Genomic DNA, 57671 nt, shown 5'->3' with positions numbered 1-57671 from the left:
TAACCCCAAATTCCTTGAATATCCCTGAAACCTGTAAGGCAATTTTTATCACCATTGCTGTCATTATTGCATTTGTTCTGGATGCTTGGCCAAAAGAACTGGTGGCACTGACAGCCGCCGCAATTCTATTGTTGAATCGAAAAATATCATCAAGCGATGTTTTGCGGCGAGTGGATGCAAATCTTTTATTGCTGATATCGGGCCTGTTCATCGTGAATGCGGCCCTGTCGAAGACAGGTTTGCCTCAAAATATTTTGCATGATCTTCATAGGTATGGAATTGATTTAAACAATCCTTTGTCCCTGTTCTTAACAAGTGCGACCTTGAGCAACATTATCGGGAATAATCCGACTGTTATGTTGCTGGTCCCATTTTTAAGTCCGGGTACAAATGTCAATGCTATAGGGGCAGCCCTGGCGCTGGGAACAGGGTTCTTTAGTAACCTGATAATTTTCGGTAGTCTTGCTGGTATTATCGTTGTCGAACAGGCAGCTCGTTGCGGTGTAAAAATTTCTTTCGCAACTTTTTCGCGTGTCGGAGCACCCATCTCTGTGGCCTGTATGCTCATGGCGGCCGGTTGGATTTTATTTCTTACAAATCATTGGACATAGGTGACTATCGATCGCGTGTGATGAGCAGTTTAAGGTCTTTTCCAAGACTGAAGCAGATTTTTACCTCAGATCAACACTGTCTGAATCTGAAAAATGAGAAACCCTATAGTTTTAGTAGAGCAGGAAAGGGCGGCGTTTCTGAGTGAAGGCCGCTTCCTCAGGTTTCCAGCCTGCCATGATTTCGGTGACTGACAGGTTTTGGGAAAGCTGCTGGCGGAGGGTGCTGCTGCCGGCGAGAATGTCAAAGGTTGCGCCGGATTTTCTCCAGATCGGGCGGTCGGATATTTTGAGGGCGCTCTGAAGCAGGGTTACGCCTGTCAGCAATGGATCGAAGGATCTGCGCTCCGTGATGGCGAGCTGAAGCCCGTGGCATAGCTGCTCTTTCGCGACGTCTGCGGTGGGTGTGAACCAGTCTTCGCGGAACAGGCATCCCGGCAGGGCGGCGTCGTTGAGGCTGTCCACCCAACGGGTCGCGTCCAGATCGGGCGCGCCGAGTGTGAGGAAGGGCGATGCCGTCCCGCGGCCGACAGAGAGGGTTGTGCCTTCGAACAGGCAGGTCCCCGGATAGGCGAGGGCTGTGGTGATGTCGGGCATGTTGGGGCTTGGAGGCACCCAGACGAGGTCGGTTTCGTCCAGATACAGATCCCGCCGCCAGCCGGTCATGGGGATGACGTTGAGTTGGGCGGCGCGTCCTGCCTGTTGGGGCACGAACTGGCTGTTGAACAGGCGTGCGAGTTCGCCTACGGTCATGCCGTGTCGCAGAAGAAGCGGAACCCTGCCCACGAATGAAGAAAAGGCCGGGTCGAGAGTGGGGCCGCTAGGGTGCAGGCCCGTGATGGGGTTGGGTCTGTCCAGTACCATGAACGCGATGCCGCAGCGGGCGCAGGCGGCGAGGGCGTCGAACATGGACCAGATATAGGTGTAGAACCGGGCGCCGATATCCTGAATGTCGAAGACGAGAAGGTCGATATCTGCCGATTTCAGGAGCGCATCCAGCTTCGGGCCGGAGAGCGTGTACATGTCATAGACGGGGATGCCCGTGCGGGGGTCGATGCTTTTTGTTTCGGCATGACCCGCCTGCGCCGATCCGCGGAATCCGTGTTCCGGTCCGAAAATGGCTTTCAGGTTGACGCCCGGGGCGGCGTGCAGACGGTCCGCGATATGGCGCAGATGGCGGTCCACGCTTGTGGGGTTGGCGATCAGGCCCAGTTTTCGGCCTTTGAGGGCCTGATAGTGGTCGGCTTCGAGAACGTCGTAGCCGGTTCGGACTTTGGCAGGGGAGAGGGATCCGGCGGCCAGCCCCGAAGCGGTTGCCCATGATGTGGCCGCAGTTCCCGCGCACAGGCCCATGAAGGTGCGGCGGCTGAGGGGCGTTTTTGGTGTGGCTGTTGCGGAAGCAGGGTGAGGCATGTGAGACGGGCTCCGGGTCTTCCGCTATTCGGCTTTGGCGACGGCGGTGACGAGATCATCCATGATTTTGGTCGGATGCGGCAGGTCGTCCGGGATATCGTTTGCGAAAATGGCGATCAGGAGGGTCTGGCCGTGCGTGGTGTGTAGATAGCCGGACAGAGAATGCGTGGCGGCGAGTGTGCCGGTTTTTGCGTACAGGTGGTTCGCGACGGGGGTGCCGATGAAGCGGTGTGCCAGTGTTCCGTCCTGCGCTGCGAGAGGAAGGTCGTCGCGCCAGTCTGCGCCCCAAGGCTGAAGCTCCGCGAGACGCAGGAGGTGAATGACACTCTGTGGCGTGACGCGATTGTAGGGGGACATTCCCGAGCCGTCATAAAGCGCGACGCCTGCGGCAGACAGGCCCAGCGCGGCCAGCACCCGGCTGCGTTCTGCGAGGCCGTCCGCGACCGAACCGTTTCCATGCACGAGCGCCAGACGGCGCAGCAGAAGCTCGGCATGGAGGTTCTGGCTGACTTTGAGCAGGTGACGGATATCGTCTTTCAGATCCGGAGCGGGCAGGGTGGCGAGGATACTTGCGTCTGGTGTGGGCGTATCAGGGGTGATTTTCGTCAGACGGTGTCGGACTTGCATCGTCTGCACCCGGATGCCTGCGTCACGCAGCAGGGATTTGAAGTGACGGGCAGTTGAGAGGGCTGGATCGTCCAGACCGATTTTCAGTGTCTGGGCGGGAGCAGTGAGCGGGAGTGTGCCGCTCAGGACGACGCGGTTATCGCCGGGCTTCTTTTCAAAACTCAGTTCAGGTTTTCCGTCCGCGACCGTCAAAGCCTGATTGAGCAGGGACAGGCCTTCGTCGGGTGCCGACCAGTGGGCGGTTGGGCGGTCGCCGGGATGGGCTCCGGGCTGGATAGTCAGTGCGGCGGTATTGTCGTTCAGCGTCAGGGCCGACACGGCGGTGCCCCACTGGGTTGGGAGGTTGTTCCAGCTCCATCCGTCGCCCCAGCGTTCGTCCGTAAAAAGCCGATCGTCAGCGATGATGGCGTGGATATGTCTGAGGCCCTTGGCGGAGACGGCATCCGCCAGTGTTTTCAGGCAGTCGGTTTTGCAGGCAGCGTCATCGGATAGGACGGCATCACCCGAGCCGCGCAGGATGAGGTCCGGTGCTCCGTGTTGGCGGAGGGCGAGCAGGAGCGTCGTGGGGTGTGCGGTGGCTTCATGGTCCAGTTCTGCAAGCTCGGCCATGGCGGCGGCTGTGGTGAACAGTTTGGTGTTCGATGCCGGGATGAAGCGTCCGCTGGGGTTGCGGGAGAACAGGATTTTTCCGTCCTGGGTGGCAATGACGATGCCCCATCGGACGCCCTGATCCTGCGAGGATTGCAGGATGGGAGCGAGTTGCTTCGCAAGGGCGTGCGGTCCGAGAGGGGGCGGGGTGCTCTGGACGGCGCAGGCACTCAGGAGGACAGGCAGTCCGGCAGTGGCGCGGGAGAACAGCTTGTGAAAGAGCCGGGGCAAACGGTGCGGAGCGTGGTTGGAAATCTGACGCATGAAGGCCCTGACTGAAGATGGGTTGAAGGCTGAAAAGACAGAGGCTGCCCCCGCAGGTCGGACAGGCAGCCTCGTAGGCAGGTCAGGTCTGGCAGGCCCGGCTCAGAACTCCATGCGGATACCGCCGCGATAGGCCCGGCCCAGCAGGTTGCTGTAGGTTTCGTCGGCTTCGAGCCCGCCTTCCGGCAGCAGGATCGGGGACGTGTTGGCGAGGTTGGTGACGGTCAGGAAGATCTGCATCTTGCCGATTTTCTCGACGGGCAGATTATAGGTCGCGTTCATGTCGAAGTAGAAAATGCCCGTGACGCGGTTGTTGTTGATCGTGGGATAGTTGGCGTTATACGCCGGGCATGTGCCAGAGCACTGGATGTAGCTGTTGGAATAGTTGCCTGCGCTGATGCCGTGGGCGATGGCCGTGAGGCTGTACCGGTCTGTGCTGTAGGTGGCAGAAAAACGGTAGATCCAGCGCGGCGGGCCGGAAGAGATGTCGCCCGATGTGTCGACCGTATAGCCCACGCCGGAGTCCGAGACATATTTCAGGTAGTTCGTGGCCTGACCATGGATGGTGATCTTGCCGCCAGCGTCGCGCAGCAGGCGGCGGAGCGGGAAGGTGTAGGACGCGTCGATGTCGATGCCGCTGGTTTCGAGCTTGGCGAAGTTAAACGGTGAGGCGTTGATCAGGAGATCGCGCGTGCCTGTCGGGTCGGGACGGATGGCCGAACAGAACGTGGTGTAGCCCGAATAACATTCGTTAATGATGGACTGCGGATAGAACTGCTGGATCGCGTTCTTGATCTTGGTGTGGAACCAGTCGACCGAGATGGCCATACCGGGCACGTATCGCGGCGTGATGACAGCGCCAACGACGGTCGTATTGGCCGTCTCGGGGCGCAGTCTGGTGTTGCCCGTCGTGGTGGCGAGAACGGTGTTCGTCAGGCCCGTTTCCGGATTGAGCACGGTCGTCGTCTGAGATGTTCCGGCATTGTAGAGTTCGTTGATGTTGGGCGCGCGGATGTCGTGGGACTGCGTGGCGCGGAACAGGACGTCTCTGATGGGCTGCCAGGTGCCGCCGATCTTCCATGTCGTGACATAGCCGGAGGTCGAATAGTCCGTACCGCGGACGGCGCCGTTAAAGGACAGGCCTTTAGCCAGCGGGACGGCGGTTTCGAGATAGGCTTCCTTGACGCTGTAATGGCCGAAGGTCGGGCGGTAATTCCCGACGGACCAGCCTGATTGGTATTCGGTCGGCACATATCCTGAAGAGCGTTCGTCACGATATTCGCCGCCGACGGCTACGTTCACGTCGCCCGCCCATGTTGCGAACGGGATCGTGGAGAGGTTCACGCCCGAGACGATTTCCTGAAACCGCTGGTCGCGCCACGGGGCGTCGAGGACGTATCCGATGGATGAGGAAGACATGACGCCCGTTCCCAGCCAGTCGATGGGGGAGCAGCCATTGCCCGGATTGGTCAGGGACGAGCGGCAGACAATCTGTCCGGCGGAGTTGCGCACGGCATCGGTCGCATTGGCGATTTTTGCCGTGTTCATGACGTTATAGATCTGCTCGTGCGTATGGGTGACGCCATACTGTCCGTAAGCGCTCCACGACGCGCGTTTGCCGAACATCTCGAAATTGCCTTCGCCGCCGAAGGTGTAGCGCTGGACGTTGCGCGTGTTGTCAGTCCGGCGATAGGGCATGTCGAGCGCGGTCGTGCCGACGGTGACATTCGAGACGTTCTGAAGGGCTGCCGCGCCGAGCGCATCGACAAGATAGGGGTTGGTCCCTTTCAGGGACACCGAACTGATATACTGGGGGCCGGAATTGTAGACGTATTCGCTCTCATTATAGGCGCCTTCCGCATACAGGGTCATCCAGGGCGCGACGTCATAGCTCAGGCGTCCGAAGAGGTTTTTGCGGTCGCTCTGGGGCTCCAGACCGATGTTCTTGTTGTTGTTGGCAAGGTTCTGGTCGCCGCCGACCGAGACGCTGGACGTTGAGAACGAGCCGTAGTTGTAGTGATTGACGCTGCCGCCGGGGCCGAAATAGATCCCGCGCAGGGAGTTGGCCACGCCGCCCGTGGAGGCGTTGATGATGCCGCCGGGCATGACGTTGTTGGTGCCTGCATCACCGACGCGGAGGTAATAGGGCTGGCCGTTTCCTGCGACATAGTCGGGATTGGCGACGATGCGGCTGCCGTTCACGTTCCAACTGCGGGAGACGTGGAAAATGCCGTCCTGATGGGCGATGTCGCCGCTGAGCAGGACGTGGCCCTTACCATGCGCGAAGCCGAAGCCTCCGGCAATGGCAGCGTGTTCGTTCTCACCGTCGCCATAATCTGAAATGCCGGAATCCGCGCTGACTTTCAGGCCCGTATAGGTTTTGTCGAGTACGAAGTTTGTGACACCTGCAACGGCATCGGAGCCGTACTGCGCGGACGCACCCCCCGTCACGACGTCCACGCGTTTGACCAGCTGCTGGGGGATTGTGTTGATGTCGACGATGCCGGTGATGGCGGAAGGCGTGATCCGTCGGCCGTCCATCAGCACGAGGGAGCGGACGGGGCCGAGGTTGCGCAGATTGAGCGCATTGATGCCGGCTGTGCCGTCACTGAGGGAGTAGGCAGAGTTCTGGGGCGTCTGGCTGCCCGCGAACTGTGGCATCTGGTTGATCAGATCGGCGAGGTTGTTGCTCGGCGCCTGGTTCAGGATTTCCTGCTGGTTGAGGGAGCTGATGGGGGTCGGGGATTTGATGTGCGAGTTCGCGATGTGACTGCCCGTAACAGTAATGACTTCCCGGTTGGAGTCAGTCTGTTTTTGTGTCTTTTTGTGATTTGCGGTGGGTTTCGAAGGCTGCAAAGATGCGTGCTTGGTATCCGCAGGCTTGGAGACTGTTGCGGCAGCGTAAGCCTGCTGCTGCATGAGGAATGTTGCGCCCGATGACAGGGCCGCAAAAGACAGGAAATAAGACTTCAGGGACAGTCTGGCGGTCATACCCTCGTTCCTTCGATAAGCGCCAGTGGGCGGTGATGTTTCGGTTTCGAATTAATATGCCTGCCGGTCACGCAGGCGTCGATGTCGAAACTGCGCGCGCCATATAACCCGAAGTTATGTACGCGCCATCCCCTGACGTTTCATGAAGGCAATATTTGGAGGGCGACAGGGGAAATGATGGCCCGTTTTCCGGGAGGATCTGCCATTTCAGGATATTTTTTCCGTTGGCAGATCCGATAGAAGATCAATGAGACTGTATGGCCGGAAGCTTTGTATCAAAGAAATGCAGCGTCCACAGATAGGCCTGTAGCCAGTCCTGTGTCCGCAGGAAAGCATGGCGTTCGCCGGGGAAGACGTGATCTTCGAACGGAATGTTCCGCTCCACGAGCATACGGGCCAGAAGAACGGATTGTTCGAATTCGACGTTGAAGTCGTCATCGCCATGGATCAGCAGAACGGGCGAGTGCCAGTGATCGATGTCGGCGATTGGGGAGGAGCGCCATTCGCTGCCCTTTTCCCGCTGTTTTTCTTCGGGGGAGAGACCAGAATGATCTGGCTCCGTCATGTCATGGACGCCGTGAAAATCTGCTCCGGCTACGAACAGGTCGCTGTTGCGGGCCAGAGCCAGAGCGGTCAGATAACCACCCCAGCTTCCGCCCCAGATGCCGATTTTGCCCGGGGCCACATCTGAGCGGCTGCGCAGGAACAGTCCGGCTGCGCGAACGTCTTTGTATTCGCTCGCACCGGCACGGCCGATTCCGGGGGCGGTCCGGAAGTCTACGCCGTAGCCAGTGCCGCTGCGGTAATTAACGGCCAGCACGACATACCCGCGCGATGCCAGAAACTGGTTCATGGCGTAGGCATTGGAATAATAGCCCATCGGATTGAAGGCCGGGAGCATCTGGCGGTGGGGGCCGCCATGCACGAAGACCAGCGCCGTATGCGGGCCGGGTGTTCCGGCGGGCGGCAGGAACAGTTGTCCGTGAATGTCGCGGCCGTCCTCGCTGCGGAAATGGACGATTTGGGGCGTTGTGAATGTGAAGCCGTCTGGGAAGGCGGGCGTCACGGGAACGTGTCGGACGTTGCCCTTAAGCACAACCGGGTGGGCGGTCTGGTCTGCGCTGGTGGCCATCATGGCGATGGCCGGTCCCGCCAGTGTGAGATCCATGACCTGTTCGCCCGGTGCGCTGAGGGCTACGGGCTGGGTGTTATCGAGGGGCTGGGACCAGGCGCGCCAGTGATCCGGATCGCCGATATTGGCGGTGTAGAGCAGGCGTGTTTCATCCGCTGACAGACGGTAAGACGTGATTTCGGCTTGATCCGGCGTCAGGCAGTGTGGTGTTGAGGCCGGTGCAGTGACGCTGAGGGCGCAGAGGCGCAGCCAGCCGCTGCCTTCCCACGGGAACAGGAGTTGTCCGTTGCGGCTCCATGTCAGGTCCATGCCTTCGGGCGCCCAGAAGCGGTTTCCGGTGCCTTCCGGTGCGGTCCAAAGCGTATGCTCTGCGCCGGAGGCGGTGTCATAGACTTGAAGGGACCAGAAATGACCCTTGCCGCGTTCAGCCGTCATCAGCGGGTGATAGGCCCGGACGAAGGCGATGGCGCGTCCGTCTGGCGAGAAGGTTGCGTTCTGGTCATGCCCTAAAGCGGCAGGCAGGAACACGGGTGCAGCGCTACTGTTTCTGGCGTCCCAGAGCGCGATCAGGCTGTGGGAGCCCCGGTCAATTTCGAGCGCGAGACGGTTACTGTCCGGGGACCAGTGCAGGGCGGTGATGTCGCCCGGCGTGGTCATGACCACACGCGGCGTCTGGCCCGGTTGCCCAACAAGAAGCGCGCCGCCGCGCATGAAGGCGAGCAGGCGTCCATCCGGTGAGAAGGCCGGGCTGTGTCCTTCTCCGGCGGTGACGGTTCGGCCATCGGGCAGGAGGACGCGCACGGTTTCCTTGCCCGGGACAGCGGCGTTGCCGGCATTGGGGGCGTGGTCGTTGGGATATTCCGCATCGCCGCCTTCGACGAAGGCCAGTGTCTGTCCGTCCGGGCTGAGAGCGAGGCCCCACAGATCGGTCCCGTCATCCTGCGTATAGGCCGTGACCCTGCGGGGGGCAGCGCCTCCGTCCGAGATCAGAATATTGCGGACGCCGTCCCGACGTTCGACCCAGGCCAGACGCGCCGATTTCGCAGCCCCGGTCAGGCCTTTGGCATAGGGCATGGCCAGAAGGGCACCCAGTTGGGTTTTGTCCTGCGTGGTAGCGGCGTTTGCGCCAGAGACTGTGGCGGCGAGGAACGCCGAGGCGGCGAACAGGGACAGGCGAAGGGTCATGGAATGTCTTTCCCGGCTCCGGCGAGGGCGGTGAAAATCTTTTCCTCGACACGGGTGAATGATGAATAGGTGCCCGGACGTTCCTGCCCGGCGTCGGGGAAGCCATCTGCGGCAAACAGGAAGCCATCGCCGGTTGCGGGGTCGTACCAGAAGCCTGAATGCAGCGAATAGGCATCCCCGAGATGGCCGGCTAGATCGCCGGAATAGCCTTTATAGGGTCGGGTTTCGCGGCCCGAAGAATCCCGTGCTCCGGTCAGGCGCGCCATGCTCAGACCGTAGCTGGCGATCGGGTAAGGGCAGTCGCCGTTCTGGCCGTCATACTGCCATGTCGGTGTCTGCATCAGGGCGATGCTGTGGGCCGAAAGCAACGTTTTGCCGTCCAGCGTGCCGTGGCCGAGCATGAAGCGGGCCAGCCGGGTCAGCCCTTCCATGGAAATCCGCAGGCCGCCCTGAGGGGCAAACAGCGTGCCATTGGTTCCGGGCTTGTATTGGGCGAGTGCGACAGTATCCCAGACCTGCACCAGCGGCAGGGTGTCTGTCTCGGCATTCCATCCTGTGGGCTGGTGGCTGTAGAGTGTGGCCAGACGTTCGGGATGGGTGAGGGTGGCGCGGTTATAGCCGCCATCAATCCCGAGCGGATCAAGCACATGCGCCTGTTGGTAACGGTCAAAGCGCTCGCCGCTGACACGCTCCATGATCGTGCCGACAAGGCCATAGCAAAGATTGCAGTAGCTGAACCATGTGCCCGGCGCGTGTCCCTCGCCATGGGCGAAATGATAGCTGGCATCGCCGGGTTTGTGGGTTGCGTCGAAGACTTCGCTGATGCGGTGTCCGGGAGGGAGTGTGTAACTGTCACCGTCGCGAATGCTGGACGTGTGGTTGAGCAGCATCCGCACCGTAATCGGTGTCTGGGGGAAATCCGGATTGCGAAGCCGGAACCCCAGATAGTCGGAGGCATCGTGATCGAGGTTGATCTTGCCCTGCTCGACCAGTTCCATCAGCCCGATCGTCGTGACGACCTTTGAAATCGAAGCAATGCGAAAGAGCGTCTGTGGCCCGACGGGCACCGTTTCGTCCGGGCTCTGTCGCGCAAAGCCGCCATAATAGCTGTAAGCAACCTGACCATGGCGCAGACGGACGGCGGCAATGGCGGCCAGCGGACGGACCTCACCCTGCGTCAGAACATGATCCAGGGCATGGGTGGTCTCGGTGGGGGACTGCGCCTGTGCGGCTGAAGACAGGGCCGCGAGGGCGATCAGTGTGAGGTTGCGAATGTGCCAGTTGCTCATGGCCGATCCTCCGGTCGAAGTGTCATACGTCGGACAGTGGCGGCATCGACGCTGTGGGTGCTGAAAGACAGCGGCTGCATGGCGCCACGCAGCCAGACAGGCAGGAAATCGGCGTAATGCGGCGATCTCGGATCGGCGGACTGTCCGGGGAAGTTGAGATAGAGCGAGCGGTCCCAGTGGCCGACGTCACACACCATCAGATAGCTGGCGCCTCCGGTCGTGGCATAGGCGTCGGCCCCGCCGGTCTGCGGACTGTACCAGCGGGCCATGACGGTATAGGGATCTCCGCCGCTCTGCGCTGAGGGACCGCCGATTGTGGGGAAAGCCGCAGCGATGGCCGGGACGGACGCGAGCGGGTGGCGCAGCGTAATGGTATGGAGCGCGCCCCAACGCCATGCGGCGGGAAGTGGGCCGAGGCGCTTCCGCAACTCCTGAACGGCTTCCCGGAACTGTTCGACGAGCATCCTGTTCCGCGCGCTCGCCGGATCTGCGCCAAAGCGGGCGTCGGGGGACTGGAACAGGGAGAGTTGAACCGTGGCGTTCACCGGCCCCGGCAGCAGGTCGTGCAGGGCGGCCGGAATGATGAGCGCGTGCAGGGCGCGTTCGAGCCGGGTCCACCAGACTTCATACAGCGCGGCGGCTGCACTCGACGCATCCACACGGCCGTTCCATGCTTTGAGCACTGCGGCCTCTGCGGCAAGGTCGGGCGGGACATCGGGCAGAAGCCGGACCATTTGCAGCGCCAGCACAGAGAACGTGTCGTGTTGCAGGGCTACGCTGTCGGCAAGGGTCGCACGCGGAGTTGCATCCAGCACCTGAGCCACGCGTTCGTGGCGGAAGCCGTCACGCCATTCGAAACTGACGCGCCGTTCCTCGACCGGATAGTCGGGGGGTAGGTTCATCTCATTGGACGTTCCGAACCAGCCGCGCGCCGGATTAAAGCTGCTGGGCAGGGCTTCGAGCGGCTGAAGACCCTGCCAGTCGTATCGCCCGTCTCCCGGTGCGGGCATCAGCCCGTCATGTCCCGGCGCGCGACGCGGCAGACCGCCTGCGGCCTGCCAGCCGATATTGCCGCTGGTGTCGGCATAGGTGAAATTGGTCGGGCTGGTATGGACGCGCAGGGCTTGGCGGAAGCTGGGCCAGTCATGGGCCAGATTGATCCCGATATTGGCCAGAAGCCCGTTCGCGCCGGGGGCGAGCCAGGTGGCGGAGACTGAAGTGGCGCGGTTGCGTGCCGGATCGCGCGAGACGACCGGCCCGTGCACGGAATAGAACAGGCTCACCACGCGCTCGGCCTCGCCACGGACTGCGATCCGCGTTTCGACCTGCTCCATGCGTTTCCAGCCGCCCTGATGGGCATAAAGCAGCGGATCGGCGGGGTTGGTGCGCAGGATGAACAGGTCTTCCTGATCGATATGGAAATTTGTCCGCCCGAAAGCGATGGTCGCGTTATGGCCCTGCATCACGCCGGGCATACCCGGCCCGCCGCCGCCGATTACATCCAGCCCGGGTGCCGTCAGATGAACGACGTGACGCGGACCGGGCACGCCGAAGGACAGATGCGGGTCGTTGGCCAGAATGGGACGGCCGGTTGCGGTGCGAGAGGGGGCGATGACCCAGGCATTGCTGCCTTCATTCCTCCGCCGCGTGCCGTCATCGGCTGCGGCGCGGATGTCGTGGCGGGGCAGGGGGGCCTGAAGCACGCCGAACAGCCCGAGGTCGGCTTCGCTGATGGCGGCGGTGTCCAGACCGTCCGGCACCCGCAGGTCATGGACAGGTTCCAGCGGCGTGATGAGGGCGTCGTAGGCCAGCGCACCGCGTGCGGCCAGTCGGGCGCGGCGGATTTCGGTGCGGGTGTTGCCGGTAACTTCGGCGCGGATACGGATCAGGTCCAGCACATCCCAGTGCAGAGGTGTGGCGGCGAAAATGCCGAATTCCGGGGGCAGGAGAGCGGGTGTTGCGGTGACTTCCGCGATGCGCGCATTGATCCCGGCGACATAGGCGCGGGCGCAGTCCTGGGTCAGTTGAGGAAAGGCCGCGAGTTCGCGCTCGGCATCACCGCGAAACAGCACCAGCCGGTTGGCCGTGTCGGAGGGGACGAAGGCCGGGCCGAACACTTCCGCCAGCCGCCCCAGAGACTGGCGATGGCCGAAATCCAGCTCCCACAGCCTGTCGCGGGCGATCAGATAGCCGTCTGCGAAAAAAGCGTCAGGGATGCTTTGCGCGCGGACATGGGGGACGCCCCAGTGGTCTTCCAGAATTTCGACCGGCTGGCCGAGGCCTTTTAGACCCTGAAGGGGGGCTGCGGCGCGGGCCCTGAATCCCGGTGTGGACAGGGTGGCAGCGACGCCGCCAAGAAGAACCGTGCGGCGGGTGGCCTGCATAAAAGCCTGTTCCTTTTTCAACTGATGGCGCGGGAATCGCACCCGGCCACGATCTCTTTCAGTCTCAGGGCCGAGCCGACCGAAAGCGTGAAGCCAAGGGCGCCCTGCCCGACATTGAGCAGAAGATTGTCATACCGGGTGCGGTCGATGATCGGGACGCCCGTGGGGGTAGCGGGGCGCAGCCCTGCCCAGGGCGTATCGTCGCCCTCACTCAGCGCGCCCGGAAGCGTTTCGTTCACGAGCGCGCGGAGTTCGCCGAGGCGTTTGGGGTTTAGGCGGGTGTCCTGCGCGCCGATATCGACCATCGCGGCAACCCGCAGGCGGTCGCCCAGCCCGGCATAGACCACGCGGTTATCATAATCCGTTACGCTAACCAAAGGAACGAGGCCGGGACGTGGGCCTGTGGTCAGACTATAGCCTTTCAGGCCGTAAAGAGGCAGATCGACCCCTAAGGGGCGGGCCAGTTTGCGGGAGGCGATCCCGGCTGCGAGAACGACGAGATCGGTCTCGAACGGCTTGCCATCAAGCAGGACGTTACAACGGTTTCTGAGACCAGCCGTGAGGGTGGCGTTGCCATGGATGAGCCGAAAATTCGGTGCCGATGCGAGGGCATCGCGCAGGGCTTCGCAGAACAGGAAGCAGTCTGCGACTTCGTCTTCGGGCGAGAAAATACCGCCCGCGATCTTGTCACGCAGACCTGCGAAGGCGGGTTCGATCTCCGCGCATTCGGACGGGGAGATCGCATGTTGGCGCTGCGGGTCGCTGACGGATTTCGCGGCTTTGTGGAAAGTGGTGGCGTTGCGGTACAGGACGAGCTTTCCCGGACGCCGCCACAGGAAGTCCCGTAAGCCTTCCTCGCGATAGGTCTGAAGTTCCGCCTGCCCACTGAGTGCCAGATCGAGCAGGACGCCAGCATTGCGGCGGTTTGTCTGCCGGTTACAGGCGAGCAGGAACGCGAGCAGCCAGCGCCACTGGGACGGATCGGCCTTCAGGCGAAGGGAGATCGGGGAATTGGGGCGAAACAGCCAGCCCAGGGCGTCCCGCGCGATCCCGGCATCGGCCAGCGGGCTGACATAGCGGTAGCTGAGTTGGCCGCCATTCGCGAAGCTGGCTTCCTGCCCAACGTCTTCGCGACGTTCGATCAGGGTGACGTCATGCCCTTCCCGGACGAGGGCGTAGGCGGCTGTCAGGCCGATCACGCCTCCGCCGATGATGGTGATGGTCCGTTTGCCAGCCATAAAAGTCCCGAACGTCCAGAGGCCGGGCGCAGGGAGATATTATAATCCCCTGCGCCATTATCATGATCAAAACCTACATTTCCCAAACCGCTCGGGCCAATGCAAAGAGGCCATCTTCCCATAACCTGCGGTTAAGGTGTTGTTTTGTAATGAAAACAATAAATCAGGGAGTCAGTGCCTCTGGAGAAGAACTGATTTTCTTCGGATGCAGATCCTGTGCATCGAAGCTGAAATCCGAACCGATAACCTGCATTTTCAGGCCGCTCACTTGACCGGACATGTCGCGCTCGAACTGGACATAGGAATCGTCATCAGCGTCCTGCCCGCGGTCATCCCAGCGAACAACGAACAGATCATGCGGCAGGGCGGAGAGGGTCCCGGTCAGGCCGTCGGCATGGCTGAAAGATATCCGCAGATCCTTTCCCCGGCGACTGACCGAAATCGGGCCGCGCCAGTCATCGCGATAGGTTCCGATATAGTCCTTTTGCGCCTCATCCGGGAGCGTGATGAAAGGTCGGGCGGGCGAGCCAGGGCCGGTTTCGGCAGCTTTTTTCCTGTTTGCCGCCTCTTTGGCATTCTGCTCGTTCTGGAAATACGCAACCCAGTCCGCACTTTTGCCGTTCGCGACATAGGCGCTGAGTTCCGTCGCGATGGCGAAAGGAGCCGCGTGACTGTAATGGTTGGTCAGAACGATAATGGCTGATTTCCGCTCTGGCAGGAACGTCACATAGCTGACCATTCCGCTGATGGTTCCCGTGTGCCAGACACGCTTGAGGCCAAAGAAATCTTCCATGAACCAGCCATAACCATAGGCGCGGAAATGGGTCTTTGTGGCCTCGGCTGTGTCAGGCAGGGGCAGAATTCCGTGTGGTGCCCAGAGCGCGTCGCGGCTGGCCTGACTGAAGATTTGTCGGCCGTTCGGGGCGCGGCCGCCATTGAGATAGGTCTGGGCCCAGCGTGCTACGCCATCGGCGCTGCACCAGATGCCGCCTGCGGGTGCGACGGCTGGCAGGCGCAGGGCGCTGCGGTCTGGCAGGACGGTGCTCTCGCCTTCGCCGATCGCCACGTCTGTCTGGCCTTTGACCGGTGGCGTGCTCTGACAGGCGGGAAGGCCTGCGGCGTCGATCAGGTGTTTCTGGACGACCTCTTCCCATCTTTGGCCCGTCATGCGCTCCACCAGAGCGCCCGCCACGACATACAGAAGATTGTTATAGGCGTAATCGCTGCGGAAGGGGGCCGTAAAGGGCATGAACGGCAGAGCCGCCAGAATCTCCGGGCGCGTGAAGGTGCTGTGCGAAAACAGCATCAGGTCTCCTGCGCCCTGTCCCATGCCGCTGTGATGTGTCAGCAGATCCGAGACGCGGAAGTCCCGCGTGATGGACGGATCGGCGACGCGGAATTCCGGCATGTGATCGATGATACGGTCGTTCCATCCCAGTTTGCCCTGATCCACCAGTTGCGCCAGTGCCGTTGCGGTGAATTCCTTGGTGTTGGAGCCGATGGCGAACATCGTGCGGGCGTCGACGGGCGCGCTCGCGCTGTCCTGTGTGCGTCGTCCGTAGCCGCGGCTGAACACGATCTCGCCGTCCTGCACCACGGCCACCGCAATTCCCGGCACGTCAAAGGCCGAGCGGGCATGTTCCACCGTTGTGGTAATAACCTGCTCGGTCAGGCCCTCGGGCAGTCCTGCGGGCAGCGTTGCGGCGTGTGTGGCGCATGTCGTGGAAAGAAGGAGCGCTGCCGAGATGGCGCGCATGAGGGACTGTCGGGCAGGCTGGATCATGGGCGGCTCTGAATACGATTTTCCGGCCCCGGATTCATCGGGACCCTGCGAAAAGAAGCATCATTCAGAGCACGAAACGGTCTGACTGTCCTGTCCTAAGATGCAGTGTGCTCTTAACCTCGGGTTAAGAGCTGCCCGTCATTTTTGTCAGGATTTTTTCAGGGCCCGCAGATCGACATCCAGTTCGCTTCGGAGCAGGGCGAGGATATCTTGCGAAATATGCGAGAGAGCATGATCGGCCCGGAACAGGACGGTACAACTGACGCTCAGAGGCGGAGAAAGGGGGCGGGGCGGTGACAGTCCCGGATGATGCAGGGCCGTTACGGCATCCACGATGGCGCATCCTCCTCCGAGGCGCACGAGTTCGGCGGCCATGAAATGGGTTCGAACCCGCACATGGGTCTTGGCTGGAACGCCAGCTTCTTCCAGCAGCATATCGAGCATGCGGGCTGTGGGATCGTTTTCGCTCAACCCGATATAGCGTTCGGGATCAATGTCGGTGACGCTGACCGGACCTTCACCGCCTTCTTCGTCGATCATCATCAGCGGGATATCCGCAAGATGCAGGGCCGTCATGCCTTCGAATGTGTAGTCGCCGAAGACGATTCCGAGATCGAGGTCATGGTTCATGATGCGCGAGACGATTTCGGTGCCGTGCATGGCATCGATCGTCAGTTCCATGCCCGGATGATCCTTGCGGTAACGCTGCACCACGCGTGGCACCAGTCCCAGACCCAGACTCGGTACGCATCCGATACTGATCGAGTGCCCATCGCGCGCGTAACGCAGATTGTTGGTCAGGCGCTTGAGGTCGGACAGTTTTTCGAAAATGGCGTTGACGTGTGGCAGCATGATGAGGGCTTCCCGCGTTGGAACGAGCCGTCCTCCCGCCCGCTCGAACAGCGCAAATCCCAAAGACTGTTCAGCGTAGCGCAGAACCTTGCTGGCGGCTGGTTGCGAGACATGAAGCAGCTCCGCGGCGCGTCGTAGCGAACCCGTCGTCATGATCGCATAGAAAACTTCGATCTGGCGCAGGCGCATTGGCGGTCCTTGTTCTGAAGGCGGGTTGCTGAATGTTTCGCGAAAGGAGCGGATGCGGGCTCCGGTACCTTCCGCAATGAATGAAACTCTTTTTACGTTTCTTTTGCAAAAGGAGATGTGGCGGAACGTCTCCGAGGCTGCTTTTCAGGGCGGCCATAACCTGAGGCTATGCTTTGCAGGCTTTTTGAGAATTCCCTTCCTGCCCGACTTGCCTGATGCTCGTTTTCCATCGAATGCACTGTCCCAGCCGGAAGGTTTTATGATGCCTCTTCTTTCCCGTCGGCATGTCATGGCAGGCGGGGCGTCCGTTGTCGGTCTTTCCAGCCTGTCCGCCTGCGCGACCCGACCGCTTTTCAGTCCCGATCTGGATGCTGACGTCCGTTCCATTCCGGTCATTCGGGCGCGGACGGACAGGATTGACCGCATTACGGTCTGCCTGCGTCCTTTCAGGGCCGCCGGGCCGCGTCTGGATGTTGTTCAGGTCGGGCACAAGACGGTTGTCCATAATTATGGACATGGTGGTAGCGGTTGGTCGCTGTCATGGGGGAGCGCGAAGCTGGCTGTGGAACGGGCATCGCCTGTCAGTCGAAATATCGGGGTGATCGGGTGTGGTGCGATTGGTCTGACAACCGCTATCGTCGCACAGCAGGCTGGCGCGCAGGTGACGATCTATACCGAGGCTTTGCCACCGTTCGTCCGCTCGTCACGGGCGTCCGGAAGCTGGACGCCATCGTCTCGCATTGCGCGCGCAGACGCCGTTACGCCGGAATTTGCCGTACGGTGGGAGAGCATGGCCCGGTATTCGTTCTCCTGTTACCAGAGCCTTCAGGGGTTGCCGGGAAATCCGGTGGAATGGGACACGTTTTATGGCCTGCATTCCCGTGAACCCTCCGCCCCTCATGTCGATCCGATTGGCTATGCCAGACTGGACGAGCGCATCCGGGACATCGAGCCGCAGGGGAACCTGATCCGGGTGGATGACAGCCGGCTTCCTTATTCGGAAGTGCACAAAAAGCCCAATCTGATTTTCAATGTTGCCAGCTATTCGGACTATCTGATGCGGCAGTTTCTGGAGCAGGGCGGAAAGATCAAGATCCTGACCCTGCATCATCCGTCTGAACTGACAGGTCTTCCAGAACCGGTTTTTATCAACTGTACCGGATATGGCGCCCGGGCGCTGTGGAATGACAACAGCATCATTCCTGTACGTGGACAGATCGCGTGGCTCATTCCCCAGCCGGAAGCGCTGTGCAGTATGAGTTTTGGAAACGTCTATGTTGTGTCCAGAAGAGACGGGATCGTGGTTCAGTGGCTGGGCGATAATATGGGGTTTGGTTACGACAATACGGACGAAACGCCTGATCTGGCCGAAGCGAGACGTAGTGTTTCGGTGATTAACGGGCTGTATCGGAGAATGGGATACAGTCTTTAATCTGCTTTTTGGTCTGAAAGAAGCGTTCTCCAGATATAAAAACCGCCCGGAGGCGGCTGGGTTGATTGGAAACAGCGAGCCTGCCGCGAGTATTCAGTTGCCGACGAAAACCGAAGCGGCGGTATAGGCAACGCCATTTGCCGTCCCTGCTGTGTCTGCCGCGAATTTTCCGGTTTTGTTTCCGGTCGTTTTCGCGGTTACGCCATAGAGGCGGATGACGCCCTGATGAATAGCATGATAGCCATAGCCCGCATTGTCCTGAGAGACCGAAGATCCCGCCAGAAAAGCGCCTCCGTCAGAGACAACGCCATCGGAAGACGCTCCTTTGAATGTGCAATAATTGCAGGTAATGACACCAAGATCCTGCGCTTCTGCGCCGATGTAGCCCCCTGAAAAGGTTGAGTTCTGGCTTTCGATGACGCCACCGGTCAAGGCGTACGCGCCCTTTGCAAGAGTTGTATTCAGCGGATTGGAAACGGTTACGCCGTGCGCCCACATTTTCCCGTTGGTTAGCGCGTAAAGTCCTCCCGACCCGAACTGTGAGCATGTCGAACCGTCGATATAAAGCGCACCTCCGCGTTCGGCATCGTAGCAATAGCCCAGTTTTGCTGTGTCCGGATTGGTGAGGTCGCTGACCCGAACGGCCGTACAGGGTGTGCAGACGATGACGCCATTTCCCCTTGCCATAAATGCAACATCGCCGGCATCTCCGGCTTTCACACCCCCCGAACGGGCATTCACAACACCGCCATCGTCTGCTTCGACGCCGTAGTAGAAATGTTCGATATCCATGTGCGGGCCGAGATTGATGACCGATCCTCCCTGCGCCATGATCCCCGCGCCGTAAGACTGGTTCTTCCATGTCGTCCGGGTGTTTGTATGGGACGCCTGTGCGCCAACGCCATTGATGGTCATGCCGTCAATCAGGCCAATCTGGCCGCCGCCGATTGCGATGAATCCGCTCTGGTTCGTACCGGAGATATGGGTGAAATTGACTTGCACTTTTGTCAGGTCATGGGTGTTTCCGACGACCTGAACCGCAGAGGACGCCGGATCGTTCGTGAAGGCCTGTGCGGTCTCGGTATAGGTGCCGTCAGCAACGGAGACGACGATGATGCCGTGAGTGGCAAGTTTGTGCGCCTGACCGACCGCAGCAGTAAATGCTGCTACAACGCTGGAATAATCACACCCTGACGCACAGACCGAAATTGTTTTCTGATAAGTCGTCTGAAAGCCGAGATTGTTGACAGCCCGGTCAACCGGAAAATTCTGAGCGAACGCCTCAGATGCCGTTAACAGGAGGGATAAACAGGATATGACGGCGATGGTGAGACGTCTCATATTTCGCTTTCAGAAAAGGGTTATGCACCATAGTTACCTGAAACGAAGGCGATAGGGGTGTCGTTTACCGCTTTGGCTCTGCTTTTGGTATTGTCATAAGCCTTCCAAGACGCACAGTGCGCGGTATCTTCTGGGCATCAATCTGCTTCATTTTATTCCAGAAAATCTACGGAGATTGATCACATCAGTCGTTTTCTTATTGCTGAAGACGATGTTTCCACAATGAGAACAATTACCAGAATCATCAGAAGCAAAAGCGACGCAGTTCTATACTGAAAGAGACTGATGGCTGTGAAAAGCTGAAAGCCTAGTCCGCCCGCGCCGACAAACCCCAGCACCAGGGAACAGCGCAGGTTTTCATCAAGTCTGTAAAGGATCAGACCAAACATTGAAGGCATAAGAGTTGGGAGAATGCCGTGTATGAAAATCTGTAGTCGATTGGCGCCTGCCAGTTCCATCGCTTCCAGGGGCATCACGTCCATGTCTTCAATCATTTCCGCACCTAGTCTGCCAAGCATGCCAGCGGTATGCAGAATTAAGGACAGGACACCGGGAAATGGCCCCAGACCAACGGCTGTTACGAAAATCAGTGCCCAGACGAGGTCGGGAACAGCCCGAAGCAAGGCGACGATGCTCCGGGCCAGCATGCGGATGACCGGATTGGGAACAAGCGTACGTGCCGAGAGAAGGGCCAGCGGACAGGCCAGTATGGCCCCCAGCGCCGTCCCAATCAGGGCGATGTCGATCGTCTCGCGGGTTGGGCCCCATTCGGATGGAAGCTGACTCCAGTCTGGAGGAACCGCGCGTCCGACGATATCTACAATCCGCCCGGCACCCGTGATGAGATTGGTGGGGCTGACCTGTGTGTTATGAGCGGCCTGCGCCAGAATGAACAGCAGGGTGGCTGCTCCGCCCCAGCCCAGAAACGTGCCCGACGAAAATCGGGAGACCATGATGTTGCCGCTGTCGGGAGCGGGCCGGATATCCGTTCTGGTCATGGGGCGTCTCTCGTATAGAGGGTCGAGATCATGGTGTCGGTCACTTCTGAGGCTGGCAGATCAAAGGCGATATGGCCTTTTTTCAACCCAATGAGACGGGTTGCATGACGGCGCGCCAGATCGATCTGATGGAGAACACAGAGAACAGCCAGTCGCTCGTTCCGGGCCACTGTCGTCAGCAGGGTCATGACTTCTTCTGCGGATTCAGGATCCAGACTGGCTACCGGTTCGTCAGCCAGAATGACGGATGGCTTCTGGGCCAGGGCGCGGGCGACAGAAACACGCTGCGCCTGTCCCCCTGACAGCGTGGAAGCCCGCTGACCCGCCAGAGCGCCCAAGCCTACACGTTCCAGACACGCCATGGCGAGGGGACGTTCGGACTGAGGGAGGAATCCCAGCGCTGTGGCGATGTTCTGATGACGTCCAAGGGTGCCGCACAGGACATTGGACAGGACGCTTCGGCGCCTGATGAGGCGGGCATCCTGAAACACCATGCCCAGTTTCATGCGGGACTGTCGGCGGGTTTCTCCACGCATTTGGGTGATATCGGTCCTGCCGATCTGGACTTCCCCAGCGGTAGGCGCAATCATGCCTGATGCGATTTTGAGCGTCGTGGACTTGCCGCTGCCATTTGCACCGAGCAGCACGACCAGTTCTCCGGGGCCAATATGCAGATCAATGCCCTCAAGAACGGTTTTCGAACCGCCTGCACCTGTTTCATAAGATTTGGTGATCCCACGCAGCAGCAGGGAGCGGTCCGTCGTCTCGCTCATCACGGCCCCCGATGCGTATCGACGCCAATTATGGGCGTGAGGTTGCGGATTCCGTCATAGGCGGCATCTGTTTGCGGTGTCAGACGGGAGGCGGCAACCGTATCTTTTCCGTTATCATTGAGGCGGATTTTGCTGACATCCACACTCATAAGCGCGGTCAGGAGCTTCTGGCGAAAAGCCGGGGAAAGGCCGGCTGCAACCGCAATCGGGCCTTGCGGGATGGGTTCGGACTGCCAGAGAACCACATAATCCTTCGGGTCGTACTCGCCAACTGCGCGCGCATCGGCGATTGTTTCGCTGTTGAGTTCGGCGGCATCGACCTGACCGTTGCGAATGGCTTCGAAAGCGGCGGTATGCGTGCCGGCATAACGAACGGCAAGGTCATGGTCCGGATCCAGCCCCGCGTTGCGCAGGGCCGCTGCCGGCAGCAGATGGCCCGAAGTGGAGGCCGGATCGGAGTAGGCGAAGCTGCGCCCCCTGAGTCCGGCCAGATCATGGATTCCAGTCGACGGGCGCGTGACGATGCTGGCGGTATAGAGGCCTGCCTGCCCGGTGGGTGTGGAGAGGACCGCGATGGCATCGACGCCCGCCATCTTGTGAGCCATCACATATCCCAGCGGACCAAACAGTCCGAGGTCCGTATGGCCGGAACGCATGGCCTCGATCTCGGCGCTGTAGGACACCGTAATCATGACATGGACCGGGCAGTGCAGACGTTCTGAGAGCTGTTCCCCGATGGCGCGGAAGACGGGCTCAAGCGTATTGATAGGCTCATAAGGCTCGATGGCGAACGTGATTCCGTCCGGATGAGGGCAAGGCACCTCATCTTCCGCAGACGCTGTGATGGGGGCGGACAAGACGGATAGCCCCATGCAGAACGCGGCCAGCGATGAAACTTTTATGACATGTCTAGACATGTTGAGTGCCTTTCTGGAATGTCCACGAGCGCATGATTTTCGCGCGGTGATCGCGAAGAGGTGGCAGATGACGGAAAGACTTCCCCGGTGGCGGGACGTGGCCAATTCCCTTTCTGAAGGTATTCGCAACGGTATTTACGAACCGGGAAAAAAGCTGCCGACCGAGAACGATCTGGCGCGGCATTTCCAGCTCAATCGCCATACGATCCGCAGGGCGCTGGAAGAGCTTGCCAGTATCGGCATGATCCGGACGGAGCAGGGTCGGGGCAGTTTCGTGTGTGACGATCCGGTCGAATACCGCATTCATGCCCGTCCGCGGTTCAGCGAACTGATGAAGGACAGCAACCGGCCGACCACACGACGCAAACTGTCTCTGCGTCGTATGGCTCTGGTGGACGCGCCGGATCGTGCTCTGGCCAGGGATCTGCTGGGAGGGGTGCCCGAAGTGATCGTGCTGGAGCGGATCGGCTATTCTGCCGACCGTCCGGTGTCCTACTCGCGGCATATTTTCGATGCCGGATTGCATGAAGGGCTGATGGCGGCTCTGGAGGCGCATGATTCAATTACCGAGGCGCTGAGGAAACTGGGTCTTGAGAGCGTCCGGCGCAGGACGCAGGTGAGTACGCGGTGCCCGGATTCTCACGAGGCTTCCCTGCTGCGGATCGAGCTGAACGATCCCATCCTGCGAACCGTCGGCTATAACGTGACCCCCGCCGGACGTCCGATCGAGATTTCGATCGGCCATTATCCGGGGCGTCGCATGCAACTGGCGTTCGAAAACTTCCAGACAGGGGATCAGGCGGCCACGGTGGGTGTCAGTCATGATCCGGTGTCCCGATCAGATGCATGAGTGCTTCGCCTGCCTCGGCCAGAGAGCCTTCGTTGCGGATGACGGCATCGGCATGAAAGTCAGTCGGGATGCGGCGTCGGAGACGGGCTTCGAGCGCGGCCGGTGCTTCGCGTCCCCGTGACGCAATCCGGTCGCGACGGAGTTTTTCGTCTGCGTCAACCACGACCACGAAGCAGGGGAAGCGCTCCCGCAACTCGGGGATGACGCGCCGTGAGACATTGACCACGACCTGCTTTCCCGCGGCCACATCTTCGGCAAGGGAGAGGGGCAGGGCGTAAGCCAGGTCATGAGCGCGCCAGGACGTCAGGAAAAGACCCTTGCGTTCGTTCTGTTCAAACTGCGCCAGATCCATCGTATCCGGCGTTTCGGTCGCATCCGCTGCTCGCGTGACGATCCGGCGCCCGAAGACGACGTTCTGTTGTGCCATGTGCTGGCGCGCATATCCGATCACGGAATCCTTGCCTGCCCCGGAGGGGCCGACGACGAGGATCAGACGCCCGACTGTCATGGCTGCACCACGAGGGGAAAACGGGCCAGCATGGTGAAGGGCGCACCCGGAGACTGTTCCTGAAAGACGCAGAGCGACGTGACCCTGCGATCCATCGCCAGGGCCGGGGCGAACCGTGTTTCGACTTCCGCGCGCAGAGGAGACGGCAGAATGTCGTCGGCAAGCGTCATGTGGAACCGCCACTCCTCACAGACATAGGGATATCCCCAGCGGGCCAGAAGGGCTTTCTGCCGTTCGGTACAGTGACGGGCCCGCGCCGCAGCACGCTCGGCGTTTTCGGGGCGACGGTGCCGGTCCAGCACGCGGACGCAGGTTTCTCCGGCCGACAGCAGGACGTCATTGAGAACGACCGGACGGAGCGCAGTGAAGCCGTCTTCTTCCGAAATTCTCAGTCGCGGTAGGGTGAATGGCTTCACGGTTGCCGCCAGTGCCGCTACATCCGCCAGAAAGTCCTCGACACTACCGGACAGGGCGATCGGCGCTTTGATGGTGGCATGAAAACCATAGCGTCTGGCCGAGGCCGTCAGCTTCACGCGGTCTGCGTCTGCCTCTGAGAGCAGATCCGGTTCCGGATCGCCCGTCACAGGAGAGCGCCCGAGCCACTCACAGCCCACCCGCCAGAGCGGATCAGACTGTTCGGGCGCGTAATACAGGGCGTAGCGATAGGCAGGATCAGACGACACGGCGCCCTCCTACCCAGACACGACGCACGATGGGCAGGCCATCATGGACATGCACCTGAACGAGATCCGCGCGATGACCGGCTTCGATCCGTCCCCGGTCGGTCAGGCCAGCAATCCGGGCTGGTCCGTCCGTGATCAGGCGGATGGCGTCGGGAAGAGGAAGGGCATTCTGGTTCACACAGCAGAAGGCGGCTTCCAGCATGGCGGATGGCACATAGTCGGAGGCGAGAGCCGTCACCAGTCCCGCGCGGATCAGATCCATCGCATTCACGTTTCCGGAATGCGACCCCCCACGCACGATATTGGGGGCTCCGGCAATGACATCCATGTTCAGGGCGTGGGCACAGCGTGCTGCCGTCATGGAAACGGGAAATTCCGCGATGGAAATTCCATCCGCGTGATTCCGGTTCACTTCCTCTTCGAGACGATCGTCATGGGACGCCAGAGCGACATGATTTTCGCGGCAGAACGACTGCACATAGGCCCTGTTCTTTTCCAGATGCTCGATCCGGTTGGCGCGGATTTCCTCAAGGGAGACATCGATCTCGATTTCGGTCAGGCCGTCGCCCAGTCGTCCTTTCCGCCAGCGGGCGATATCGGCGTACTGGCCCACGCCCGGAGAGTGATCCATGAGGCTGACCAGACGCAGGATCGGCTTGAGACGTTTGTCGTCCCGGACCATCTCGAACAGTTCCTGCATTTCCGGCGCGATCAGTTCGCAGCGCAGATGCAGGAGATGTTCCGCCCGCAGGACACCGGCAGCAGACAGTTCCGCCAGATCGTCGATTCCGTCCTCGAAGGTCTGGATCCGGTCGCGGCCATTGATGTCGCCCAGGCTGAGGGAGTCGAACACGGTTGTGACCCCTGCGACGGCGCATTGCGCATCATGGGCAATGAAGGCCGAGCGCGACGGCCAGCGCGCGTTGACGCGCGGCAGGACCTGACGTTCAAGATTGTCGGTGTGCAGGTCGATGATGCCGGGGATGATGAAGTCACCCTCGCAGTCCAGCACATCCCCGGCAGGGTCTGATGTGGTCGCTGCCGGGGCGATAATGCCCGTATCATCAAACGTCAGGTCGCCGTCGAGGATGGTGTGCGGAAGGACGAGACGTGCATTGATCAGTCGGGTCATGCAGGGATTTCCTCAAGGGTGGCGCCGTTTTCGAGCCGCACGCTACGGTCGGCGATGCGGTCGCGGAGTGCGGGATCGTGAACGATGGCGACAATGGCTGACCCGCGGTTGCAGGCTTCGGCGATCAGGTCACAGACCGTATCGCGGCTTGTGGGGTCGAGGGAGGCCGTGGGCTCATCGAGCAGGAGGGTCGGCCAGTCGCAGATGAAACTGCGGGCCAGATTGACGCGCTGCTGTTCTCCGCCCGAAAAGGTAATGGGCGGCAGGGTATGCAGAGCGGCGGGAATGCGCAGGCGTTCCAGCATTGCTCCGGCCTGACGCCGTGCCTCGTTTTCGTCGATACCACGCGCAATGGCGGAACTGGCGACGACATCCAGGGCGCTGAGGCGTGGAATGGCCCGCAGAAACTGCGAGACATACCCCAAAGAGCGTTGACGGACCGCGAGGATTTCCGCGGGTGAGGCGGATGCGATATCGACCATCCCCCCATCATGGGCAATCCGGATGGAGCCGGAATCAATCCTGTAATTGCCATACAGGGCGCGCATCAGACTGGATTTCCCGGCACCGGACGGCCCCACAAGGGCAATACACGCGCCGGGCTGCACCTTCAGATTGGCTCCGCGCAGGACGTCGAGTTCCAGTCCGCCCTGAAGATGGAGAACGAAACGTTTGTGCAGGTCGGCGGCATCAATGGCCAGCGGCCCGGAATGAGAAGTCGTCATGAGGGCAGCACCGAGGATACGAGAAGCTGGGTGTAGGGATGTTGCGGATCGTCCAGAACCTGATCGGTCAGACCATGTTCGACGATTGCGCCTCCCTGCATGACGACCGTACGGTCCGCCAGAAGGCGCGCCACGCCAAGGTCGTGGGTGACGATGATCGTCGCGACATCGAGTTTGTGAACGAGGTTGCGGATCAGATCGAGCACACGGGCCTGCACCGAAACATCGAGTCCGGTCGTCGGCTCGTCCATGAAAACGAGTTCGGGGCTGGTGACGAGCGTGGCAGCGATCTGAAGGCGCTGGAGCATGCCGCCGGAAAAGTTCAGAGGCATTTCGTCGATGCGCTCGCGGCCGATTTCGACCTCATCCAGCCAGCGGGCGGCGGTCTCGCGAATGTCACCGTAGTTGCGGGCGCCATTCATCATGAGCCGTTCACCGATATTGCCTCCGGCGCTGACATCCAGCCGCAGGGCCGCGCGGGCATTCTGGTGAATGAAACCCCACTGCGTGCGTTGCAGGCGGCGAAGCTGCATCTCGTCCATATCGCCGATATCCCACGGCCGGTCTCCACCGTAATAGGTGATGCGCCCTGCATCCGCGGTCTGAAGCCCCGCAAGCGTGGCTAAAAGCGTGGATTTCCCGGACCCGCTTTCGCCGACAACCGCAAGGATTTCGCGACGGCTGACGGTAAGGGACACATTGTCGAGGGCATCGATATTCTGAAAACGTTTGTTCAGCCCTGTAGCTTGAAGAAGGATGCTCATGGCGTGACCTCTTTTGCATCCTGCCTTTCAGAGCAGTAATCCGTATCCGAGCACACGAAACGGCGCGTTCCCTGATCATCCATGATGATTTCATCCAGATAGCTGGTCGTGCTGCCACAGAGTGTGCATGTGCCGTCCGCACGTCCCGGGTGAAACGGATGGTCGCTGAAATCCAGCGACCGTACGGAGGTGTAGGGCGGTACGGCATACAGGCGCCGCTCGCGCCCGGCGCCAAAGAGCTGAAGCGCGGGCATACGGTCCATTTTCGGGTTATCAAAAGCCGGAATGGGGCTGGGGGACATCAACACCCGGTCTCCAACCATGACGGGATGTTCATAGGCGCTGGCGACACGGCCGAAACGGGTAATGTCTTCGTAGAGCTTGACGTACATCGTGCCGTAATCCCCGAGCGCATGGGCGCGCATGGCGACGGGCCGCTCAGGAATGAGGCGCCAGAGGGGTTCGGGCTGTGGAACCTGATAGACGATGATCTGGTTTTCCGTCAGCGGATGTTCGGGAATGCGGTGCCGGGTCTGGATAATCGTGGCATCAGCGGTGCGCGTCGTAATGTCCACTCCCGTCATCCGTTTGAAGAAAGACGCGATCGCCACTGCGTTTGTCGTGTCATCCGCACCCTGATCGATGACCTTCAATCGATCCGTCTCACCGATGACAGACGCCGTGACCTGAATTCCGCCTGTTCCCCAGCCATAGGGCAGAGGCATTTCCCGGCTGCCGAAAGGGATCTGCCAGCCGGGGACGGCGACGGCCTTGAGCAGGGCGCGACGGATGCTGCGTTTGGTCTGTTCATCGAGATAGGCGAAATTATACGAGATCATCGTCGGCCTCCTGTCTGTGCTGTGTCGGCCTGTGCTGTGTGGGCATGGTCGCTTCAGCGCGAATGGCGCGGACGATTTCCAGTTCGCTCTGGAAGTCCACATAATGGGGCAGTTTGAGATGCTCCACGAAGCCCGTCGCCTGAATGCTGTCGCAGTGGGAGAGCACGAATTCCGGATCCTGCGCGGGATTGCCCGTGCTTTCCCCAAGTTCTTCCGCACGCAGGGCACGCTCCACGAGCGCCATGGACATGGCGCGCCGGTCCGCATGTCCGATACTCAGGCCATAGCCACGCGTGAACTGCGGTGGCGCGACCTTGGAGCCGTTGAACTGGTTGACCATCTGGCATTCGGTGACGACGATGCTGCCGATATCGATTTCAAAACCCAGTTCCGGCGGGGCAATTGTGACGGGCACTTCCCCCATCCGCAGTTCACCGACGAAAGGATGCGTATTTCCGTATCCCCGCTGCGTCGAATAGGCGAGGGAGAGCAGAAACCCCTCGTCGCCGCGTGCCAGCGCCTGAAGGCGAACCCGGCGTTCCGCCGGGAAACGGAGCGGTGTGGTTGAGAGATCGGGCGGCAGATCTGCGTCATGCGGCAGGGGAACGCCCTCAAGCAGGGCTTCTTCGCCCAGAATTCTAATGGCCCCGGGTATTCTGCACGGTGTTTCGGCAGGTGGGGCGGTCAGGGTTGGTTCGAACCGCTGCTCACCATCGTCAGCTTCGAACAGGCGATGCGAATAATCCGTTGTCGGGCCGAGGCGCTGGCCGCCCGGGAGATCCTTGAAAATCGCCGAGACGCGACGCTGGACCCGCATGTTTCCCGTCTCGACAGGCAGACTGTCGACCAGACGGGGACGTGTGGCGCGGAAAGAGCGCAGGAGAAACGCCGCCTCCACCAGATCTCCTTCGGCCTGAAGCAGGGCGCGGGCCGCAAGGTCCGGATCATAGAGCGCGCCTTCGGCCATCACGCGGTCAATGGCGCGTCCGAAACTCGTGGCGGCCTGTTTGAGCGTGCAGCCTTGACCATCACCATGCCGGCGATCGGCACGCCAGGCATGGGCTGCGGCAATCGCCTCTTCGCCGCCTTTGGTTGCAACAAATGCCATGGTCAGACCTCCCGGATGGCTGTGCTGCGCGGCAGACCGATCACATCTGTGCCGCACAGAAGGAAGATGTCCACGCCACGCGGAAAAAGGCCGGACTGGCGCTGCCATTCGGAAAGCAGACCGCAATCCAGAACGGGCCTGATAATCTCGCTGGCCTGAATTCCCGGGCCGGTCAGTTCCAGCGCATTACCGGCGGAAAACGAGGGAATTTCCAGTATCAGCGTGGCGCTTGTTTCCGGCGCATCCAGAGCGCCCTGCCGCAGGGATGCCAGAGGAGGGCGGGCATAACCCTGCGGGACATAAATGAAATCGGCGCGCTCCATCGGGGCGACAGACGTCCCGGTATGAAAAACCAGCCAGCGCTCCAGATCGGCGAGCACGGCGGGAAAGCCAACGGTGACGGTCGCGTCCAGCAGGGATAGCAGCCCGATTATGGAGGCCGGATATCCCTCCGGCATTCTTTCGGGCCGGGGAAGGGTCTGCGGGCGACCAGGATGGGCGAGGGCATTGAGCAGCGCGCGGAAAGTGCGCTGGGCCTCGTGGCTGTCGCGGAGGCCAGGGAACATGACGGTCATAGACGCCCCGTTGCCATGGTGAAAAAGCGGACTTCAGTCTCTGCCGCACGGGCCTCAATGGCCGCGTGACGGGCGGTTTCGAGGGTCTGAAGAGGTTCGATCACCATCGTCATCAACCCCGCCCGCAGCGTCGCGTTCTGAAGGGCGGCATCCAGCCGTGCCGCAACAACGGCATGCTCTTCGTTGCGGCCGAGAATATAGCTGTGCCCGGTATAGCCATTCTGGTCGGTCACACTGGCGCGTGTCAGCGTCGCTTCAATGAAATTAAAGGCTTCTCCATCCGCTCCAACGCGTCCTCGCACCATGCTCAGACCGGTTTCCGGACGACGCAGAACGGTAAAGGACGGCAGGGGTTCGACCTGTTGGAGATGCTGCACCAGAACCTCGGGTTCGGCACGCGCGAGAAGACCCATCCAGAATTGCCGTTTAGGGACAGGAGAGAAATCAACGGTCATCGCGACCTCATGCAGACAAAAAGATGTTGGGCGAACCAACATGAAAAGAACGGACTTATTCTGCATTGAAGAAGAAAATTGTGAAGAAAATATTTATTAAAGAAATATGAAACCAAAATAACTATACAACATATATTTGTTGTAAAGGATAGACAACAAGCTATTGTTGTCTAGTTTATAGATTCATTCATAATTTATTCATACACGATACCAAGAGAATCCGTCTTTATGCGGTTCGAACATTCATCGTTTCGCTTCTGAGCGATTTCTTTTGGAGAATTACGATGCGTAGAGCCATGTTTCTGCTCGTCGCGACGTCGGCCTGTACCTCGCCGTTTTTCATGGCGCAGACAGCTTCTGCCGCGTCTTCAGGGAACCTGCCGACGACGCAGGTGCCTGTCAGCAAAAAACGACATGTCGCTGCCGAAGGGCGGACGCGTCAGGTTCAGCCAGCATCTGTCGCGCAGGATGGCAAAAAGCGCCGGGCTGCTGCGATGGTCTTGTCGAGGCAGGCGAATATTGCCGAAAATCAGCCTATCCCGAAAGACGAGCAAGTTATTGTGACGGGAACGCGTTCGACGAATGTGCGTGCTCGGCAGAGCATGAGCCCAGTCGTCGTGGTTTCAGGTGCAAAACTTGCCCAGTCCGGTTCCATGAATACTTCGGATGCTCTTGCGCGGCTCTATCCGTCACTGGAAGTAACGCCGCGTGGGCATAATACAAACGCCTTGACGTCGTTCATTGAAATGCGCGGTCTGGATCCGAACGAGGTTCTGGTTCTGGTGAACGGCAAGCGCCGTCATTCGACAGCCAATATCGTGCAGAAATCAGGACCGGAATTCGCTTCATCTTCTGTGGATCTGAACATGATCCCATCGAACATGATCGATCATATCGAAATCCTTGAGGATGGCGCAGCGGCCATGTACGGATCGGATGCGATTGCAGGTGTGGTCAACGTCATAACGAAAAAGCAGGATCATGGACTGAACCTGAGCGGCCAGACAGGCGCCAATGCCTATAACGGCGATGGCTGGCAGTACCAGTTCAATGCCGATGGCGGGCTGAAGCTGGGTAATGACGGATATATGCATATCAGTGGTCAGGTTTATCACACAGACCATATGGTAGCGTATTCCCAGGATCACGGCATGCTCGGATACTGGCCGGCTGGAGCTGATACGTCAGGTTATTATGCGGGTGTTGTCCCAGGAGCGAAGGCCAATACAGGCAAGGTTAATAACTATACCAATACTCCGGAAGAAACCCGCGAAAATCTCGGGATCGATTTCGGGAAGTCTGTCACGGACAATATCGATTTCTACGGTCAGGTCATTTACGCCCATCGCCATGCCGAAATTCTGGAAGGGTATGAATATCCTGATCTGGACTGGCCTTCGGGCGCGACAACCATGTATCCGAATGGTGTTGAACCCATCACCCAGATTGATGAAAACGACTATTCCGCCACGCTCGGTCTGAAGGGGCGTCATTTCCTCGGATTTGACTGGGATCTGTCCACGACATGGGGGGCGGACTCTGACCGTATTTCGGAGAAAGACTCCATCAATCTCGGGATGCTGGCTGCGAACTGTAATGCGGTGGATACGACGTCCTCCCGATATTCACAGAACGGCTGCGGATATTCTCCAACCAAGTTCTGGGATTACACCGAGAAAAATGCCCAATGGACCAATAATCTTGATTTCCGCCGACAGTTCATGATCGGACATGCTTTTCCCATTGGCCTCTCTTTCGGCGCCGAACAGCGCATGGACGAATATCAGCTCGTTTCTGGCAATCCGGACTCCTATCAGACAGGCGGTGCGGAAGGACATGCCGGCATCCCGCCGCAAAGTGCTGGGAAATGGTCGCGTGACGTCTGGGCCGGGTATGTGGACGTCAACCTGCATCCGATCAAACATCTCCAGATCGATCTGGCAGGTCGATATGAATATTATACGGACACACAGGATACCGAGACCGGCAAGATTTCCGCCCGGTATGATTTTTCACGCCGGATCGCAGTGCGTGGAACGATCAGTAACGGCTTTCGGGCACCGACGCTTCAAGAAGAGCATTTCAGCCGGATGAATGTCTATACGGACAGTGTGCGCGGCCTGCTGCCCGTCAGTTCCGAAGCGGCAAAGATCCTGGGAGCATCCCCACTCAAGCCTGAAAGATCCACCAACGCCAGCGGCGGTGTTGTTCTTGAACCGGTAAACGGTTTCCATGTCGAGGCGGATGTTTATCAGATCAATCTTAGGGACCGGATTGTGCAGGGCGGAACCGTTTCTGGAGAAGAAGCTCTTGAAGCGATCAATAATTTCGGTTTTGCCATTCCCGCGGCAGCAACCAAGGTTTCCGACTTCAACGCTTATTACCTGTCCAATGGTGCCAGCACGCGGACGCAGGGTCTTGATATCAAGGCTGATTATACATTCCGCTTTCGTCCCGATTACGGCACGCTGAATCTGGGTATGGCGCTGAACCTGAACCGGACGCGCCTTCATCACAACGGAACGTCCCTGCTTGGAAAGCCGCTGCTGAATGCCCAGACAATTGGCTATCTCACGACCGCTTATCCGCGGAGCAAGATCATTCTGAGCGCGCTGTGGAAGGTTGGAAACTGGGATATCAATGTGCGTCAGACACGCTATGGCGAGACTACGGAAATGCTTGAATATCAGGACTGGACGCCGGCATCGGCAACCTGTCCATCGGGTGGGGCCCTGCGCTATTCCAGCAGTTGCTTTTCCCAGTTCAAGAATACGCCGCGCTGGTTGACCGATCTTCAGATCGGCTACCGGATCAATAAAAACCTGCATGTCGCGGTGGGGGCGAACAATATTTTCAATGTGCGTCCGCGTGAAGTTTCGCAGCAGCTCAAGGTGGCGGAAGGAAGCCAGTACGATCAGGATTCCGTGCAGGTGCCGATCAATGGCGGCTATTACTTCGGGCGAATTGACGCAAATTTCTGAAAACAACCTGTGGAATATGTGACGATGTCTCAGGAAAAATCTGCCGGGCCGAAAATTGCGCGGACTGTCATTCATCCCAGTGTGCGCCTGCGGGAGGCGCAGATCGGGACGCAGTGCGAAGTGCTGGAAGACTGTGTTCTGGAATATTGCGAGCTGGGCGATTTTTCCTATATCGGCGAGCGGACGATGGTTGCGGATGCAACGATTGGGAAATTCTGTGCGATTGCGGCGCATGTCCGGATCGGTGCGCCCAATCATCCGATCAACAGGCCGTCCATGCACCGTTTTACGTATTGTCCTGAATATTACTCAGACGATGCGCAACGGGATCAGACGTTCTTTCAGAACCGTCGCGCAAGACGGGTCCAGATCGGAAATGATGTCTGGATCGGGCACGGAGTTGTGGTGCTGTCCGGAGTGACTGTGGGGGACGGCGCCATTCTGGCGGCGGGGGCCATCGTCAGTCGGGATGTGCCGCCTTACACTATTGCAGGGGGCGTGCCGGCCCGGGTTATTCGGGAACGGTTCACTCGTGATGTTGCAAAGAGGCTTGAAGACATTGCCTGGTGGGACTGGCCTTTGCCCCTGATTATGGAACGTCTTGGCTGTTTTCAGGAGGAAAATATCGAGGAATTCTGCAGAAAATGGGGAAGATCTTCTGAGGTGAGCTAAAACGGGAACTGCTTTACCCAGATCAAATATTGGACTGTGTCATGCGCTGCACAGCCTTATCGATATCATTCTCCGCCAGTTCGCCATACCCATGAGAAATGAGCCGATCAAGATTGGGGATGCTTGTGGGGGAATTGGAGTGGAAAGGATAATCTCCAGGAATATGGAGATTTAATTTCCGGGCATTATTTATGTATGTCGCGCTGTCGGAAACGGGGCCAGGAAGAAACCAGCTCATTCTTGGTGCCTGACTGGCGTTAAAAATGGAAAAATTACCCCATTGATGCGTCATGGCGCTGACAAGATGCTCCTGACGCCTCATCAGGGACATCCGTCGGCGTTTGAGAAAATCATCCAGATCGCCGGAATCAATAAACCGTGCCAGAGCTTCCTGCTCAAGCCACGGCAATCCGTTATCCAAAATCAGTTTGGCGTCGAGTATGGCAGGTAAGAGGGGCCATGGAACAACCATGTATCCGAGCATCATGCCGCCCCCCAGCGCCGGGGCGAAGAGGCCGGCATGTATGACATTCTGCCCGCCAGAAAGGGAGAGAAGGGAAGGGGTGGATTTTCCCTCCAGCATCAGCAGATCGAACATTGATTCTTCAAAAATTGGCGTCTGGGTCTGAGCGGCCAGCGTCACCAGTTTGCGTCTGCGGGGGAGAGACAAAGATGCATTCGTCGGCACCTGACAACCCGGATTGACGCAGATGAGCTGCACATCATCAAACGTCACGCCAGAAAGTTTGGCACCTTTTTCGTCCACCGGAAGGTTCAGGATATGAAGGCCAAGTTTCTCATACAGAAGCCTCTTCCCGATATAGCATGGGTCTTCCAGGGCCACGTTCATGCCAGGGGCAAGCAGGGCCTGAGCGACCAGAGAGTGAGCCTGCTGAAGACCGGCAACGATAATGACCTGTCTCTCATCTACCGAGACGCCGTGGCGGGCCGTCAGCCATCGGGCAAGGGTTGCGCGAAGAAACGGTAGGCCGGCATTGGACTGATACTGGCCACCACGTTTCCAGTTCTCATAATGGAACAGTTTTTGCAGGGTCCGTTTCCATTCGAGCGATCGGTAGACGGGTTGATCGTTTCCGAACCCGAGGCTGATTGTCGTGGGGGAATCAATCAACGCATTATTTTTGTTGTTTTGACTTGCGAAGGCCCGATTGTGCAGAGGCTCGACTTCAAGATGGGCTGCCTCGCCCACCTCGGTAACACCAATCATGTTCGTGACTGCGTCTGCATCCCGCGGTGGTGTGCGATGGACATAAGTCCCCTGCGAAGGGCGCTTTTCCACATAGCCTTCAGCCTCCAGATGCTCCAGCGCGTGCATGACGGTGTTGCGTGAGACCCCCCAGTTCGTGGCGCATTCCCGTATTCCTGCAAGAGCTTCCCCTGGCCGTAATGTGCCATTTGTGATGGCGCTCACCATCTGTCGGACGATCTGTTTCTGAAGGCTTTCGTCCGATTGACGGTCCAGAAATGGCAAGAACATCACCATGGGATTTTCTCCAGAGCCTAAATATAACTATATAATTAAGTTATATCTGTACCCATAAAAACAATATGATCTGTACCTATCGTGATATATTGATTTCACCCTATCACTTCGTTTTGTCGCATAGCAAGAAAGCTCACGTTGTGGTTGGTCTCGTCCGTTACGCTACAGTTCGTACCGTGTCCTCCCTGTTTTCAGGTGCGCAGAGCTGCGCGTGCCGGGGCAAATGGAGCATGGCATCGGCACTTTGCGGGCAGACGCTGGCCTTCGTAACTGTTGCCATAGGCGTGTCCACGGCATCGGGCCATGCCAGTGATTTACCTCACAAGGACAAAGCTGTCGGACACACACACGCCAGGAAGCAGGCTGCTTCGGTAAGGCGACCGGCGGGGCTGGAAACAATTATCGTTACAGCAAACCGTCGTTCGCAGGATATTCAGAAAGTCCCTGCGACCATTACGGCGATCAGTGCAGAAACGATTGCGCGCCAGCATCTGGACAGTGCAGCGGACGTCGCTGCTTTTGCCCCGAATGCACTGGGGTATAATTTCGATGGTCGTTTGCGCCCCCGGTACTACATCCGAGGCGTTGGTAACGGGAATGTCGCCAATAATGCGGTGGGCGCCGTCGCGCTTTATGCTGATGATGTTTACCTGAACAGCCTCGCTTTTCAGGGATTTCCACTGTTCGATCAGGCGCAGGTGGCCGTTCTGAACGGGCCGCAGGGCACGCTCTGGGGGAAAAACGCTACGGCAGGCGCAATTCAGTTTACCTCTCTGCGCCCGACATTCCGCAATGACGGGCATGCACAGGTCGATTTCGGGAATTATGGACAAAAGCGTGGCGAACTGGTTCTGAACACGCCGATTATCAATCACGAACTCGCAACGCGTCTGTCTGTACGTTACGAAAACTCCGATGGCTGGGCTCATAACCAGCAGACTGACAAGCGTGTTGGAAATTTTGGCGATTTCGCAACTCGTTTCCAAACGCTCTGGCGTCCAAGCGAGAGGCTGGAGTTCCTGCTCAACCTGCATGTGCGGGACATGCAAGGCACGAATGTTCCATATTACAGCGCGCCCGGAACTTCGGTTTATTCCCCTCTGAAAACCGGCAGCCGCGACCTGACGAACACCAATGTCAACGGGCGGCAGGCGCTTGTTTCAGAGGGGGCCTCACTGCACACCACATGGCGTCCGGGGGCAGGGCTCGCACTGACGTCGATAACGGCGTTCGAAAATGCCCAGCGTCGCCTTTCGGGGGACGGGGATTACACGCCTCAGGAGTTCAGCCGGTCCTATGACAAACTGCACCCGACACAGGTCAGTCAGGAATTTCGGCTGGCATCCGATGCACACAAACGTATTTCCTGGATTGCCGGGGCTTATTACTTTCATGAAAATCTGAATGATGCGAATGCAAGCGTAACGCTTCCACCGGGGGCGGTGACGACACCGGCGATTATTGGTCAACCGGGGTATTCAGGAACAAACTACACGCAGACAACCGATAGCGTTGCGATTTTTGGCAACACGACGATCCACGTCAATAAATGGTTCCAGATTGCAGGCGGTGTCCGCTGGACGCATGATTATCTTCATCTGGATCTGGAGAGCAGGCAGGGGCTGTCACCAGTTTCGTTCTCGTCCAACCCTGCAAACTGGTGGAATGCGGGAAGCGTCGTCTCCCCGCTTGCCGGGATTGACAGCTACCATGGTGGGCGGAGCTGGTCGAATGTCAGCTACGAAGTCGAGCCGCAGGTTCTGCTCGGGAAAAACCAGATGCTTTATGTCCGGATTGCCGATGGTTATCGCTCCGGGCTGTTCAACACGCAGATTACCCCCAATCCGGTCAATCGCGGGGGAGCGCCGCTCCAGAAAGCCGCACCTGTCAATCCGGAAACCCTGTCGTCCTATGAAGGCGGTTATAAGGGAAGCTGGTTTAACAAACGCCTGACCCTGAGCGCAGATGGTTTTTATTCCAAGTATGACAACATTCAGGTTTCTTGGACGGCTACTGACGCTGCAACGAAGTCGACCATCATTTCATTGACGAATGCAGCATCGGGTATTTCCTACGGTGGAGAGTTCGCGTTTCAGGCCCGTCCTCTGAACGATCTGACCGTATCCGGAAATGTCGGTATCCTGCGCACGAAGTTTACGAACTTTACGGCCCCGACAGGCGCAACGGATCTGACAGGCAATGAATTTGCCCGTGCTCCGCACCAGACGGCCAATATTTCCGTCGATTACAGCTACCATACCCGCATTGGTGATGGCTCGGTCGGAACACGCTGGAACTACACGGGGCACTATTTTTACCTCGTTTCGAATGAAAAAGCCTCTGCTTTGCAGCAATCGGCCGTCTGGCTCGGAGATGTGCATGCGTCCTTTCGGCCCGGAAACAGTCGTTGGGAGCTGAGTGGGATTGTCTCGAACATTACCGGTAACCGGTACGTCGTTCAGGTTCTTCCGTACTCCGCAACAAGCCAGACTTTCACATATCAATACAGTGCTCCGCGGATGTTCCTACTGTCCGCGCGCGTAGATTTCTTTTGAGAAGGGGAATCTTCATGGTTCAGTCTTTTCCGGTCATTGATCTTCATGCCCATTGGTTTGCCCCTTCGACCCTCGATATTCTGGGTAAACGTCCGGAAGCGCCCCGCATCGGACAGCAGGGGGATCATCTTGCCATCTGGCGTACCGGGGCTGGAGCGGGGAAAGGCGGCGCATTTCCCCTTGGCCCACAATGGACAGACGTCAAAAAGCGCCTTGCCCATCTGGATGAGGCAGGCATAGCGCACCAGCTTCTGTCCTGGCCGACCACTCTTGGCGTTGATGCTGCCTTACCAGCCTCGGAAACGCTCAATCTCTGGACTGCATGGAATGACGAGACATCGTCTCTGGTTCGTCAGCATCCCGATCGTTTCAGCGCAGTCGCCGCACTGAGCACCAGCGATCTTGCATGGTCTGCCCGCGAACTGGCGAGAGCGCATGAGAAACTTGGTCTGATTGGCGGTGTATTGCCGGTGAATGGTTTTTTTTCCCGTGCGTCCGCAGAGCAGTTCAGGCCGTTGTTCGAGGTGGCTCAGGCCCATCGCAGCCATATCTATCTGCATACAGGGTTCGCCAATCCCGTCATCGCAGGGCAGCCGCCCAATATCCTCTATGAGGATAACGAAGCGATCCGCTGGGTCATCGACAACGGCTTTCACTTTGCTTCGGCCATAGCAACTCTGGCGTTCACGGATTTTCTGGATCCGTTTCCTGACGTCACGCTTCAGATTGCGATGCTTGGAGGCAGTGGGCTGGGAGCATTGGCCGCAGAACAGGCGGAAGTGTCTCCCCGCATTCAGGTCGGCTCATTACGCCATCACTTTCGTCAGATCTGGTTGGACACCGGTGCGGCGGGGAGTGGAAGTGCTGCGGTGGCTGCAGCGATCCGTGTTCTGGGTTCGGAACGGGTCGTCTTTGGCTCCGATTACGCACCCCTGCCAGACGTCAGACCCACCCTTGAGCGTGTCCGTGCCGCTACATCCACCGATCCGGACAGTCAGCGCGCCGTGCTCTCTTCCAATGCCCTTTCGCTTCTCTCCCGTCATGGCGGTCTTCCCACACATCTGACGGCTTTCAAGGATACTGCACCATGACGCGCCCTGTTGTTCACTATACCCGTTGCCCCTCCGTTCCGACTATCACGGCGCTTGCGCAGGCACAGGGGCTTTTGCAGGAAGAGTTTCGCGATGAGCCCGATGTGGATTTCGAATTCACGTCTGTCGGGTTTTCACCCAAACTGAAATATGAGGCCGCAGACCGCCTGTGGCTGCGCAATGCCGGTCATGCACCAGCGTTGTGGAAGCGTAGTCTGGGGGTTGCCTGCAAGGTCGTGGGCCTTGCTTTCCTTGAAGGCCGTTATCCTGTCCTGTCTCTTCATAGCAAGGGGATCGCCAGCCCTGCGTCTCTGAAAGGCCGCCGCGTTGCGGTCTTCCATAATCCGGACAGCCCGTTCGATCTGATGGTCGCTCAACAGCTCAAAATCTATCAGACGGCTCTGCAATCAGTCGGGTTATCTCTTGATGATGTGGAGCCTGTTTACCTCCCGCGTTTTCATCCCGGTGCTGTAAAGGGCAGCTTTCTGCTCTCGCTCTTTCACAAGGGATTGGAAGCACTTGAGAGCGGAGAAGTAGATGCAGTCGCGGCCTCTATCCCCCCTGACGGCGGCTTTTATCCGCAGCTTAACGTGGTTTATGACACACGCCTTGCGCCAGACAGAGTCTCGCGTGTGCATCCGTCCGTCCTGCGAGGTCTGGTTGTCAGTCAGCCGCTTCTTGAGGAACGCCGTGATCTTGTGGTCCGGATTGTTGAGCGCCTGATTGAGGCGTCGGAACGGGCCGCGCAGGCTCCGTTGGAAGCTATCCGGACCTTGGCCGGTGATCTGGGGCAGGCCCCTGAAGGTCTGGCGGCAGTCTATGAAAATATTCCTCAAGGTGTCCGTCTTGAGCTGAACGATGACTACGTCGCGTCTCTGGCGGCCCAGAAGGAATTCCTCCTGCGACACCGTCTGATCGAACATGATTTCGATCTGGAAAGTTGGATTGACCGTTCCATTCTTGTCGATGCCACGGCGCTTCATCGTCAGCGGCAGGCCCGGACCGTGAAGGTCTAACCGCCATGTCCGACGCATCATTGATCCTCTCCGCCGAGACTGGAGCCGCCATGTCGACAACTGGCCGTTCTGCCCGCGCATCGCGCGGATGGGCACTTGCCCTCCTGCTGGCGACGGGAACAACCTGCGCTATGGATGGCATGATCCTTGCCGGGCTTCTGACCCCGATCAAAGCGGATCTTCATCTGTCAGATGCGGCTTTTGGAAGCGTTGCGTCTGTCTCGACGGTAGCGGGCGTCGTCGGTGCGCCGTTATTTGCTGCACTGGCATCACGGTTCAGCCGAAAGAGCGTTCTGGTTGGATCAATTATTCTTTGGAGCCTTGCCTCTGCGGGGAGTGCCTTGGCATCTGGCCTGGCAACACTGGTATTGTGGCGGACGCTGACAAATTTCGGCATCGCTGCCTATCAGGGAATTGCCCCCGGATGGCTGGCAGATCTCTACGATCGGCGTGAGCGGAACTTTGTCTTCTCCCTGTTCATGCTGCGAAACAAACTGGGGTCCGCTCTGGCCTTCGGGGTTGGAGGCTGGATCGCAGCCCACGCAAACTGGCATGAGGCCTTTTTGCTGACGGGGCTTCCGGGGCTTGCTCTGGCCCTTCTACTCCTGTTGGTGACTGAGCCAGCACCCGGCCATGCCGATGGGCATATCGTGACCGGAAAAGTCCCAGCGGGGTGGAAGCATCAGCTTTCCGTCCTGAAAATTGGTCCATATGTGACGCATCTGGCGGCGTTATGCCTGTTTTTCTCGGGTATGATGACGGCACAGATGTGGCTGCCGGCCTTTCTGCACCGGGCGCATGGGCTGGATAACCTTCAGGCCACGCGTTTTGCATTTCTGGTTCTCATCGCCACTTTGCCAGCAGGGCCTCTCGGGGGATGGCTGACCGGACGTTTTCTGGCTGATCGGGTCTGGGGAATTGCCGCTTCCCTTGCTGTCAGTGCGTTGCTGGCTGCGTCCCTGTTCCTCGTTGCCTTCACGACCTCCAGTTTGCCGTTGTGCGAAGTCTTCTGCCTGCTTGCGATTACGACGTTCGGGGCAACGGCTGGCAGTCTGACGACATTGCTGATCGAGACCGTGCCGGTATCGCTTCGTACGATTTCGGGGTCGTTCGGCGCAATGGTTGCCGGCGGAATTTCCGGATTGATCGCTCCATGGCTCCTCGGATTGCTGTCGGACCGTTTCGGGCTGGCCAACGCCATTCTGGTCGGTCCGGCTTTCTATGCTCTGGCAGCAATCTTCTGGATTGGGCTGACCCTTCACACCTTCCGTACCCGCGCATCCTGATCCTTCATATCATCAAGGCTTGGACACCATGAACACCATCAATACTCTGTTTCCGGTTGCCGCGGCGCGGAATGCCCTTGTTGCTGCGACACGTCCCAAAATAGTCGAAACCTATCCTGAAGACTGGGTTGCACGCGCCCGTGAACTTGCTGCGGAGTTTCAGGCGGGTGCCATTGACCGGGATCATGACGGGCAGCGACCTGTCGACCAGATCCGCCGCCTGCGTGAGAGCGGACTGGTAAGTCTGCTCTATCCAAAAGCGCTCGGCGGCGGCGGCGGCACATTGCAGGACGCGGCTCAGAGCGTGTTGGAAATTGCCAAAGTTGACGGCTCCACAGCAGCGCTTCTTGGATTTCACTTCTATAATTCACTCGTGCCGTTACTTGCCGACTATACGGATAAAAATGCTGATTTCGTAAAACGCTCAACGCAGTCACGCTGGCTTTGGGGGAATGTGACGCAATATGTGAACAAGGACTTCGTGGCCCAACATCATCCTGAAGGCGGCTTCACAATCAGCGGCATAAAGAAATGGAATACAGGTGCCCCGCTGGCAGAAATCACGACTGTTCTTGCCATTCATCCTGATCGCGACCGCTATATCTATTCAGTCATTCCGACCAGCCGTGAGGGTCTGACGTTTCACGATGACTGGAATCCTATTGGTTTGCGCGGAGCTGATTCCGGAACGATTGAATTTGATAATGTCAGAATTCTACCTGAAGAAGTTCTCCACTGGTCCCATGGCCCGGGTCAGACTGGGCCTCTGCCGCTTTGGGCAAGTTTTGGAGCCATCTTTTATTCGGCTGTTTTTATCGGACGAACGCTGGGAGCACTGGAGCGCGTGCGGGAGTATACTTTGAGCGGTCGACGTCAGGGCACGTCTGCCGGTGCCACGGTATCCGCAGACGATCCGTTCATACAGGCAGAATTCGGTCAGTATTGGGTGGAAGCCCAGGCTGCTCGCGCTTATTTCGACACCACCATCCAGACAGTTCAGGCCGGTTGGGAGCGTCGCCGCGAACTGACGGACGATGAACGTAGCAAAATCGCCCTTGAGACACTCTCGCTCCGGACTTTTGCATCCCGGACCGCTCTTGAGATTACGCCGCGTATTTTTGAACTCGCAGGAGGTCGTGGAACGGCATGGGCAGCCGATTTCGATCAGTACTGGCGCGATGTTCGCACTCTGTCGTCGCATGATCCGGAAGTTCTGGCCCGTCGCGTTATCGGGCAGCACACATTGCATGGAACATCGCTGGTTTTCCCAACACATTTTAGGCCCAGGACGCATTGATCTGGACGGCAGGATGTAATTCAGTCTTCCTGAGGAGACTGAAGAGGAGTGATCTGTATTGGCTGCCGGACGAGCAGATGGATCGTCTGCGGCCCCTTTTCCCGAAGAGCTATGGCAAACCTCTCGTTGATGACCGTCGTGTGTTGAGCGGGATCATTTTCGTGAAACGAAATGGTCTGTGCTGGCGTGATGCACCCCGGGAGTACGGTTCACACAAGACGCTCTACAACCGCTGGAAGCGCTGGAGTGCTATGGGGACATTCATTCGCATGATCGACGGATTGGCCACTGACAAGGCGGAGCCTCAGACGATCATGATTGATGCGACCTATCTCAAGGCATATCGCACAGCTTCGAGCCTGCGGTTAAACAAGGGGGCCCAGGCCGTCTGAGCGGGCGGACCAAAGGCGGGATGAATACGAGGTTGCATGCCGTCATCGACCGAAACGGGCGTTCACTCGACTTCTTCATGGCCGCAGGTCGGATCGGTGATTATACCGATGCCGCTGCCCTTCTGGACAGTCTCCTACCAGCCGAATGGATGCTGGTAGATCGGGGCTATGACGCTGACTGGTCCAGGGAGGCCCTGGAGGAGAAAGGTATCAAGATCATGTTCGGCAGGTTCAAAGACTCGAGACGGGTCGCAACATGCTATAACAGATGCCCGACCGTCTTCCTCTCAGCCATCTGCCTCGCTGCAACCGTCATGTTCTGGCTATGAGTCCTGAGCTTAGAAACTTTTATTTATTCCCAGTGTGGAAAAGGATCCGCGAGATGATCGTAATGCCAGGGCATGAACACCTCGTCCTGTGAGGGCGGGACAAGGCAATCGTCCAGAGCTGCGCGGATGGCCGCTTCGTCCATTCCTGCGCCTATGAAGACGAGTTCCTGACGGCGGTCTCCGTAAACGTTGTCCCAGTAGCCTGCGAGTGTGGTGCGCCATGCCGCGTCGTCCGGCCAGTTCTGGTGGGGAACGCTGGCCCACCAGCGTCCGGCAGCCTGATGGCGGGCCAGAGCGCCTGCGATGCTCAGGTCGCCAACCCAGTCCGGTCGGGTTGCGAGCCAGAAATAGCCTTTGACCCGGACGACACCCTCCCATGACTGTCCGATGAACGCGGCGAAAGCTTCTGGATTGAAGGGGCGTTTGGCCCGGTAGACGAAGCTGGTGATGCCATATTCCTCAGTCTCGGGGCGATGTTCGGCATGACCGTGCAGTTCCCGGAACCAGGTCGGGTGCTGGTGTGCTCTGTCGAAGTCGAAAAGACCCGTATTCAGGATCTGGTCCGGCGCAACCTGGCTCTGGCGTGTTTCGATGAGCTTTGCATCGGCGTTCAGGGAGCGGATGATCAGTCGGGCCGCCTCGGCCTGTTCAGGCGAGGCCGTATCCATCTTGTTGAGGATGATGACGTCCGCAAACTCGATCTGATCGACGAAGAGATCCACAAGCGCGCGTTCGTCGTCCTCTCCCGCGACTTCACCCCTGTCCCGCAGAAAATCGGTCGAGCCATAGTCCCGGAGCAGGTTCACCGCATCCACGACCGTCACCATCGTATCGAGGCGTGCGATGTCGCTCAGGCTGCGCCCGTCCTCGTCGCGGAATTCGAAAGTTGCGGCCACAGGGAGAGGCTCGGCAATGCCGGTGGACTCGATCAGGAGATAATCAAACCGCTTTTCCTGCGCCAGCCGGTCCACTTCCGTCAGAAGGTCGTCGCGCAGGGTGCAGCAGATGCATCCGTTGGTCATTTCGACCAGTTTTTCGTCTGTTCGCGAGAGGTTGCTGCCCCCATTGCGAACGAGATCCGCATCAATATTCACATCGCTCATGTCATTGACGATGACGGCAACTTTCAGCCCTGCACGGTTATTGAGGACATGATTGAGAAGCGTTGTCTTGCCGGCCCCCAGAAAACCGGAAAGGACAGTCACGGGCAATCGAGTATCCGACATGTGGAGGAAATCCTTGGGACGTTGCAGCGGGTTGATCCGCCTTCATTATTTGATATGATATAACATATCAATGATAAGGGATATTGTCTGCGATGTCTGTCTGTCCGACACGCCGCCGTCTGGAGCGCCAGTTGCCGTTCAGTGGCATCCTGTCTGCGCATCGCAGCCTTGAGATGCACCCGATGGTCGTGTCACCAACTCTGACGGCGGCAGCGTCAGCCTATCTTGTGACGGGGCCGCGTCTGCTTATGGCAAAGGGGGCTCTGTCCGAAATGGCCGCACAGCTTACTCCGCATTGTCCGGAGTCAGCGCGGCTTCTGATTCCGGACATGCTTGAGCTTGCGGAAGTTTACAGCGCGGTGTCCGGACACCGGAATCTGCGTGTCCGGCTGGAGAAAATCACCACGGATAGTTGCCGGAAATTCCACGTGGATTGTGTGGATCTGCGGCTGCTTCGGGCTTATGTCGGGCCGGGAGTTCAGTGGACTGCTGATGAGGGACAGACTGTGCAGGAGGCTCCGACAGGGGCAGTCGTTTTCCTCAAGGGGAAGCATTTTCCGGGGTGGGACGAGGCGGAGAAAATTCTCCATCGCTCACCCCCTCTTTCATTCCGCCCGGTGCCGGAGCGTGTCCGGCTGCTTCTGACAATCGACGAAGCGAATGCCTGTGGGGATGCCGCGTTCGATATGGTTGCCTGACTGGCACTGACGATAGAAAGCTGGTCGGGTCTACATGATCGGCCAACTGCTTCACGACCATTCTTGCCTTCTTGTGATGAACTCGAATGTCCGTGCGTCGAAAAGCTCGTGTCCAAAGCAGGACCCTGACTTTTTAACTGTTTGAACAGAACCTGCCGGACGCCGCCTTTTGCCTAACAGAGGAGAGTTGAGCCGTCGTCTACCAAGGAGCGAGTTCAGAGGATTGGATCGTCATTTCGTCCCGGTTTTGGTGGGGCGAGAAAATCGCTGATATGGTCCGTTGCAGAGTCCGAGACGGGATTTTGCTGTTCGGATGAACCGCCTCACGTGGAGGTTTACAGACCGATCATGCATCTTCAGAAAATACAGACAGCATCATATTACTTACAAAAAACTCTACACTTCTCTGCGCCATTCAACACCTCATAGGCTCTGAAAGATGCCTCGTACTGAGGCGAGCCGCTAACTATGAGAAGAAAAATCTCCAATAAAGCAGAATTATAAATTAAAATCCTATGGTATTTAATAATTATAAATTTATAAATGTGCAATATTTATGAAACATATTTTTCATGAAACTATTACACGACATCACAGATACGCGAACATAATGTTCGCCGCGTTATCACTGCCCAGATTTTATTTTCTTGATGCCGGGAAAACGCGAAATGAAAAAGAATGGTGTCCTGCTCACCACCTGTCTGAGTTCGTTGGTCTTCTACAGTGCCCATGCAGCTCCGGTCCCTGCGAAAACATCCCCCCACGGAGACACATCCCAGCACAGGACACCCCGGACAGCCCCTCAGAAGCCTGCCGCTAAAAAAAGCGCCGCGCCTGAAGCCACCGTTTCCAACAAATCAGAATCCATTGTCGTTCTCGGCTCGGGTGCTTCGCGTGAAACCCAGACGCTTTCTCGTCTGGCGCTGCAGGAAGTCGCCCCCGGCACCAGCCCTCTGAAGACGCTCTCGAAACTTCCCGGCGTCATGTTCACGTCTTCAGACCCGTTGGGCGCTTACGAATGGTCGCAGCAGATCATTATTCGTGGCTTCGACCAGAGCCGTCTGGGCTTCACGATGGATGGTATTCCGCTCGGGAATCTCGCCTATGGCAACGATAACGGCCTGTCGATCGGCCGCGCCCTGCAAACCGAAAACAACGGCCCCGCAACCCTCGCCCAGGGAGCAGGATCAGTCGGCGTTGCGGCTTCGAACGATCTTGGTGGCGCTCTCGAATTTACGTCTATTGATCCCACCACGAAATATGGTGTGGACGTTGCCGGAACGGTCGGGTCCTACGGCACGTGGCGCACATTTGCCCGCGTCAATTCCGGCACGCTGCCGGGCGGCGGACGGCTTTACGTCTCTTATGATTATCAGGACGCCAACAAGTGGAAAGGCGACGGCATCCAGCAGCAACAGCAGGCAAACGCCAAGTTCATCCAGCCGCTGGGTGAGAAGGTTAAGCTGACCCTGTTCGGCGATTACAGTCAGCGCGCGGAAAACGATTATCAGGATCTGTCCCTGCAACTGATCCATACCCGCGGCTACAACGTCGATAACATCACCAACGACTACGGACTGGCCAAGCAGATCGCCCGGGCCTATCAGAACGGTACGGCCTTCCCGCAGGGCATCACCAATCAGGACCAGTCCTATTACAACTCCGCTGGTCTGCGTCAGGACGCGCTGGGTTATGGACGTCTGGACTTCGACATTACCAGCCGCCTCAAGGGCTATGCCACGGTTTACGGTCATACCAATACCGGCGAGGGCATTTACGCCACACCTTACGAACCCACGCCTGACTCACTCGGCGGCTCGCCCATTTCGGTGCGAACCACCGAATATGACATCCATCGCGAAGGCTTTATCGGCGGCTTGACCTACAAGATCGCCAACCACACAATTGATGGCGGCTTCTGGTTCGAAAACAACGACTTCGAGCAGGCTCGCCGTTTTTATCCGCTTAGCGAAAGCGGCTATACTGGTAGTTCAGTCCACTGGTTCCGCAACAATCCGTTCGCCACGCAATGGCAAAGCGCGTTTAATACCAAGACATACCAGTTTCATCTTCAGGACACCTGGCAGATCACTCCGGCCTTCAAGCTGAATTACGGCTTCAAGTCGCTGGTCGTCGACAATCATGCCCGCCAGCTTGAAGGCAACTACATGGGCACCCCGGTTGCCAACACCTATGCCGGAGGGTCCATTACGTCAGCCAACGGCTTCCTGCCGCAGCTTGGCGGCAATTACCGCATCAACCGTCATAACGAAATTTTCGCCGATTTCGCCCGCAACATGGCGGCCTTCGACAATTCCACGACTGGCGCCACCAGTCCGTTTGCAATGACGACCGCAGCGTATGCAGCGGCCAAGAATTCGCTGCATCCTGAAATGTCCTACAGCGAAGAAATCGGCTACCGCTACCACGACCACCGCATTCAGGCGTCTCTGACCGGCTATTACATCGAGTTCGAAAACCGCCTCGCCTCCATCTCGCCCGTGTCCAGCGGAACGAACGTTCAGGGCTATGCCAGCATCCTGAGCAATGTCGGTGGTGTCACGGCACGCGGCATCGACGCCGCCTTCAACTATCATTTCACCGATAACTGGTCGATTTATGCCTCATACGCCTACAACCAGTCCACCTATGACGACAACCTGACGACCGGCGGCGTGACCTACGCCACCAAGGGCAAGAGCGTGGTTGCCATGCCGCGCAATCTGGCCAACGTACAGCTCAGCTACGACGACGGCTCGATCTGGGGCAATGTCGGCATGCAGTATCAGGGCCGCAGAACCTACACCTATACGAACGACCAGTGGATCAAGCCGAACGACATTTTCAACCTGAATGTCGGCTATCGCTTCCACAGCCATAACTGGGTGCTGCATGGTCTGGACGCCCAGATCAACGTCACCAACCTGTTCGACAAACGCTATGTCGCCACCGTCGGCAGCACGGGCTTTGCCGTCAGCGACCCGTCCGGCAGCCTCCAGACTCTTCAGGCCGGTGCGCCCCGCATGGTGTTCTTCACCCTGCGCAAGCACTTCTTCTGATCGCTGACCTCTTCACGGATGACGCCCTGATGCCACGTTCCCCCAGCCGTCGACAGTTTCTCCGGTTCGGCTCCGCCACCGCGGCGGCGGCCCTTCTGCCGGAGAACCTGAAGCGTGCCCTCGCCATCGCGCCGCATACCGTCACAGGCACGATTCAGGACGTGGAACATGTCGTCATCCTGATGCAGGAAAACCGGTCTTTCGATCACTATTTCGGCTGTCTTCAGGGAGTTCGCGGCTACGCAGACCCCCGCGCTGCAAGCCTGCCGGACGGCAGCAGCGTCTTTGCTCAGCCGGACGGAAAGGGAGGCACCGTTCTCCCGTTCCTGTTCAACACGGCCCACACCTCCAGCGCCTGCCTCGCCAGTCTCGACCATAGCTGGAAAGGCACCCAGGCCGCATGGAACGACTGGAACACATGGATCTCTCACAAGGGGCCCATGACCATGGGGCATTTTACTCGCGCTGAAATCCCGTATTATTACGCCCTCGCCGATGCCTTCACGATCTGCGACGCCTATCACGCCTCCCTTTTCGGCCCGACCAATCCCAACCGCCTCTTCCTGTTTTCTGGAACGAGCGGTCTGGCCGTTGGCCATTCCGGCAAACAGGCCGTTGAGAATGTGGATGACGGGAACTGGTCGGCCGACATGGCCCATGACCATCCCGATTTCACACCCTTTCGCTGGGACACCTATCCGGAAAAACTTCAGGACGCGGGCATTTCTTGGCGCGTCTATCAGGAATACGACAATTTCGGCGACAACCCGCTGGCGTCCTTCGCGCAGTTTCGCAACCTCGACCCGGCATCCTGGCAGTATCGCCGCGCACGACAGATCGTTCCCGGCTCCACCGAAGCCGACATGCACACGACCGAAGGCCGTTACCTTGTTGCCGAATTCGAACGCGACATCTCGGAAGGACGCCTGCCGCAGGTCTCATGGATCGTCCCGCCCACAGCATTGAGCGAACACCCCAACGCCCCACCCGGCTACGGCGAACATCTCATTTCCCAGCTCATGGACGTCTTCGTCCGCCATCCCGACGTCTGGTCACGCACCGTCTTTATTCTCAATTACGATGAAAATGACGGGTTTTTCGATCACGTTCCTGCTCCGGTCCCCGCGCTGACACCGGAGCAGGGCGGCGGGACCGTCTCAACGCAGGGAGAGTCCTATCACGATGTTCCGGTCGGACTGGGACCGCGCGTCCCCGCCATCATCGTTTCGCCCTGGACAAAAGGCGGCTGGGTCAATTCGCAGGTGTTCGATCACACCTCCGTTCTGCGCTTTCTTGAAGCACGGTTTGGCGTTAAATGCCCGAATATTACACCGTGGCGTCGCAGCGTCTGCGGCGACCTGACATCCGTGTTCGACTTCGCCCAGACAGATCGCACATGGACTGCAAACCTTCCGAACACGGACGACTATCTCCCCGAAACCCGACGCTCCTGCGTGCTTCCCCATCCGGTCGTCCCGACAGTCCAGAAACTGCCCCGACAGGAGGCAGGCCAACGTCCGGCCCGTGCATTACCCTATGATTTGCACGCTGATTTTCTGATGCCAGATACCCTCAAACTGACAAATACTGGTTCCCAGGGCGCTGTTTTTCGGGTTCGTACCAACGGTACCGCCCGACATTACACCCTCGATGCCCGAACAAGCCTTCTTGTTCCTGTAAAACCTTCCGATATGGAAGCGATCACAGTTCACGGTCCCAATGGCTTCTATCGTTACTTGAGAGGGAAAGAATTTCCTGAGACGACGCTTCAATATGATCATAAATTAGGCGCACTACTTTTATGTCTTCGTAATACAACGTCCAAGGTCCAGACCTTTCATATTAACGAAAAACATGCTGCCAGCCTCCGCACGGTTTCTCTGTCCCCTGCAGAAATCCAAACAATCCAATGGGATATTGCCCCAGCTTCATACTGGTACGATCTGGAGATTCTATCGACTCAACGGACCAACATAGTGCTGCAACTGTCAGGACATATCGAAACCGGCCGACCGGGCCTGACTGAGCCCCATTTATAATAATAACGTAACAAAATTTGGATAAATCTTATCCAATCCCAAAAAATATCCTAACGATACGTACTATCTGAAGCTGTCATTACTTTTCTTTCTGTGGGATTTTATTTTTAAGAGGCAGAACTATCTTGTTCTGGGTCACATACCCAAAGCTGATCACAGTTTGCTAACAGACTATTAGATTACGTTAACAAAAGGTCTATACGACCAGCCTGAGTTCTGACTTGGTGCCAGATTCAACGCAGACGGTACGCTGAAGCGAGCATGCGACGAAGCAATCTGACGGCTCAGGAATGGGCGATGATCGGTTCACTTCTGCTGCCAGAGCGCGCTACGGCAAATGAAATTCGGTTTCCGTCAGGATCTGCTGACTCACCGGATCCTGAGGGTCATTCCATCAGGCAAAGGTCACAGTGCGTTACAGAAAACAGAATGGCGGCGTTCCAGAGACCGCAACCGCATCAAGCGGATGATCAACCATCTCAAGCAGACGCGCCACGTCGCGATCTGATACGACAAAACCGCCCTGTCCTTTAAGAGTTTCCTCAATATCGCCGCCGCAAGGCACCGCCTCAGTCCTTATGTCAACGTGATCTAGGTTTATTCGGCATACTGCCAACCTCCACCCAGTGCGCGGTAAAGGGCAACAAGTGCGGTCTCAGTTCGCGTTCGGCTAATGGAAAGGGCAGACTGGCTGGAAAGCAGAGCTGCCTGTGTTGCCACGACGTTTAGATAATCCGTTGCGCCTTGCTGGTAACGCTCTTGTGCGGCGTGGAAGGCAGCCTTGTTCTGAAGAAGTGCTTGTTGCGTCAGATTATAAGTCGACTGCGCCTTGGCATAGGCCGTCATGGCATCGTCGACTTCGCGCCAGGCATTCAAAACCGTGTTGTGCCAGCTCAGGATGGCTTCACGTTGCGCGGACTTGCGGAACTGGAGCGTTGAGATCAGCCGTCCACCTTCGAAAACAGGAATATTGAGGGTAGGACCAACGCTGAACTGCTTTGCTGGCAGTGAAAAGAAATCGGCAGCGGAAAAGGACTCCGTTCCCATATTCCCGGCGAGCGTGATGTCCGGATAAAAGGCCGCCGTCGCCACACCGACTTCTGCGGTCGCAGCATGGAGACGCGCTTCCGCCTCAAGGATGTCCGGACGGCGACGTGTCAGATCTGATGGAAAACCCACGGGAATGCGGGCCGGGAGGGGCGGCTGGACAGAGGATGGCCTCAGTTCGGCCTCAAGGGCGCGGGGGGGCTCTGCCAGAAGCAGGCCAATAGCATTGATGAGAGCTGCTTCGGAGTTTTCAAGTCCCGGTAAATCAGCGTTCATGCTGGCAAGCTGTGCAGAGGCCTGTGAGACGTCCAGAGTCGTGGCAACGCCATTGGCGAAACGATCTTTCACCAGATTCAGGCTGCGTCGGGCCAGTGCGATATTTGATTGGAGAATGGCTTGCTGCTGTTGCACGCCGCGCAGTTGCATGTAGCTTGTCGCCAGGTCGCTCACCGCAGCGAGCGCTGTGGCACGGCGGGCCGCGAGCATAGCTGTTTCATTTGCACGTTGCGCTTCGACACTACGGCGAATGGTACCGAACAGATCCAGATCCCAACTGGTGCTCAGAACGTTTTCGTAAAGATTGAAATTCATGCTCGAACCGGGGCGTGGTTCCGCGAGCGAAAAAATACCTTCAGAACTAAGCTGGCGATAGGCGTAGGAGCCGGACCAGTTGGCCTGTGGCAGACCCGCGGATGCGGCAGCTTTCATCTGCGATCGGGCTTCGCGGATGCGCTCTGCGGCGATCTGCAGACTGAGGTTCTTTTTTCCGAGCCGATTGGTGAGGCTGGTCAGTTCGGGATCATGGAAATTTTGCCACCAGTGCGTGTCGACAGCACCCGCATAGGTCTGACTGGCACTCTGGGGTTCAGGCCCCCAACTGGCGGGAGTATTCATGGTCGGGCGATGAAAGTCCGGCCCCATGGTGCAGGCCGAAAGTACGAAGCTTCCGGTCAGCAATGCGGAAATGGAACGGCGCTTCATGGCGCCGCAGCAAATGTTGGAGAGGATAGGGAAGTCGTAACGCTTTTCGGGCTTTGAAGCTGTTCGGCGGTGACATTGTCGAGGTTGGTATCCACCGTGGTCTCTACGGAAAAGCCAAGACGCAGCAGATGGGCCAGCGGCTGGTTCGGCGCAAGGATAATCTTGACCGGCAGGCGCTGGACGATCTTGGTGAAGTTTCCGGTCGCGTTTTCCGGCGCAATGGGGGCGAAGACAGCGCCTGAGGCAGGGGGAATGCTGTCCACGATCCCGTCCAGCGTCACGTCATAGGCATCGACATGGATTTTAACAGGTTGACCCGGACGCATGTGACGGAGCGCGAGCTCACGGTAGTTGGCGCGGACCCAGATCTGGTCGAGCGGGACGAGCGCCATAAGAGCGGCACCTGGAGCAACATAATTTCCGGTCTGGACGCTGCGTTCGCCGATCATACCGTCTTCCAGCGCGCGGACTTTGGTATAGGACAGGTTCAGCTCGGCCTGACGGACATGGGCACGGTCTATATCCACGGTCGCCAGTGCAGATTTGTGTCGGGCCTGAAGGACAGGGATCTGGGCGCGTGCGGCGGCAATGCGTGCTTCAAGGGACTGGAGTGTTGCTTCCATTTCGCGCAGGCTCGCTGCGGACTGCTGATGTTCCTGCGTCGAACCGGCACCCGTACGGGCCAGGTTGGTATATCGCTGGTCATTCTGACGGGCAAAAACGAGCTGGGCGCGGATGCGGGCGGCTTCCCCGACATTCTCATCAATAATGGAGGGCTGGCGTGACACGCTGGCTGCGGCGTCCTGCACGAGTGCTTCGTCCCGGGCAAGCGTCGCACGGCTCTGGTCCAGCGTGGTCTGGTAATCGTGGGGGTCCAGTTCGACAAGAACCTGTCCGGCTTTCACGGGCTGGTTGTCTGTGACATCGACAGCGATTACCTGTCCGGCGATCCGGGGGGCGACGACGGTATAATGGGCTGTCACATAGGCATCGTCGGTCCAGACATGGCGGTTGGGTACAAAAATAATGCCCAGAACGACAGCGATGAAGATGAGGATGACAAGGCCCCCACCAATGAACAGCCAGCGGGTAATGATTTGGTGTTTGCGGTCCTGCTTTTTTTTCTGTTCCTCTTCCCGAGGATCTTGGGAAGACTTGTCGTGCTGGTCTGCCATCCTGCGGCAATTCCTTTCATGTCCTGCCGTATGGCAGGATGGCTTCGGGAGTTATTTCGACTGAAACACGATACGGGGGGGATAGGTTCGAACGGGAAGGACGCAGACCCAGATCATCAGGAAAACCACGAGACCGGCGAGCACGACCCAGTCATCGCTGAACGTCAGCGTTGCGGTCTGTCGGGCCATCTGGGCATGCAAGGCGCCCATACTGCCGGGAGAGGCAGCCTGGCCGGAGGGCGTGAGAGGAGCAGGCCGTTGCAGAACAGGGTTTGTGCCCTGCACGAGGCTGTAACGAACCTGCCCGAGGTGGTCGGCAATACGATCAGAGTGAAGCGAGCCGCGTTCGCGGTGCATGAGTTGAAGCAACCAGATGCCTACGGCTTCTGCAACCGCCCGCGGTGTGTTGACCATGGCAGAGGCAAATGGTCCCTCCGAAGGATCGAGTGTGTTGGTGGACATCATCAGCAGAGGCATGACAATCATCGCGTTGCCAATGCCCTGTAACGCCTGCCAAAGATAGAACTGGTCACGGTTCCAGTTCGAGGTGAGGAAGAAGTCGCCGATGCAGGCCGTCAGAATGCAGGCCATGCCGATAAAGCTGACAATGCGGGAATCTACCCAGGTTTTGTTCAGAACGACCGCCATCAGAGGGAGCATGACGAGTTGTATGGCCGCGATTTCCAGTGTGACAGGATAGATCTGTTCCGGACGATAACCAGCGGCGGATTGCAAAAAGGATGCTGGCAACGTGGATGAGGAAAGAGAAATAACTACAAAGGTCAGTAGGGTGGTGGCGCCATAGGCGAAGTTGCGGCGACCAAGCAGCTGGAACCTGAACAGTGGAAGTGGGTGAAACCACTCGTTCAGAACGAAAAGCGGAATACAGACGAGGCTTGTCAGCCCTAGCACGCAGATAAAAGGACTGTTGAACCAGTCCATCCAGTCGCCCATCTGGAGCATGATCGAGAAAGAGCCCATTCCAAAGACGATCAGAAGGAAACCTTTCCAGTCGAACTTCCAAAACCGCTCATGTTTTGTCGGATCGACCGGCATGCCGTACCACAGCAGCAGGAAAGACAGGGTGCAGAGCGGAATCGACTGCCAGAAGACGAAACGCCAATCCACGAGATCCGTCCATAATCCGGCGAATGCCATGCTGAGATTGGGAAAGAAAGTTGCGGTCAGGGCATATGCGGCCAGACCGTAAAGCCGTATGGGCGGCGCGAGAACCCGCAAGGCGATGGTCATGAGAAGAGGAACAGTGAATCCTCCTGCCAGCCCCTGAAAAACACGCAGGATGTAGAGTAGGGACAGGGTGGAGGTGAACGGAATAAGGCTGGACGACAGGACAGCGAGAAGCGCTACAAAAAACGAAAACCGTCGCAAAGTCAGTGTTACGGCAAGCCAGGGTGAGACCGACATCCCGATGATTTCGGCGGTAATGTACAAGCTCGAGAACCAGCGCTGGGAGTCCAGACTCAACCCCAGAGCACCCGCGATATCGGGAAGCGCCTGAGCCGAAACCTGTTCGTTCAGTTCTGTAGCGAAAGAGAGGGCGATGATGCCGGCAAGCCCGAACAATGACCTTTGCTGTGGCGTCATGCAGATGATCGGGCAGGAAAAAAGTGCATCATTCCTCAGGTCATGCAAGCACAGTCAAAAGTGTTTTAGACCGGATTCAGCAATTCCCGGCATAAGGAAAAATTTAAGAATGGCTACGCGGCGTAAAAGGTGTTCGGACGAGAAGTTCCCAGGGTCCGCCAAGATATCGCCACAGGCGAAGGGCCGCTCCATAGGTTCTGACAGGCCTGTATGCCGGTAAGAGATTTTCCAGAAGCTCTCGGGCTTTCTGGGGAGAAACCTTGTTCTGGATGGTCAGATGGGGGTGCCATCGCGCGCGATCCTGTGCCGTACGGCGTTCTGGTGGAACAAGAGCGGCAATTTCTTCCCGGACGACTTTGATCTCAGGGGACAGGATACGATAAGCCACACCCCGTCCCAGCAGAAATGGCGCCTCGATTGTGACGCAGGGCGCCTGTTGGTATCCGGTCAAATGCGTCAGGAGGGTGTCTGCATAGTCTGCAGGCAGGGCGTGGAAAAGCGTGATATGCGCAGGGACGATATTGCGGTCTTGGGGAAAATGGCGGTCTCGCATGGACTGCGCCCAGTCCTGCACGGACTTTTCCAGCTCAAGGGTCAGGATCAGGGGCGCGTCCTGTTTTTCGGACAGAGAGTGACTCACGCTTTACGCGCCCAGCCCGGTGCCGCCGGGGTAAGGGTCTCGAGAAAAACAGATGCACTCGAGCGATAATCCTGCTGTCTTTCCCTGCTGAAACGGTGCCATATTGCGTACATGTTTTTCATGCGCATGTTGTGAGAAAACCGTGTTTCGTGCCGTGCCAGAAAGTCCCAGTAAAGAGCGTTGAAGGGGCACGCCTCGGAGCCTGTTTTGCGCCCGACATCAAACCGGCATTTCCCGCAGTAATCCGACATGCGGTTGATATAGGCGCCTGAACCTACATACGGTTTGGAGGCGATCTTCCCGCCATCCGCAAACTGGCTCATGCCAATGACGTTGGGAAGTTCAACCCATTCGAAGGCATCGAAATATACAACCAGAAACCAGTCAGAGACTTCTTGCGGATTTAGACCAGCCAGAAGGGCAAAGTTGCCCAGAACCATCAGGCGCTGGATGTGATGGGCGTATGCTTCCCGTTTTGTCTGGTCGATACTCTGGGCCAGACAGTTCATGTCTGTCTGGCCCGTCCAGAAAAACCCAGGCAGAGGTCTGCGAGCGGCCAGTTCATTCCGGGATGCAAATCCGGGCATGTCGCGCCAGTACATTCCGCGCATATATTCGCGCCAACCAATGATCTGGCGAATGAAACCTTCGACGGAATTGATAGGGGCGTCGCCCTGCTCATAGGACTCGGCTGCTGCTGTGCAGACCTCGAGCGGAGTCAGCAACCCCGTATTGAGACAAAGGGAGAGACTGCTGTGATAAAGATAGTCCTGCCCCGTCATCATGGCGTCCTGGTAGCGCCCGAAGTCGGGAAGGGAGGTGCTTACAAATGCTTCAAGTGCCTTCAGGGCCTGATGCCGTGTGACAGGAAGCGCGAAAGGCTGCAGCTCTCCGAAATGGTCAGCGAAGCGATGCTGCACGAGTTTCAAGACATCTGTGGTCGTGTCATCGGGATTGAAACGCTCTGGAGAAGGATAATTCAGGCGGCCGACAGGTTTTTCGCGGTTGTCATGATCGAAATTCCACTGACCGCCCGCCGGTGTGCCGTCAGCATTCATCAACAGACCCGTTTTCAGGCGCATTTCGCGGTAGAAATACTCCATGCGCAGCGTTCTGCGGTCTTTGGCCCAATGCTCGAATTCGTCCCGCGAGCAGATGAACCGGTCATCCTCAAGAATGTCGCAGGGAGTGCCAGCTTTTTTACCCCATTCCTGCTGGAGCTGACAGACACGATATTCGGAGCCTGTGACTGTCCGGATACGCGTGGCGCGGTGCCTTTTCGCTGCACGCACAACCTCGCCTGTGAAACCGTGCGTATTTTCCGGCGCGTCGAGTGTGACATAATCGACCGTCCAGCCCTTCGCTCGCAGATCATCGGCAAAGTGACGCATGGCAGAAAATATGAATGCTATCTTCTTCTTATGGTGCCGGACATAGGTCGCTTCGTCCCAGACCTCCATGAGAAGCACCACGGACGTCTTTCGGTCCACGTTCTGCAGACTGGCAAGAGAGGGCGAAAGCTGGTCTCCGAGAACAGGGATCAGCAATGTCACCCCCGGGCCTCGACGTTATTGCGTGCTGCCGCGCCAAGAAGAGCAATCAGTGCTGTCGCGACCAGAAGCTGGAACGGCCGCAGGCGTAGAAAGAAACGGGGAAGCCGGTCCTGACGGGCCAGAAAAACGTCTCCACCGAGCGTCAGAAGCATTCCGGCTGGCGCAATCCGCCATGCCGTGCGCGAGGGCAGAAGCGCTAACCCCAGCCCTCCGAAATGCATGCTCAGGAAAATCAGCGGGTCAGACAGACGCGGCCCTTCAGGGTTGTAAAAACTCGCCCCACGATGGACGCCAGCAAAAAAACAGAACAGACCTGCAACCCAGATCCGTGCCAGATGGAAAACGAAAGACCGGATCTTCCCGGAAGTGAGGCGAGTACAGAGCAGGAGGACGGCCAGCATCAGAATGGCAAGCCATCCCAGCAGACCGCCTTCGAGAGGTGTACGTTCCGCCTGCGCTTCTTCGCTATGATAGATCCGAGGTGTCATGCTCCTTTGCCTTCGGTCTTCCTGTAAGACGATGATTTTCCCAGACTCCCGCCGAACATGCCGACCATCATCGAGAGGTAGATGAGCGCCATATCCGAACGGGAGAAGACGAGTTCCCAGCCTGGAGTGAAACGTTTGGGAGTGGCTTTGTAGTCCACCACACAGGATACAGGGCCAAGAGCCGCCGTTACGAGCATTGTGCGCATCACCGTCGGATTGCGACCTAGGTGTTTAGTCCCGGGATTTGATGGGTTGGATTGATGATGAATCTTTCTAGCTCTGAAGTCCAGATTTTGCAGACGTATTCGTAAGGGGTAAGGCCACTGAGGGTCTT

45 protein-coding genes and 2 pseudogenes (1 of these 47 running past the window's edge) are annotated in these 57671 nt (G+C 58.2%); 15 read left to right on the top strand and 32 right to left on the bottom strand.

Annotated features, from left to right (window positions below; all coding sequences use genetic code 11):
* A protein-coding gene (locus tag HKD28_RS10935; RefSeq protein WP_194268152.1) for an ArsB/NhaD family transporter crosses the window boundary here: on the top strand, window positions 1–611 show its 3' portion. It extends 643 nt beyond the left edge of the window; 611 of the gene's 1254 nt are visible here — the last part of the coding sequence; its start codon lies beyond the left edge, outside the window; it ends in the stop codon at window positions 609–611.
* Window positions 612–722: 111 nt separating this feature from the next.
* On the opposite strand, the gene HKD28_RS10930 is transcribed toward HKD28_RS10935, so the two are convergent.
* From HKD28_RS10930 to HKD28_RS10890, 9 genes are all read right to left on the bottom strand, one after another.
* Entirely contained in the window at window positions 723–2021 is a 1299-nt protein-coding gene (locus HKD28_RS10930; protein ID WP_194268151.1) for an exo-beta-N-acetylmuramidase NamZ family protein, read from the bottom strand.
* A gap of 24 nt (window positions 2022–2045) precedes the next feature.
* On the bottom strand, window positions 2046–3560 hold the full coding sequence (gene dacB, locus HKD28_RS10925; protein WP_194268150.1) for a D-alanyl-D-alanine carboxypeptidase/D-alanyl-D-alanine endopeptidase: 1515 nt from the start codon (window positions 3558–3560) through the stop codon (window positions 2046–2048).
* Between the two features lie 102 nt (window positions 3561–3662).
* Window positions 3663–6551 carry a TonB-dependent receptor plug domain-containing protein gene (locus HKD28_RS10920; protein WP_194268149.1) on the bottom strand — a complete coding sequence of 963 codons (2889 nt, stop codon included), beginning with the start codon at window positions 6549–6551 and terminating at the stop codon, window positions 3663–3665.
* A gap of 244 nt (window positions 6552–6795) precedes the next feature.
* Window positions 6796–8868 carry a prolyl oligopeptidase family serine peptidase gene (locus tag HKD28_RS10915; protein WP_194268148.1) on the bottom strand — a complete coding sequence of 691 codons (2073 nt, stop codon included), beginning with the start codon at window positions 8866–8868 and terminating at the stop codon, window positions 6796–6798.
* On the bottom strand, window positions 8865–10157 hold the full coding sequence (locus HKD28_RS10910) for a serine hydrolase domain-containing protein (RefSeq protein WP_194268147.1): 1293 nt from the start codon (window positions 10155–10157) through the stop codon (window positions 8865–8867). Before HKD28_RS10910 ends, HKD28_RS10915 begins: the two co-directional genes overlap by 4 nt.
* The gene (locus tag HKD28_RS10905) at window positions 10154–12541 is read right to left on the bottom strand and encodes a penicillin acylase family protein (RefSeq protein WP_194268146.1); all 2388 of its coding nucleotides are present in this window, start codon (window positions 12539–12541) and stop codon (window positions 10154–10156) included. The genes HKD28_RS10910 and HKD28_RS10905 overlap by 4 nt, the downstream gene beginning before the upstream one ends.
* A 17-nt stretch (window positions 12542–12558) precedes the next feature.
* Window positions 12559–13779: an FAD-dependent oxidoreductase gene (locus HKD28_RS10900; RefSeq protein ID WP_194268145.1), complete on the bottom strand. Its 1221-nt coding sequence runs from the start codon at window positions 13777–13779 to the stop codon at window positions 12559–12561.
* 163 nt (window positions 13780–13942) lie between these two features.
* Window positions 13943–15562, bottom strand: a complete 1620-nt coding sequence (locus HKD28_RS10895) for a serine hydrolase (protein ID WP_235993423.1) — start codon at window positions 15560–15562, stop codon at window positions 13943–13945.
* Window positions 15563–15709: 147 nt separating this feature from the next.
* Window positions 15710–16603, bottom strand: a complete 894-nt coding sequence (locus HKD28_RS10890; RefSeq protein WP_194262549.1) for a LysR family transcriptional regulator — start codon at window positions 16601–16603, stop codon at window positions 15710–15712.
* Between the two features lie 259 nt (window positions 16604–16862).
* On the opposite strand from HKD28_RS10890, the gene HKD28_RS10885 reads away from it, so the two are divergent.
* The gene (locus HKD28_RS10885; protein WP_235993422.1) at window positions 16863–18035 is read left to right on the top strand and encodes an FAD-dependent oxidoreductase; all 1173 of its coding nucleotides are present in this window, start codon (window positions 16863–16865) and stop codon (window positions 18033–18035) included.
* Window positions 18036–18128: 93 nt separating this feature from the next.
* On the opposite strand, the gene HKD28_RS10880 is transcribed toward HKD28_RS10885, so the two are convergent.
* From HKD28_RS10880 to HKD28_RS10865, 4 genes are all read right to left on the bottom strand, one after another.
* A complete protein-coding gene (locus HKD28_RS10880) occupies window positions 18129–19376 on the bottom strand; it encodes a hypothetical protein (RefSeq protein WP_194268144.1) in 1248 nt (415 codons plus the stop codon).
* A 179-nt stretch (window positions 19377–19555) separates the two neighbouring features.
* A complete protein-coding gene (gene phnE / locus HKD28_RS10875) occupies window positions 19556–20374 on the bottom strand; it encodes a phosphonate ABC transporter, permease protein PhnE (RefSeq protein WP_194268143.1) in 819 nt (272 codons plus the stop codon).
* On the bottom strand, window positions 20371–21147 hold the full coding sequence (locus tag HKD28_RS10870; RefSeq protein WP_194268142.1) for a phosphonate ABC transporter ATP-binding protein: 777 nt from the start codon (window positions 21145–21147) through the stop codon (window positions 20371–20373). The genes phnE and HKD28_RS10870 overlap by 4 nt, the downstream gene beginning before the upstream one ends.
* Complete coding sequence (locus HKD28_RS10865; RefSeq protein WP_207728967.1) at window positions 21147–22064, bottom strand: phosphate/phosphite/phosphonate ABC transporter substrate-binding protein; 918 nt, start codon at window positions 22062–22064, stop codon at window positions 21147–21149. The genes HKD28_RS10870 and HKD28_RS10865 overlap by 1 nt, the downstream gene beginning before the upstream one ends.
* 67 nt (window positions 22065–22131) lie before the next feature.
* Here HKD28_RS10865 and phnF point away from each other — a divergent pair, with 67 nt between their 5' ends.
* The gene (gene phnF / locus HKD28_RS10860; protein ID WP_194268140.1) at window positions 22132–22914 is read left to right on the top strand and encodes a phosphonate metabolism transcriptional regulator PhnF; all 783 of its coding nucleotides are present in this window, start codon (window positions 22132–22134) and stop codon (window positions 22912–22914) included.
* Here phnF and phnN read toward each other — a convergent pair.
* Genes phnN through phnG form a run of 9 tightly spaced genes read right to left on the bottom strand, consistent with a single transcriptional unit; the run spans window position 22880 to window position 29703 of the window.
* Complete coding sequence (gene phnN / locus HKD28_RS10855; RefSeq protein WP_194268139.1) at window positions 22880–23422, bottom strand: phosphonate metabolism protein/1,5-bisphosphokinase (PRPP-forming) PhnN; 543 nt, start codon at window positions 23420–23422, stop codon at window positions 22880–22882. The two genes, phnF and phnN, sit on opposite strands and share 35 nt — an antisense overlap.
* Window positions 23419–24105, bottom strand: coding sequence for a DUF1045 domain-containing protein (locus HKD28_RS10850; protein WP_194268138.1), 687 nt, complete (start codon window positions 24103–24105; stop codon window positions 23419–23421). The genes phnN and HKD28_RS10850 overlap by 4 nt, the downstream gene beginning before the upstream one ends.
* Complete coding sequence (locus HKD28_RS10845) at window positions 24095–25237, bottom strand: alpha-D-ribose 1-methylphosphonate 5-triphosphate diphosphatase (protein WP_194268137.1); 1143 nt, start codon at window positions 25235–25237, stop codon at window positions 24095–24097. Before HKD28_RS10845 ends, HKD28_RS10850 begins: the two co-directional genes overlap by 11 nt.
* Window positions 25234–25962: a phosphonate C-P lyase system protein PhnL gene (phnL, locus tag HKD28_RS10840; RefSeq protein ID WP_194268136.1), complete on the bottom strand. Its 729-nt coding sequence runs from the start codon at window positions 25960–25962 to the stop codon at window positions 25234–25236. The genes HKD28_RS10845 and phnL overlap by 4 nt, the downstream gene beginning before the upstream one ends.
* Window positions 25959–26726 carry a phosphonate C-P lyase system protein PhnK gene (gene phnK, locus HKD28_RS10835; protein WP_194268135.1) on the bottom strand — a complete coding sequence of 256 codons (768 nt, stop codon included), beginning with the start codon at window positions 26724–26726 and terminating at the stop codon, window positions 25959–25961. The genes phnL and phnK overlap by 4 nt, the downstream gene beginning before the upstream one ends.
* Window positions 26723–27565, bottom strand: coding sequence for an alpha-D-ribose 1-methylphosphonate 5-phosphate C-P-lyase PhnJ (locus HKD28_RS10830; RefSeq protein WP_194268134.1), 843 nt, complete (start codon window positions 27563–27565; stop codon window positions 26723–26725). Before HKD28_RS10830 ends, phnK begins: the two co-directional genes overlap by 4 nt.
* Complete coding sequence (locus HKD28_RS10825) at window positions 27552–28673, bottom strand: carbon-phosphorus lyase complex subunit PhnI (RefSeq protein ID WP_194268133.1); 1122 nt, start codon at window positions 28671–28673, stop codon at window positions 27552–27554. Before HKD28_RS10825 ends, HKD28_RS10830 begins: the two co-directional genes overlap by 14 nt.
* Window positions 28674–28675: 2 nt before the next feature.
* A complete protein-coding gene (phnH, locus tag HKD28_RS10820; protein WP_207728966.1) occupies window positions 28676–29239 on the bottom strand; it encodes a phosphonate C-P lyase system protein PhnH in 564 nt (187 codons plus the stop codon).
* A 5-nt stretch (window positions 29240–29244) separates the two neighbouring features.
* Window positions 29245–29703 carry a phosphonate C-P lyase system protein PhnG gene (gene phnG / locus HKD28_RS10815; protein ID WP_194268131.1) on the bottom strand — a complete coding sequence of 153 codons (459 nt, stop codon included), beginning with the start codon at window positions 29701–29703 and terminating at the stop codon, window positions 29245–29247.
* A 284-nt stretch (window positions 29704–29987) separates the two neighbouring features.
* Between phnG and HKD28_RS10810 the strand changes: the two genes are divergently transcribed.
* Window positions 29988–32684 (top strand): TonB-dependent receptor plug domain-containing protein, encoded by a 2697-nt coding sequence (locus tag HKD28_RS10810; RefSeq protein WP_235993421.1) that lies wholly within the window; start codon window positions 29988–29990, stop codon window positions 32682–32684.
* A 24-nt stretch (window positions 32685–32708) separates the two neighbouring features.
* Window positions 32709–33356 carry an LbetaH domain-containing protein gene (locus tag HKD28_RS10805; protein ID WP_194268130.1) on the top strand — a complete coding sequence of 216 codons (648 nt, stop codon included), beginning with the start codon at window positions 32709–32711 and terminating at the stop codon, window positions 33354–33356.
* Between the two features lie 22 nt (window positions 33357–33378).
* Here HKD28_RS10805 and HKD28_RS10800 read toward each other — a convergent pair whose 3' ends face one another.
* Entirely contained in the window at window positions 33379–34860 is a 1482-nt protein-coding gene (locus HKD28_RS10800; protein ID WP_194268129.1) for an aminotransferase-like domain-containing protein, read from the bottom strand.
* 230 nt (window positions 34861–35090) lie between these two features.
* Between HKD28_RS10800 and HKD28_RS10795 the strand changes: the two genes are divergently transcribed.
* From HKD28_RS10795 to HKD28_RS10770, 6 genes and pseudogenes are all read left to right on the top strand, one after another.
* Window positions 35091–37415: a TonB-dependent receptor gene (locus HKD28_RS10795; RefSeq protein ID WP_194268128.1), complete on the top strand. Its 2325-nt coding sequence runs from the start codon at window positions 35091–35093 to the stop codon at window positions 37413–37415.
* 14 nt (window positions 37416–37429) lie between these two features.
* A complete protein-coding gene (locus HKD28_RS10790) occupies window positions 37430–38506 on the top strand; it encodes an amidohydrolase family protein (protein ID WP_194268127.1) in 1077 nt (358 codons plus the stop codon).
* Entirely contained in the window at window positions 38503–39522 is a 1020-nt protein-coding gene (locus HKD28_RS10785) for an ABC transporter substrate-binding protein (protein ID WP_194268126.1), read from the top strand. Before HKD28_RS10790 ends, HKD28_RS10785 begins: the two co-directional genes overlap by 4 nt.
* A gap of 5 nt (window positions 39523–39527) precedes the next feature.
* The gene (locus HKD28_RS10780) at window positions 39528–40808 is read left to right on the top strand and encodes an MFS transporter (RefSeq protein ID WP_194268125.1); all 1281 of its coding nucleotides are present in this window, start codon (window positions 39528–39530) and stop codon (window positions 40806–40808) included.
* A gap of 28 nt (window positions 40809–40836) precedes the next feature.
* Complete coding sequence (locus HKD28_RS10775; protein ID WP_194268124.1) at window positions 40837–42105, top strand: acyl-CoA dehydrogenase family protein; 1269 nt, start codon at window positions 40837–40839, stop codon at window positions 42103–42105.
* Window positions 42106–42182: 77 nt separating this feature from the next.
* A pseudogene (locus tag HKD28_RS10770) lies at window positions 42183–42826 on the top strand (IS5 family transposase).
* 23 nt (window positions 42827–42849) lie between these two features.
* Here the strand turns inward: HKD28_RS10770 and zigA are convergent.
* On the bottom strand, window positions 42850–44052 hold the full coding sequence (gene zigA, locus HKD28_RS10765) for a zinc metallochaperone GTPase ZigA (protein ID WP_194268123.1): 1203 nt from the start codon (window positions 44050–44052) through the stop codon (window positions 42850–42852).
* Between the two features lie 92 nt (window positions 44053–44144).
* On the opposite strand from zigA, the gene HKD28_RS10760 reads away from it, so the two are divergent.
* The 4 genes from HKD28_RS10760 to HKD28_RS10745 all read left to right on the top strand — a co-directional run bounded on the left by HKD28_RS10760 (window position 44145) and on the right by HKD28_RS10745 (window position 50356).
* Complete coding sequence (locus HKD28_RS10760; RefSeq protein ID WP_194268122.1) at window positions 44145–44750, top strand: DUF1826 domain-containing protein; 606 nt, start codon at window positions 44145–44147, stop codon at window positions 44748–44750.
* A gap of 668 nt (window positions 44751–45418) precedes the next feature.
* Complete coding sequence (locus tag HKD28_RS10755) at window positions 45419–47809, top strand: TonB-dependent receptor (RefSeq protein WP_194268121.1); 2391 nt, start codon at window positions 45419–45421, stop codon at window positions 47807–47809.
* 29 nt (window positions 47810–47838) lie between these two features.
* Window positions 47839–49848, top strand: coding sequence for a phosphocholine-specific phospholipase C (locus HKD28_RS10750; RefSeq protein WP_194268120.1), 2010 nt, complete (start codon window positions 47839–47841; stop codon window positions 49846–49848).
* A 337-nt stretch (window positions 49849–50185) separates the two neighbouring features.
* Window positions 50186–50356 carry a hypothetical protein gene (locus tag HKD28_RS10745; protein WP_194268119.1) on the top strand — a complete coding sequence of 57 codons (171 nt, stop codon included), beginning with the start codon at window positions 50186–50188 and terminating at the stop codon, window positions 50354–50356.
* Window positions 50357–50445: 89 nt separating this feature from the next.
* On the opposite strand, the gene HKD28_RS10740 is transcribed toward HKD28_RS10745, so the two are convergent.
* The 8 genes and pseudogenes from HKD28_RS10740 to HKD28_RS10705 all read right to left on the bottom strand — a co-directional run.
* On the bottom strand, window positions 50446–51876 hold the full coding sequence (locus HKD28_RS10740; RefSeq protein ID WP_194268118.1) for an efflux transporter outer membrane subunit: 1431 nt from the start codon (window positions 51874–51876) through the stop codon (window positions 50446–50448).
* Window positions 51873–53051: an HlyD family secretion protein gene (locus HKD28_RS10735; protein ID WP_194268117.1), complete on the bottom strand. Its 1179-nt coding sequence runs from the start codon at window positions 53049–53051 to the stop codon at window positions 51873–51875. Before HKD28_RS10735 ends, HKD28_RS10740 begins: the two co-directional genes overlap by 4 nt.
* 51 nt (window positions 53052–53102) lie before the next feature.
* Window positions 53103–54656 (bottom strand): MFS transporter, encoded by a 1554-nt coding sequence (locus tag HKD28_RS10730; RefSeq protein WP_194268116.1) that lies wholly within the window; start codon window positions 54654–54656, stop codon window positions 53103–53105.
* Window positions 54657–54759: 103 nt separating this feature from the next.
* Window positions 54760–55296 carry a 2'-5' RNA ligase family protein gene (locus HKD28_RS10725; protein WP_194268115.1) on the bottom strand — a complete coding sequence of 179 codons (537 nt, stop codon included), beginning with the start codon at window positions 55294–55296 and terminating at the stop codon, window positions 54760–54762.
* Window positions 55293–56849, bottom strand: coding sequence for a cryptochrome/photolyase family protein (locus HKD28_RS10720; RefSeq protein WP_194268114.1), 1557 nt, complete (start codon window positions 56847–56849; stop codon window positions 55293–55295). Before HKD28_RS10720 ends, HKD28_RS10725 begins: the two co-directional genes overlap by 4 nt.
* Window positions 56846–57337, bottom strand: coding sequence for a hypothetical protein (locus HKD28_RS10715; protein WP_194268113.1), 492 nt, complete (start codon window positions 57335–57337; stop codon window positions 56846–56848). Before HKD28_RS10715 ends, HKD28_RS10720 begins: the two co-directional genes overlap by 4 nt.
* Entirely contained in the window at window positions 57334–57546 is a 213-nt protein-coding gene (locus HKD28_RS10710; RefSeq protein WP_194268112.1) for a hypothetical protein, read from the bottom strand. Before HKD28_RS10710 ends, HKD28_RS10715 begins: the two co-directional genes overlap by 4 nt.
* 14 nt (window positions 57547–57560) lie before the next feature.
* Window positions 57561–57671: pseudogene (locus tag HKD28_RS10705) on the bottom strand (IS481 family transposase); the annotation flags it as partial.

Source organism: Gluconobacter cadivus (assembly GCF_015244745.1).
In the GTDB taxonomy this organism is placed as follows: domain Bacteria; phylum Pseudomonadota; class Alphaproteobacteria; order Acetobacterales; family Acetobacteraceae; genus Gluconobacter; species Gluconobacter cadivus.
This window is presented reverse-complemented; position numbering and strand designations above follow the sequence as displayed.

What these genes read in the sequence shown, in the direction of transcription:
- HKD28_RS10930 (WP_194268151.1), bottom strand. Translation starts at nt 2,021, where the DNA reads ATGCCTCACCCTGCTTCCGCAACAGCCACACCAAAAACGCCCCTCAGC.
- dacB (WP_194268150.1), bottom strand. Translation starts at nt 3,560, where the DNA reads ATGCGTCAGATTTCCAACCACGCTCCGCACCGTTTGCCCCGGCTCTTT.
- HKD28_RS10920 (WP_194268149.1), bottom strand. Translation starts at nt 6,551, where the DNA reads ATGACCGCCAGACTGTCCCTGAAGTCTTATTTCCTGTCTTTTGCGGCC.
- HKD28_RS10915 (WP_194268148.1), bottom strand. Translation starts at nt 8,868, where the DNA reads ATGACCCTTCGCCTGTCCCTGTTCGCCGCCTCGGCGTTCCTCGCCGCC.
- HKD28_RS10910 (WP_194268147.1), bottom strand. Translation starts at nt 10,157, where the DNA reads ATGAGCAACTGGCACATTCGCAACCTCACACTGATCGCCCTCGCGGCC.
- HKD28_RS10905 (WP_194268146.1), bottom strand. Translation starts at nt 12,541, where the DNA reads ATGCAGGCCACCCGCCGCACGGTTCTTCTTGGCGGCGTCGCTGCCACC.
- HKD28_RS10900 (WP_194268145.1), bottom strand. Translation starts at nt 13,779, where the DNA reads ATGGCTGGCAAACGGACCATCACCATCATCGGCGGAGGCGTGATCGGC.
- HKD28_RS10895 (WP_235993423.1), bottom strand. Translation starts at nt 15,562, where the DNA reads ATGATCCAGCCTGCCCGACAGTCCCTCATGCGCGCCATCTCGGCAGCG.
- HKD28_RS10890 (WP_194262549.1), bottom strand. Translation starts at nt 16,603, where the DNA reads ATGCGCCTGCGCCAGATCGAAGTTTTCTATGCGATCATGACGACGGGT.
- HKD28_RS10885 (WP_235993422.1), top strand. Translation starts at nt 16,863, where the DNA reads ATGATGCCTCTTCTTTCCCGTCGGCATGTCATGGCAGGCGGGGCGTCC.
- HKD28_RS10880 (WP_194268144.1), bottom strand. Translation starts at nt 19,376, where the DNA reads ATGAGACGTCTCACCATCGCCGTCATATCCTGTTTATCCCTCCTGTTA.
- phnE (WP_194268143.1), bottom strand. Translation starts at nt 20,374, where the DNA reads ATGACCAGAACGGATATCCGGCCCGCTCCCGACAGCGGCAACATCATG.
- HKD28_RS10870 (WP_194268142.1), bottom strand. Translation starts at nt 21,147, where the DNA reads ATGAGCGAGACGACGGACCGCTCCCTGCTGCTGCGTGGGATCACCAAA.
- HKD28_RS10865 (WP_207728967.1), bottom strand. Translation starts at nt 22,064, where the DNA reads ATGTCTAGACATGTCATAAAAGTTTCATCGCTGGCCGCGTTCTGCATG.
- phnF (WP_194268140.1), top strand. Translation starts at nt 22,132, where the DNA reads ATGACGGAAAGACTTCCCCGGTGGCGGGACGTGGCCAATTCCCTTTCT.
- phnN (WP_194268139.1), bottom strand. Translation starts at nt 23,422, where the DNA reads ATGACAGTCGGGCGTCTGATCCTCGTCGTCGGCCCCTCCGGGGCAGGC.
- HKD28_RS10845 (WP_194268137.1), bottom strand. Translation starts at nt 25,237, where the DNA reads ATGACCCGACTGATCAATGCACGTCTCGTCCTTCCGCACACCATCCTC.
- phnL (WP_194268136.1), bottom strand. Translation starts at nt 25,962, where the DNA reads ATGACGACTTCTCATTCCGGGCCGCTGGCCATTGATGCCGCCGACCTG.
- phnK (WP_194268135.1), bottom strand. Translation starts at nt 26,726, where the DNA reads ATGAGCATCCTTCTTCAAGCTACAGGGCTGAACAAACGTTTTCAGAAT.
- HKD28_RS10830 (WP_194268134.1), bottom strand. Translation starts at nt 27,565, where the DNA reads ATGATCTCGTATAATTTCGCCTATCTCGATGAACAGACCAAACGCAGC.
- HKD28_RS10825 (WP_194268133.1), bottom strand. Translation starts at nt 28,673, where the DNA reads ATGGCATTTGTTGCAACCAAAGGCGGCGAAGAGGCGATTGCCGCAGCC.
- phnH (WP_207728966.1), bottom strand. Translation starts at nt 29,239, where the DNA reads ATGTTCCCTGGCCTCCGCGACAGCCACGAGGCCCAGCGCACTTTCCGC.
- phnG (WP_194268131.1), bottom strand. Translation starts at nt 29,703, where the DNA reads ATGACCGTTGATTTCTCTCCTGTCCCTAAACGGCAATTCTGGATGGGT.
- HKD28_RS10810 (WP_235993421.1), top strand. Translation starts at nt 29,988, where the DNA reads ATGCGTAGAGCCATGTTTCTGCTCGTCGCGACGTCGGCCTGTACCTCG.
- HKD28_RS10805 (WP_194268130.1), top strand. Translation starts at nt 32,709, where the DNA reads ATGTCTCAGGAAAAATCTGCCGGGCCGAAAATTGCGCGGACTGTCATT.
- HKD28_RS10800 (WP_194268129.1), bottom strand. Translation starts at nt 34,860, where the DNA reads ATGGTGATGTTCTTGCCATTTCTGGACCGTCAATCGGACGAAAGCCTT.
- HKD28_RS10795 (WP_194268128.1), top strand. Translation starts at nt 35,091, where the DNA reads ATGGCATCGGCACTTTGCGGGCAGACGCTGGCCTTCGTAACTGTTGCC.
- HKD28_RS10790 (WP_194268127.1), top strand. Translation starts at nt 37,430, where the DNA reads ATGGTTCAGTCTTTTCCGGTCATTGATCTTCATGCCCATTGGTTTGCC.
- HKD28_RS10785 (WP_194268126.1), top strand. Translation starts at nt 38,503, where the DNA reads ATGACGCGCCCTGTTGTTCACTATACCCGTTGCCCCTCCGTTCCGACT.
- HKD28_RS10780 (WP_194268125.1), top strand. Translation starts at nt 39,528, where the DNA reads ATGTCCGACGCATCATTGATCCTCTCCGCCGAGACTGGAGCCGCCATG.
- HKD28_RS10775 (WP_194268124.1), top strand. Translation starts at nt 40,837, where the DNA reads ATGAACACCATCAATACTCTGTTTCCGGTTGCCGCGGCGCGGAATGCC.
- zigA (WP_194268123.1), bottom strand. Translation starts at nt 44,052, where the DNA reads ATGTCGGATACTCGATTGCCCGTGACTGTCCTTTCCGGTTTTCTGGGG.
- HKD28_RS10760 (WP_194268122.1), top strand. Translation starts at nt 44,145, where the DNA reads ATGTCTGTCTGTCCGACACGCCGCCGTCTGGAGCGCCAGTTGCCGTTC.
- HKD28_RS10755 (WP_194268121.1), top strand. Translation starts at nt 45,419, where the DNA reads ATGAAAAAGAATGGTGTCCTGCTCACCACCTGTCTGAGTTCGTTGGTC.
- HKD28_RS10750 (WP_194268120.1), top strand. Translation starts at nt 47,839, where the DNA reads ATGCCACGTTCCCCCAGCCGTCGACAGTTTCTCCGGTTCGGCTCCGCC.
- HKD28_RS10745 (WP_194268119.1), top strand. Translation starts at nt 50,186, where the DNA reads ATGAAATTCGGTTTCCGTCAGGATCTGCTGACTCACCGGATCCTGAGG.
- HKD28_RS10740 (WP_194268118.1), bottom strand. Translation starts at nt 51,876, where the DNA reads ATGAAGCGCCGTTCCATTTCCGCATTGCTGACCGGAAGCTTCGTACTT.
- HKD28_RS10735 (WP_194268117.1), bottom strand. Translation starts at nt 53,051, where the DNA reads ATGGCAGACCAGCACGACAAGTCTTCCCAAGATCCTCGGGAAGAGGAA.
- HKD28_RS10730 (WP_194268116.1), bottom strand. Translation starts at nt 54,656, where the DNA reads ATGACGCCACAGCAAAGGTCATTGTTCGGGCTTGCCGGCATCATCGCC.
- HKD28_RS10715 (WP_194268113.1), bottom strand. Translation starts at nt 57,337, where the DNA reads ATGACACCTCGGATCTATCATAGCGAAGAAGCGCAGGCGGAACGTACA.